At 37.2% G+C, this 57440-nt stretch carries 48 protein-coding genes, 3 tRNA genes and 1 pseudogene; 43 read left to right on the top strand and 9 right to left on the bottom strand.

Annotated features, from left to right (window positions below):
* A partial coding sequence (locus ACFIJ9_RS07675) for an autotransporter outer membrane beta-barrel domain-containing protein (RefSeq protein WP_375636522.1) occupies positions 1-407 on the top strand: 407 nt, incomplete at its 5' end.
* 391 nt (positions 408-798) lie between these two features.
* Positions 799-1221: a nucleoside-diphosphate kinase gene (gene ndk, locus ACFIJ9_RS07670; protein WP_375628682.1), complete on the top strand. Its 423-nt coding sequence runs from the start codon at positions 799-801 to the stop codon at positions 1219-1221.
* A 297-nt stretch (positions 1222-1518) separates the two neighbouring features.
* Here ndk and pgsA read toward each other — a convergent pair whose 3' ends face one another.
* From pgsA to ACFIJ9_RS07655, 3 genes are all read right to left on the bottom strand, one after another.
* Positions 1519-2100: a CDP-diacylglycerol--glycerol-3-phosphate 3-phosphatidyltransferase gene (pgsA, locus tag ACFIJ9_RS07665; protein WP_012754979.1), complete on the bottom strand. Its 582-nt coding sequence runs from the start codon at positions 2098-2100 to the stop codon at positions 1519-1521.
* A gap of 72 nt (positions 2101-2172) precedes the next feature.
* Positions 2173-4152 carry an excinuclease ABC subunit UvrC gene (gene uvrC / locus ACFIJ9_RS07660; RefSeq protein WP_375636520.1) on the bottom strand — a complete coding sequence of 660 codons (1980 nt, stop codon included), beginning with the start codon at positions 4150-4152 and terminating at the stop codon, positions 2173-2175.
* 397 nt (positions 4153-4549) lie between these two features.
* Positions 4550-5413, bottom strand: coding sequence for a 23S rRNA (adenine(2030)-N(6))-methyltransferase RlmJ (locus tag ACFIJ9_RS07655; RefSeq protein WP_375636518.1), 864 nt, complete (start codon positions 5411-5413; stop codon positions 4550-4552).
* 1363 nt (positions 5414-6776) lie between these two features.
* Here ACFIJ9_RS07655 and tatA point away from each other — a divergent pair.
* From tatA to ACFIJ9_RS07610, 9 genes are all read left to right on the top strand, one after another.
* Positions 6777-7088, top strand: a complete 312-nt coding sequence (gene tatA / locus ACFIJ9_RS07650; RefSeq protein WP_375636516.1) for a twin-arginine translocase TatA/TatE family subunit — start codon at positions 6777-6779, stop codon at positions 7086-7088.
* 55 nt (positions 7089-7143) lie between these two features.
* Complete coding sequence (locus ACFIJ9_RS07645) at positions 7144-7548, top strand: twin-arginine translocase subunit TatB (RefSeq protein ID WP_375636514.1); 405 nt, start codon at positions 7144-7146, stop codon at positions 7546-7548.
* Positions 7545-8327: a twin-arginine translocase subunit TatC gene (gene tatC / locus ACFIJ9_RS07640; protein ID WP_375636512.1), complete on the top strand. Its 783-nt coding sequence runs from the start codon at positions 7545-7547 to the stop codon at positions 8325-8327. The genes ACFIJ9_RS07645 and tatC overlap by 4 nt, the downstream gene beginning before the upstream one ends.
* A gap of 61 nt (positions 8328-8388) precedes the next feature.
* The gene (gene serS, locus ACFIJ9_RS07635; RefSeq protein WP_375636511.1) at positions 8389-9666 is read left to right on the top strand and encodes a serine--tRNA ligase; all 1278 of its coding nucleotides are present in this window, start codon (positions 8389-8391) and stop codon (positions 9664-9666) included.
* 133 nt (positions 9667-9799) lie between these two features.
* Positions 9800-10459 carry a protein-L-isoaspartate(D-aspartate) O-methyltransferase gene (locus ACFIJ9_RS07630; protein ID WP_375636528.1) on the top strand — a complete coding sequence of 220 codons (660 nt, stop codon included), beginning with the start codon at positions 9800-9802 and terminating at the stop codon, positions 10457-10459.
* A gap of 155 nt (positions 10460-10614) precedes the next feature.
* On the top strand, positions 10615-11796 hold the full coding sequence (locus tag ACFIJ9_RS07625) for a peptidoglycan DD-metalloendopeptidase family protein (protein ID WP_375636509.1): 1182 nt from the start codon (positions 10615-10617) through the stop codon (positions 11794-11796).
* Between the two features lie 688 nt (positions 11797-12484).
* Entirely contained in the window at positions 12485-12937 is a 453-nt protein-coding gene (yajC, locus tag ACFIJ9_RS07620; RefSeq protein ID WP_375636508.1) for a preprotein translocase subunit YajC, read from the top strand.
* A 448-nt stretch (positions 12938-13385) separates the two neighbouring features.
* A complete protein-coding gene (locus ACFIJ9_RS07615; protein WP_012754989.1) occupies positions 13386-13772 on the top strand; it encodes an Mth938-like domain-containing protein in 387 nt (128 codons plus the stop codon).
* An 875-nt stretch (positions 13773-14647) separates the two neighbouring features.
* Positions 14648-15508 (top strand): phytoene/squalene synthase family protein, encoded by an 861-nt coding sequence (locus ACFIJ9_RS07610; RefSeq protein WP_375636505.1) that lies wholly within the window; start codon positions 14648-14650, stop codon positions 15506-15508.
* A 729-nt stretch (positions 15509-16237) separates the two neighbouring features.
* On the opposite strand, the gene ACFIJ9_RS07605 is transcribed toward ACFIJ9_RS07610, so the two are convergent.
* Complete coding sequence (locus ACFIJ9_RS07605; RefSeq protein WP_375636503.1) at positions 16238-18127, bottom strand: peptidyl-prolyl cis-trans isomerase; 1890 nt, start codon at positions 18125-18127, stop codon at positions 16238-16240.
* A gap of 152 nt (positions 18128-18279) precedes the next feature.
* Between ACFIJ9_RS07605 and tpiA the strand changes: the two genes are divergently transcribed.
* From tpiA to ACFIJ9_RS07530, 15 genes are all read left to right on the top strand, one after another.
* Complete coding sequence (gene tpiA, locus ACFIJ9_RS07600; protein WP_273788353.1) at positions 18280-19044, top strand: triose-phosphate isomerase; 765 nt, start codon at positions 18280-18282, stop codon at positions 19042-19044.
* Positions 19045-19126: 82 nt separating this feature from the next.
* Positions 19127-19579, top strand: coding sequence for a preprotein translocase subunit SecG (gene secG / locus ACFIJ9_RS07595; RefSeq protein ID WP_273788352.1), 453 nt, complete (start codon positions 19127-19129; stop codon positions 19577-19579).
* Between the two features lie 126 nt (positions 19580-19705).
* Positions 19706-21334: a CTP synthase gene (locus ACFIJ9_RS07590; RefSeq protein ID WP_375636501.1), complete on the top strand. Its 1629-nt coding sequence runs from the start codon at positions 19706-19708 to the stop codon at positions 21332-21334.
* A 36-nt stretch (positions 21335-21370) separates the two neighbouring features.
* Positions 21371-22207 (top strand): 3-deoxy-8-phosphooctulonate synthase, encoded by an 837-nt coding sequence (gene kdsA, locus ACFIJ9_RS07585; protein ID WP_375636499.1) that lies wholly within the window; start codon positions 21371-21373, stop codon positions 22205-22207.
* A 71-nt stretch (positions 22208-22278) separates the two neighbouring features.
* Complete coding sequence (gene eno, locus ACFIJ9_RS07580; protein WP_273788350.1) at positions 22279-23550, top strand: phosphopyruvate hydratase; 1272 nt, start codon at positions 22279-22281, stop codon at positions 23548-23550.
* A 111-nt stretch (positions 23551-23661) separates the two neighbouring features.
* On the top strand, positions 23662-24069 hold the full coding sequence (locus ACFIJ9_RS07575; RefSeq protein ID WP_273788349.1) for a TM2 domain-containing protein: 408 nt from the start codon (positions 23662-23664) through the stop codon (positions 24067-24069).
* A gap of 382 nt (positions 24070-24451) precedes the next feature.
* On the top strand, positions 24452-24862 hold the full coding sequence (locus tag ACFIJ9_RS07570) for a TM2 domain-containing protein (protein WP_273788348.1): 411 nt from the start codon (positions 24452-24454) through the stop codon (positions 24860-24862).
* A 383-nt stretch (positions 24863-25245) separates the two neighbouring features.
* Complete coding sequence (locus ACFIJ9_RS07565; RefSeq protein WP_375628670.1) at positions 25246-25698, top strand: TM2 domain-containing protein; 453 nt, start codon at positions 25246-25248, stop codon at positions 25696-25698.
* A gap of 187 nt (positions 25699-25885) precedes the next feature.
* Complete coding sequence (locus ACFIJ9_RS07560) at positions 25886-26197, top strand: septum formation initiator family protein (protein WP_012754998.1); 312 nt, start codon at positions 25886-25888, stop codon at positions 26195-26197.
* Between the two features lie 135 nt (positions 26198-26332).
* Positions 26333-27373: a pyruvate dehydrogenase (acetyl-transferring) E1 component subunit alpha gene (pdhA, locus tag ACFIJ9_RS07555; protein WP_273788346.1), complete on the top strand. Its 1041-nt coding sequence runs from the start codon at positions 26333-26335 to the stop codon at positions 27371-27373.
* Between the two features lie 16 nt (positions 27374-27389).
* Positions 27390-28754, top strand: a complete 1365-nt coding sequence (locus tag ACFIJ9_RS07550; protein WP_375636497.1) for a pyruvate dehydrogenase complex E1 component subunit beta — start codon at positions 27390-27392, stop codon at positions 28752-28754.
* 14 nt (positions 28755-28768) lie between these two features.
* A complete protein-coding gene (locus tag ACFIJ9_RS07545) occupies positions 28769-30112 on the top strand; it encodes a pyruvate dehydrogenase complex dihydrolipoamide acetyltransferase (RefSeq protein WP_375636495.1) in 1344 nt (447 codons plus the stop codon).
* A gap of 220 nt (positions 30113-30332) precedes the next feature.
* A complete protein-coding gene (gene lpdA / locus ACFIJ9_RS07540; RefSeq protein WP_375636493.1) occupies positions 30333-31793 on the top strand; it encodes a dihydrolipoyl dehydrogenase in 1461 nt (486 codons plus the stop codon).
* A gap of 67 nt (positions 31794-31860) precedes the next feature.
* Entirely contained in the window at positions 31861-32823 is a 963-nt protein-coding gene (gene lipA, locus ACFIJ9_RS07535) for a lipoyl synthase (RefSeq protein WP_273723360.1), read from the top strand.
* A gap of 2 nt (positions 32824-32825) precedes the next feature.
* Positions 32826-33287, top strand: a complete 462-nt coding sequence (locus tag ACFIJ9_RS07530) for a type II toxin-antitoxin system RatA family toxin (protein WP_273788342.1) — start codon at positions 32826-32828, stop codon at positions 33285-33287.
* A gap of 540 nt (positions 33288-33827) precedes the next feature.
* On the opposite strand, the gene ACFIJ9_RS07525 is transcribed toward ACFIJ9_RS07530, so the two are convergent.
* Genes ACFIJ9_RS07525 through rirA form a run of 3 tightly spaced genes read right to left on the bottom strand, consistent with a single transcriptional unit; the run spans position 33828 to position 35971 of the window.
* Entirely contained in the window at positions 33828-34316 is a 489-nt protein-coding gene (locus ACFIJ9_RS07525) for a CinA family protein (RefSeq protein WP_375636491.1), read from the bottom strand.
* Complete coding sequence (locus ACFIJ9_RS07520) at positions 34313-35503, bottom strand: bifunctional 2-C-methyl-D-erythritol 4-phosphate cytidylyltransferase/2-C-methyl-D-erythritol 2,4-cyclodiphosphate synthase (RefSeq protein ID WP_375636526.1); 1191 nt, start codon at positions 35501-35503, stop codon at positions 34313-34315. Before ACFIJ9_RS07520 ends, ACFIJ9_RS07525 begins: the two co-directional genes overlap by 4 nt.
* Before the next feature lie 24 nt (positions 35504-35527).
* Entirely contained in the window at positions 35528-35971 is a 444-nt protein-coding gene (gene rirA / locus ACFIJ9_RS07515) for an iron-responsive transcriptional regulator RirA (RefSeq protein ID WP_273788340.1), read from the bottom strand.
* Between the two features lie 172 nt (positions 35972-36143).
* Here rirA and ACFIJ9_RS07510 point away from each other — a divergent pair, with 172 nt between their 5' ends.
* The 8 genes from ACFIJ9_RS07510 to ACFIJ9_RS07475 all read left to right on the top strand — a co-directional run bounded on the left by ACFIJ9_RS07510 (position 36144) and on the right by ACFIJ9_RS07475 (position 47329).
* Positions 36144-38411, top strand: a complete 2268-nt coding sequence (locus ACFIJ9_RS07510) for an ATP-binding protein (protein WP_375636489.1) — start codon at positions 36144-36146, stop codon at positions 38409-38411.
* A 1-nt stretch (position 38412) separates the two neighbouring features.
* On the top strand, positions 38413-39771 hold the full coding sequence (locus ACFIJ9_RS07505) for a sigma-54 dependent transcriptional regulator (RefSeq protein ID WP_012755009.1): 1359 nt from the start codon (positions 38413-38415) through the stop codon (positions 39769-39771).
* Between the two features lie 4 nt (positions 39772-39775).
* Positions 39776-41152, top strand: a complete 1377-nt coding sequence (trkA, locus tag ACFIJ9_RS07500) for a Trk system potassium transporter TrkA (RefSeq protein WP_375636487.1) — start codon at positions 39776-39778, stop codon at positions 41150-41152.
* 10 nt (positions 41153-41162) lie between these two features.
* A complete protein-coding gene (locus ACFIJ9_RS07495) occupies positions 41163-41972 on the top strand; it encodes a hypothetical protein (protein WP_375636485.1) in 810 nt (269 codons plus the stop codon).
* 146 nt (positions 41973-42118) lie between these two features.
* Positions 42119-42751, top strand: coding sequence for an ATP-dependent Clp endopeptidase proteolytic subunit ClpP (gene clpP / locus ACFIJ9_RS07490; protein WP_012755012.1), 633 nt, complete (start codon positions 42119-42121; stop codon positions 42749-42751).
* 183 nt (positions 42752-42934) lie between these two features.
* Positions 42935-44209 carry an ATP-dependent Clp protease ATP-binding subunit ClpX gene (gene clpX / locus ACFIJ9_RS07485; protein WP_012755013.1) on the top strand — a complete coding sequence of 425 codons (1275 nt, stop codon included), beginning with the start codon at positions 42935-42937 and terminating at the stop codon, positions 44207-44209.
* Between the two features lie 183 nt (positions 44210-44392).
* Positions 44393-46819: an endopeptidase La gene (lon, locus tag ACFIJ9_RS07480; protein WP_375636483.1), complete on the top strand. Its 2427-nt coding sequence runs from the start codon at positions 44393-44395 to the stop codon at positions 46817-46819.
* Positions 46820-47050: 231 nt separating this feature from the next.
* Positions 47051-47329 carry an HU family DNA-binding protein gene (locus ACFIJ9_RS07475; protein ID WP_012231443.1) on the top strand — a complete coding sequence of 93 codons (279 nt, stop codon included), beginning with the start codon at positions 47051-47053 and terminating at the stop codon, positions 47327-47329.
* A gap of 1105 nt (positions 47330-48434) precedes the next feature.
* Here ACFIJ9_RS07475 and trmFO read toward each other — a convergent pair.
* The gene (gene trmFO, locus ACFIJ9_RS07470) at positions 48435-49844 is read right to left on the bottom strand and encodes a methylenetetrahydrofolate--tRNA-(uracil(54)-C(5))-methyltransferase (FADH(2)-oxidizing) TrmFO (RefSeq protein ID WP_273788337.1); all 1410 of its coding nucleotides are present in this window, start codon (positions 49842-49844) and stop codon (positions 48435-48437) included.
* 134 nt (positions 49845-49978) lie between these two features.
* Here trmFO and ACFIJ9_RS07465 point away from each other — a divergent pair.
* The 6 genes from ACFIJ9_RS07465 to ACFIJ9_RS07440 all read left to right on the top strand — a co-directional run bounded on the left by ACFIJ9_RS07465 (position 49979) and on the right by ACFIJ9_RS07440 (position 55956).
* A tRNA-Leu gene (locus tag ACFIJ9_RS07465) sits at positions 49979-50061 on the top strand.
* Between the two features lie 135 nt (positions 50062-50196).
* Positions 50197-51624, top strand: a complete 1428-nt coding sequence (gene tig / locus ACFIJ9_RS07460; RefSeq protein ID WP_375636480.1) for a trigger factor — start codon at positions 50197-50199, stop codon at positions 51622-51624.
* Between the two features lie 128 nt (positions 51625-51752).
* Positions 51753-53252: an Asp-tRNA(Asn)/Glu-tRNA(Gln) amidotransferase subunit GatB gene (gatB, locus tag ACFIJ9_RS07455; protein WP_375636478.1), complete on the top strand. Its 1500-nt coding sequence runs from the start codon at positions 51753-51755 to the stop codon at positions 53250-53252.
* Between the two features lie 181 nt (positions 53253-53433).
* The gene (locus ACFIJ9_RS07450; protein ID WP_375636476.1) at positions 53434-53832 is read left to right on the top strand and encodes an NADH:ubiquinone oxidoreductase subunit NDUFA12; all 399 of its coding nucleotides are present in this window, start codon (positions 53434-53436) and stop codon (positions 53830-53832) included.
* An 88-nt stretch (positions 53833-53920) separates the two neighbouring features.
* The gene (locus tag ACFIJ9_RS07445) at positions 53921-54346 is read left to right on the top strand and encodes a DUF2155 domain-containing protein (RefSeq protein WP_375636524.1); all 426 of its coding nucleotides are present in this window, start codon (positions 53921-53923) and stop codon (positions 54344-54346) included.
* Positions 54347-55230: 884 nt separating this feature from the next.
* Positions 55231-55956, top strand: a complete 726-nt coding sequence (locus tag ACFIJ9_RS07440) for a rhomboid family intramembrane serine protease (protein WP_375636474.1) — start codon at positions 55231-55233, stop codon at positions 55954-55956.
* A 3-nt stretch (positions 55957-55959) separates the two neighbouring features.
* On the opposite strand, the gene ACFIJ9_RS07435 is transcribed toward ACFIJ9_RS07440, so the two are convergent.
* The gene (locus tag ACFIJ9_RS07435) at positions 55960-56790 is read right to left on the bottom strand and encodes an RNA methyltransferase (RefSeq protein WP_026500346.1); all 831 of its coding nucleotides are present in this window, start codon (positions 56788-56790) and stop codon (positions 55960-55962) included.
* Positions 56791-56995: 205 nt separating this feature from the next.
* Between ACFIJ9_RS07435 and ACFIJ9_RS07430 the strand changes: the two genes are divergently transcribed.
* From ACFIJ9_RS07430 to ACFIJ9_RS07420, 3 genes and pseudogenes are all read left to right on the top strand, one after another.
* Positions 56996-57079 (top strand) — tRNA-Tyr (locus ACFIJ9_RS07430).
* A 31-nt stretch (positions 57080-57110) separates the two neighbouring features.
* A tRNA-Gly gene (locus tag ACFIJ9_RS07425) sits at positions 57111-57184 on the top strand.
* Between the two features lie 180 nt (positions 57185-57364).
* Positions 57365-57440 (top strand): annotated as a pseudogene (locus ACFIJ9_RS07420) (elongation factor Tu); the annotation flags it as partial.

Genomic DNA, 57440 nt, shown 5'->3' with positions numbered 1-57440 from the left:
CAAAGAGCAGTTGGTTGCAGCCTTATGGACAATTTACATGGTTGCAAGTTGAGGGTAAAGAAATCAAGTTATCGAATGACATGATAGGTGACATGCGTCCATTCACTTCATTACGCAGTGAGGTTGGCATATCTTTAGGATATGAATTTGGTTCTCGTATGGATTCCTCATCACTTGCGTATATTACAGCAGCATGGTTGCGTGAGAATAAAAATGACAACCATACATTGATTAATCAACGGCATTCATTTACCACTGACTTATCGGGTAATGCAGGTAAGTTAGGAATCGGTTTGAGCAGTTTAGTGAGTGAGAAGTTAAAGTTATATGGTGAGGCACATTATGTTAAAGGACGTAAAACAAAACAGTCCCTTCAGGGTATTTTAGGTGTACGCTATAGTTTTTAATTATATGGTTATTTTTTGATAGATCTCAATGTGTGTAGAAGGATTTTCAAACCTAGATCGGAGTATCTAGGTTCATCCTCTTTAAAGAAGAAGGCTTTCAAAAAGATATATTTTGCATGTTAGGCTTTTCTTATGATTCTTTATTGCTTCAATGATAAATTTGATGAGAGGCATTTAAGATTATGTAAGAAGGTTCAATATTTATTGAGAGTCGGTAGCGCATCTTTATGATGGGATGAGAAATTAAAGGTATTTCTATTAAAGTTTTTTTTATAATTCATTCTATATTTTTGAGAATTTGTGTAGATTTTTGCAGAGTCACTTGGCAAAGGGCTTCTTGCTCGCTATAGAAATGGCGAGAGAATGTTATAAATGAAATAAAGGTGGTTAAATGGCTTTAGAGCGTACTTTTTCGATGATTAAACCAGATGCAACCCGTCGTAATTTGACTGGCGCAATTACTAAAATGCTTGAGGATGCGGAGCTACGTGTTATTGCGTCTAAACGTGTCTGGATGAGCAAACGTGAGGCTGAAAATTTTTATGCTGTTCATAAAGAACGCCCTTTTTTTAGTGAATTGGTGGAATTCATGTCTTCTGGTCCAACCGTTGTACAAGTTTTGGAAGGCGAAAATGCAATAGCTAAAAACCGTGAAGTAATGGGGGCTACGAATCCTAGTGATGCAGAAGAAGGGACAATTCGTAAGGTTCATGCTTTATCGATTGGCGAAAATTCTGTCCATGGATCCGATAGCGCTGAAACGGCAAAAACAGAAATCGCTTTTTGGTTTTCTGAGGTAGAAATTGTTGGTTAATAAAGCGTTTATAATAATAAAGCGTATATAAGAAGCAAAAATCCGAAACACTATATTTCGGTTTTTTGCTTATAAGATTATAGACTTTTTTAAAAGCATACGGAGCATTCATCGTTTTTTTAGCTTTTTACTATTTTTTTGAAGAGCTTTTATCTACATGCCACCCTTACTTGTAATGTGCAAAAGAGTGTTTTATTGATTTATCATTAATAGATTTAAAATGAATCAATCTTATGCTACTCTCATCTCTTATTTAAGTACAAAAAGATAAATTATCATTATAAATCTCCATACTATTCATAGGATAACGTGTTTTAAACCTGCACGAAAATAATCCCATCCTGTCCACAATGTAAGGAGGGCAGCAATCCACAGCATAGTAATGCCAAACTCTACTGTGTAAGGAAAAATTTTATTACCGGCTGGTCCAGCTAAAAGAAATACAATAGCGATCATCTGTACAAAAGTTTTCCATTTTGCAAGACGAGAGACAGGAACACTAACTTTTAACTCAGCCAAATATTCACGTAATCCTGATACAAGAATTTCTCTGCAAAGAATGATAATAGCTGCCCATAGTGTCCACCCAGCGATGGTACTGTCTGCGGCAAGCAAGAGCAAACAAGCAGAGACGAGAAGTTTATCAGCAATTGGATCTAACATGCGACCAATATTGGATGTTTGTTCCCAAATACGAGCAAGGTAACCGTCAAGAAAGTCAGTAATGGATGCAACGATAAAAATGGACACAGCAATCCAGCGAGTGATATCACTTGATTGTAATCGCCCTTCTAAAAAAAAGCATGCAACAACCATTGGGACTGCGACAATTCGTGCATAAGTTAAAATATTTGGAAAAGAAAAAGTATGATTTTTCATGGAGCCATTTTTAGTTCTTGTGAAAGAGAATATATTTCCTAAACGTAACAAGGCAAAGGTTATGAAACAAGCCTATTTTTCATGAAAATGGTTATGAATTTTTTGTGCAATTGTCATAGAAATTCCCGTAACTTTTTTTAAATCTTCAAGTGAGGCACTAGCAATAGCCTTGGCACTTCCAAAATGATGAAGCAACGCACGCTTTCTTGTCGGACCGATATTTTCGATTTCATCAAGTGGGTTTTTGAATGTTTCTTTTTTTCGTTTTATCCTATGAGCTCCAATTGCAAAACGGTGTGCTTCATCACGCAGACGTTGCAAAAAATAGAGGATAGGATCACGTGGAGGAAGTGTAAAGGGGGGGATACCTTTTATAAAAAATCGTTCACGTCCCGCATGGCGGTCAACACCTTTGGCGATTCCAACAACTGTGAAGAGGTCATTTAATTGTAATTCAGCAAGTATTGCATGTACGCTGTTGATTTGTCCTTCACCACCATCGATTAAGATAAGATCAGGCCAAATGGGAAAAAGATCATTATCTTTTATGTCATGACTTCTATTTGACTGATCATGCTCTTTTATAAGGCGTGAAAATCTTCGTTTAATCACTTCTTTCATCATGCCAAAATCATCGCCAGGCGTGATATCTATTGAGCGAATGTTGAATTTGCGATATTGATTTTTAACAAATCCCATCTGACCAGCAACAATCATAGCCCCTACAGCATTTGTTCCCATGATATGAGAATTATCATAGACTTCTATCCGGCGTGGAGGAAAAGGTAGTTGGAATGTTTTGGCAAGACCTTGAAGCAATTTTGTATGAGTGGCTGTTTCAGAAAGCTTATGTTCAAGTGCTTCATGAGCATTGAGATAGGCATGATTAACAAGAGTTTTCCGTTCACCTTGTTTGGGTAAAGAGAGAGACACTTTGTGATTTGCTTTGAGACTCAATGCTTCTGTAAGAAGTGTCTTTTCTTCAATTTCTTCAGATAAAAGGATGCTTTTGGGAAGTGGTTTATCATCGTAAAATTGGGCAAGAAAACTCGCTAAAATTTCAGTACAGGAAAAAGAGGGATCTGCTTTAGGAAAATAGGCACGATTTCCCCAATTTTGCCCCATGCGAAAAAAGAACACTTGAATACAGGTCATTCCTTCTTTTTGCGCAATTGCAAATACATCCGCTTCTTTTATCGTTTGAGGATTAATACCTTGATGGCTTTGTATATGAGAAAGGGCTGATAAGCGGTCACGATAGGAAGCTGCTTGTTCAAAATCAAGATTTTCTGCGGCTTTATGCATAGCTTGAACCATATTGTTTTTAACAGATTGATCTTTTCCCGAAAGGAACGCTTTTGCTCCCCTCAGCAGTTCTTTATAATCATTGTCACTAATTTCATGGGTACAAGGTGCAGAACATCGCTTAATTTGATAAAGCAAACAGGGGCGTGTACGGTTTTCAAAAACTGAATCAGTACAGGTTCGTAATAAGAAGGCGCGTTGTAAAACATGAACTGTTTGTGTCACTGCACCAGCAGAAGCAAAAGGACCAAAATAGTGAGCTTTTCGTGTTCGGGCACCACGATGTTTGTAAAGTCCAGGCGCTCGATGATCATCTGTAATCATAATATAAGGGAAACTTTTATCATCACGTAGTAATACATTAAAATGTGGATGCAATCTTTTGATGAGATTGGCTTCTAAAAGGAGTGCTTCTGTTTCTGTATGGGTGACGATAAATTCCATATGATATGTTGCGCGAATCATGCGGGTAATACGATTATTGTGTCCCTGTTCACGTGTATAGTTTGAAACGCGTTTTTTGAGATTACGAGCTTTGCCAATATAGAGAATATCACCATTTTTACCAATCATCCGGTAAACCCCTGGCTTATGCGGAAGGTGTCTAACAAACTCTTGTATGAATTTTACACCTTGGAATTGATTTTTCTCATTACTTTGATTGGCATTATTCCATGTAATGTTAGAGAGAAAAGAAAGCTTTTCCCGCTCATTTTTCGGACAATTTGTATTATTTTTCAGGACCATTCCGTTTATTAAGAATATGTTTTTTGTTTAATATATGAAATATTCTTTTTTATTAAATAATGATTATTTATATCCTTATAATTTTTTCTATAAATAACATCTTATAGCATAAGAGTATGATTTTAGAGAGCCGATTTTTCATAAAAAATATGAGAGTTGTTATTCTAAAACAGCTTTATGAATTTGCCCAATTTATTCATTAAAATGATTGGAATAGGAAATTCATGATGATTAAGAAGATAGACGTTCTAAAAGGGAAAAAATTAATTCACGCTGATCGTTATTAGCTTATCATTATAACGTGTTGATATTATTCAAAAAATCAAAGAACTTTATCATTTAATGCGTTTGTATCTTACAACATGATATTTGATTTAGAAAAAATACAGAGAAAGATCTAACATAATAGATGTTCTTTTTGAAGCCACTTATGCGTTATTTGGGCATTTTCATCTTGTCCCAGGCGATTGATAAGAAAGGGGCTGAGTTTTTTCATTTCTTCTTCCAAAAGGTAGGGAGGGTTAATAATAATCATACCACTTCCATTCATTGTCGGTGGACTTGAACTTTTTCGGATACGCATTTCAAGCTGTAGAATCTTAGGAATTCCTGTTTGATAAAGCGCGTGAAGAAAACTTTCAATTTCTTTGTCATATTTAACAGGATACCATAAAGCGTAGATCCCTCCAGAAAAGCGACGATAGGCTTTCGTTAATCCCTCAATAAGGCGGAAAAATTCTCCAGTTTTTTCAAAGGGAGGGTCAACAAGGATAAACCCACGTTTTTCTTTTGGTGGTACATGAGCATTTAAGGAAAGCCAACCATCTAAATGCAGAACTTTTGTCTGATAATCTCCGGCAAAGTTTTTTGCTAAAATATGATAATCTTCATTGTGCAATTCTATTGCGGTGAGGCGATCTTGTTTCCGTAATAATTGACGAATAAGAACAGGAGATCCAGGATAAAATACAATTTCTTTTTCCCCTTTATTGAGGGCATCAATGATATTACACCATGGACAAAGGAGTGCTCTTAAATCTTCTGGGAGAGGAGTTGAAAAAAGTCGTTGGACACCTTCGCGATACTCTCCTGTTTTATGTGCTTCTAAAGAAGAAAGGTCATAAATACCGATTCCAGCATGCGTATCTATAACGCGAAAAGCTTTTTCTTTGCGTTTGAGATATTCTACAATGCGAGTGACAATAATGTGTTTAAAAACATCAGCAAAATTGCCAGCATGATAAATATGCCGATAATTCATGGAATAAACTCTATCATATGTATAACTGTACCGGATTATTAGCATAGAATATTAGTGAAGTTTGTTAAAAAAATTAAGGTTATCTTTCAAATTCATTCATAAATTTACTTGTTTAAAGATTAAAGAATTTAAAATGCTTGATAAAAACATTATTACATTTATCAGTTTTTTTAGCGAGCGTAAAATTATGGATAGAGCAATAAAGTGCTGGTATTATAGTGATAGATTTTTGTAAAAGTGTGGATGAATCTCATTGGTTTAAGCGGAGCCCAAGCTTTACATTATACACGCTAAATGGCTAGATTATTGTGTATGGTGCTAAAACAAAACTTTTGAAAAGTGATATGCTCTCTGCAAGCGATCTCAATAAAATGAGCGATTTTTAACTAAAGTAAATAGGTTTATCTATTTCTAACACTGTATTATCTAGCGGCTTTATGAGATAATCTTATAAAAAGACTAGGATAAGAAATTCTTTTACATGGATTATGCTTCGATTCCATGCTTTTGATTGAATGTAATTTTCTATTAATGCCTATTCTGTTTTCAATACTGAGATAAGTTAAGCACATGATATTATGAGAACGCATGCCCAGAATCCGGAGACTTGTAATAGTTAGGGCATGCAGCGGTTCAAAGAGCTGGTTATATGGAGGTATTTTACTGAATAAAGGCGCAAGCTGGTACCATTTTTATTTTTTAGCAGTATTGCCATACCTCTTGGCCACTTGACCTGATTCATAAAGTGCATTTTTACTCTTTCCGCTAATAGTTTTTATCCACACGACAGATATTTAATTGAATGCGATGATGGCTTATATTTCGTATTGTATATGGAATAATGGATGATAAAATTCCCACCAACGCAAAGAATAAATATTATGCGTAAGATGATAGTTTTTAAAGAGACTGATGATGTTTCAAGAAAGTTTTTTAGAGATTTTTCTTTCTGATTTTTTTTAATTAAATACGTAAAATTTTTTACAGCATGTTATGATCTTTATCAGTAACGGATAATTTGGAGGAAATGTTTGTAATGATACGTACAACTTTGTTTAAAAGGAAAGACATGAGCTATAGTATTTACAGGAAGATGAGTAACCTAAGAGATCAGATGGAGTTATTTTAGAAAAGTTTTTAAGCCTTTTGAATTTTGTATGAAGCGGTTTATCATTTTTGAATGGTTTGTGTTATAATACGCTAAAAAGGGATGAGAGGATAAAAAGTTCTTTTGCAATAAAAGCGTGTGATTGCTTTTAAGTTAAGAAGAAAATATATAAGTAAGATATTATATTTGATACATTCTTCAGAGGAAGCATGAATAAATGAAATCGAATTTACAAGCATAAAGTTAGAGAGAGTAATGGGTAATATTTTTTCACCAACGCATTTAATTATAATTTTACTGATTATCTTTGTGCTTTTCGGTCGCGGTAAGATTTCTGAATTAATGGGCGATGTTGCTAAGGGAATTAAAGCCTTCAAAAAAAATATGAAGGAAGAAGATGACGGCATTGAGGATAAAGTTGAAATGGCTACTACTTCCCAAATAGTTGATGTAGAATCTCAACAATCTCAGCCGTTATCGGTAAAACATGTAACAGCGCGCAGAAAGGCTTCTTCTGCTTCTAAAAGAAGCAAAACATCTGTTGCTAAAAAACAGCGTGTCAAATAACAAAAACGTAATCATCATTGTGCGTTATTTTTTGATGAGGAAGTCGAATTAAGAGATGTTTGGGATTGATGGACCAGAGTTTGTCGTAATCTTACTTATTCTCATCATTGTTGTTGGACCGAAAGATTTACCTAAAATATTAAAGACAATAGCAAAGGTAAGAGCTCATATGTGTTTAATGGCAAATGAACTTCGTCATCAGTTTGAAGATGCAATAAAACAAATCGAGCTCGACGATTTGCAAAAAACATATTCGGATACTAGCGATTCAAGCAAGAAGTTGACAGAGACTTTTGATCCCATTCAAAATACATTAGAAGATATCCACGATAATTTGGATGTTAAGGCAACACACCATAAATCAGAAAAAGGTAAAGAATTTTTGGAATGCGATCACAACGTAACCAATAAAGATATGACAGGATCTATAGCTTCTAAAGATAAAGAAGATGTGTCATGAATGTTAACAAAGACGAAGTTGATGCCCATATGGCACCACTTTTGGAACATTTAATTGAACTTCGTCAGCGAATTATTGCTGCCTTGGTTGCATTTATGATCGCTTTTATGATGTGTTTTCTTGTTAAAGATTATATCTTAAATTTTTTACTATGGCCATATCAGTGGGCAATGAAAATAGCAGGGGGTAATCCTGAGGGTATTCGTTTGCAATCAACGCAAGTATGGGAAACTTTTTTAACGAAGATGAAGCTTTCTGCTTTTGGGGGAATTATTTTATCTTTTCCCTATACGGCTTTTCAGTTTTATAGTTTTATTGCACCAGGGCTTTATAAAAATGAGCGTATGGCTTTTTTACCATTTCTCATTGGGGGGCCTATTTTATTTTGTATTGGGGGAGCGTTTGTTTATGGTCTATTGGCGCCAATAATACTATGGTTTAGCCTTTCTCAACAATTTCTTCCAGATGTTCATTTAAAAATAGAGTTTATAGTGCGTATTTCTGATTATTTGGGCTTTATGACATCCTTTATCCTAATTTTTGGTTTGATTTTTCAATTACCTCTTGTCATCAGTCTTTTAACAAAAGTTGGATTTTTAACGTCTCATGATTTGGTGTCTAAACGAAAATGGGCTATTTTACTCTCTTTTATCATTGCGGCAATCATAACGCCGTCGGATTTTTTTACGATGTTTGCAGTGGCTTTACCAACGATAGCACTTTACGAGATTTCAATTTTAATTGCTTACAGTATAGAAAAGAGAAGAAAATCCGCTTAAGAAAAGTGTATAATCTTATGCGACAAGAAATGAATAAAAACAATATAAATGAGGAATTTTTATGCTTGATATTAAGTGGATTCGTGACAATCCTGAGAAATTAGATAAAGCACTCGTAAGTAGAGGTCTTGAGCCACAAGCTGAAAGGTTAATACAACTTGATCTTGCACGTCGGTCGCATATTGCTAAGGTGCAATTGGCGCAGGAACGTCGCAATGCGGTTTCAAAGGAAATAGGACAGGCTTTAGCGGTATCTGATCAGCAAATGGCTGAAAGCTTTAGAGCTGAAGGTGAAGAGATTAAAGTCTTTCTTTCCTCTGCAACAGCGGAAGAAAAACAGCTGACGGAGAGTCTTGAGAAAATTCTTTCAGCACTTCCAAATATTCCATTAGATGATGTTCCAGAAGGTAAAGATGAAAGTGATAATGTCGTCATTCGACATTTTGGTACACTTCCAACATTTAATTTTACACCAAAGGAACATTTTGATCTTGGTCAAGATCTCAAGCAGATGAATTTTGAACGAGCTAGTCGTTTGTCTGGAACACGTTTTACAATACTTTCAGGGGCGTTAGCACGGCTAGAACGAGCATTAGGCCAATTTATGCTTGATGTGCATGTCAATGAGCATGGTTATACAGAAGTCTCAATACCTTTTCTTGTTCGTGATGAGATTGTTTACGGAGCAGCACAATTGCCGAAATTTGCTGAAGACCTTTTTCGTACAACAGATGGTCGATGGCTTATTTCTACAGCAGAAGTGCCATTAACCAATTTGGTCAACGATGAAATTCTTGAAATATCAGATTTACCACTGCGATTTTCTTCTTTATCTCCCTGTTTTCGTTCAGAGGCGGGAGCAGCCGGTCGTGATACGCGCGGTATGTTGCGTCAGCATCAATTTTGGAAAGTTGAAATGGTCTCAATTACCAGTGAAGAACAGTCTTTAATTGAATTAGAACGTATGACGGAATGTGCAGAAGATATATTAAAACGACTTGGTTTGCCTTTTCGCACAGTGGTTCTTTCTACGGGTGATATGGGGTTTGCAGCACGTAAAACCTATGACATCGAGGTTTGGCTTCCTGGTCAAGAATGTTATCGTGAAATTTCTAGCTGTTCAGTTTGTGGAGATTTTCAAGGTCGTCGTATGAATGCGCGTTATCGTAAAGAAGGCGATAAAAAATTGCATTTTGTTCATAGCCTTAATGGTTCTGGTACAGCTGTTGGACGTTGTCTTATTGCCGTGCTTGAAAATTATCAACAGGCTGATGGATCAATTATTGTTCCAGATGTTTTACAACCTTATATGGGAGGCATGCGTTGTATTACTGCTTAATTTTACGAAAGGAGAGACAATATGCGTTTATTGCCAAGAGGTGATGATATGCAAACGCAAGTTTTTGCCATTTTAAAAGAAGCAGTTTGTCAGTATGATAAAAGTGCACCTCCATTGGAGATTGAATGATACTATGGGGCAAAAGGGTATTTTACAATTTCGTGAGGAGTTAGCCGCTCTTGTACTGAAAATGCGTAGCAAAGGCATTGATGACGTGCGATTTTTTTCGGCATTAGAGAAAATTCCGCGTCAACAGTTTGTTTCTGCTCCTTGGTTTAATAGTGCTTATGATAATAAAGTTATTCCCCTTGAGTGTGGTGAATATATGGAACGTTTGGAAGAACAACTCTTAATTCTTTCGGCATTATCGTTGAAAAAAAGGCATCGCGTTTTAGAAATCGGTACAGGATCTGGTTTTTGTACTGCGCTTATGGCATGTCTGAGTGACCGTGTGACAACGATTGATCGTTATAAAACGCTTGTTGATTTGGCACGCCAAAAATTTCAAACTTTAGGAATTGAAAATATTATTATACGGCAGATTGATGGAAGTCATAGTGTGACAGGTTTGGGATCATTTGATCGCATTCTTATTTGGCCATCACGTTTTGATGAACCCAAGGAATTTTTAGAACTTTTAGCTGAAAACGGAATTCTCATTCAGGCGATAGGACCTGACGAAGGGGTACAAGCGGTGACGCGCTATACAAAAATTGGTAGTCGATTTGAGTGTTTAGAACTGTTTCAAGTGCGTTACCAACCTTTTATTAAAGGCATTGCGGAGATACTTTAATTTTTAAAAGTTAAGAAATAGCCGCAAATAGCCTACGTTAAATTCATTTTGATCTTATATAAAGATATTTATGAATAAAACATCTCATTTTAACTCTTCGGTAATTTAAAAAAGCTTTAATGGAGTGAGTTGATTATTGATGAGTGAGCAAAACGATGCGTTTAAAAGCTTTGGATAATATTTTCCAGCATAATTTTCAGAGAATAACTTTTTTAGCGGTGGTAACTATTGTTGCTGGTTGTAGTTCTGGTACACAGCGTTTTTCCAATATTGTCTCTCATCGTACGGTATCATCTCAATCAAATATATCGAGTACTATGTCTACAGATCCGCGAATGCTATCGTACGGTAGCGGTATGATACAAAGCACTGAATTGCCACCTGTGGAATCAAGCGATGATTCGTGGGGAGATGACAATTCTCCCTATAATTTTCCACATCAAGGTAGGATAACTTCTTCTGATGGTCGCGTTATGGGAGTCCCTCCACGTAATCTTGGAACACTTTCCCGTTCACAAATGGATAAATCTCCTATTTTTCGGCGGAACTCTTATATTGTCCAGAGTGGAGATACACTGCTCAGTATTGCACGACAAATAGGGGTTAGTGTTGAGGCATTAAAATTAGCAAATGGTATAAACAGCAATTCCATTTATATCGGTCAGGTACTTGTTGTTCCAAGCAGGCGTACATTAGCAGCTTCAAATGCACACACTAATAACGATTGGGCAGTGTCAAAAACAGAATCTGCATTCCAATCTCAAGTGATGTCCTCTATAAAAAACAAGAAGTCCTCTCCTATATATAAAGCGCCTGTAACAACGCCCCCTTCTGCAAAGATGAACAAATCAAGTTCTGAGAAAAGTTTTTCTAAACAGATGACGCAATTGAATCATGAGACTGGTTTATCAAGTACTGTTACGAATACCGATAATATGACGACTCCGCAAGCCACAGGAATTTCTAAGATGCGTTGGCCAGTACGAGGGCGTTTATTAAGCCAGTTCGGTCAAAAAAAGGGAACAGTAATGAATCGAGGAATAGATATTGCAGTGCCGGAAGGATCTTCGGTAAAGGCGGCAGAAAATGGTGTTGTTATTTACGCGGGAGATGGATTAAAAGAGCTTGGTAATGTTGTGATGATTCGACATGAAAATAATATTATCACTATTTATGGATGTAACAGTAAGCTTGTTGTTAACAAAGGACAAAGGATAAGACGTGGTGATGAGATTGCTAAATCTGGTGTTTCAGGAAATGTTAAAACGCCACGTGTCTATTTTGAGATGCGTAAGAATTCATTACCTGTTGATCCCCTTAAATATTTAGAAAACTAATTTATTGATGATTTTTAAATTTAAATAGTCTTATAGTTTATAGAAACTTCATGAAAAACAATTGATTTTCTTAAATCAATAACACTGCAGCAAAAAAATCATTGCTTTAAGGAGAGCAGTTCGTTGGGGTCGTTAGATATTACCATCTTTGTGTCTATGAAAGTGTAAAACAATAGTATCATACTTATTTGTCAGCTTTCAGTGTTTCAACGGCTCTTGCATTTGAGAGAAGCATGAAAAGAGATATTTCACGCCTTTCTTAAAAAGTTTTTATCTACAGGCTCATTTCATATGTGAGACGTGCAAAAAAATCGTTTTGATTAATTCAGAGGGTTTGAAATGAGAGCATTTTACTGTATTTATGTCTGTCATTCGATATCAAAAACGATAAATTATCTATATAAATTAAAGTTTTTTCATTAGAAAAATTATCTTGTATCATTTATTGAGTTAGTGAAAAGGTTTACATTGTAGGATATATAATAGGGAAAAATGAATCTATTTTTAAAGATTTTTCTCATTGTATTTTGGTATTCTGTCTCTTAAGGATTTATTGCATTTTTGTAAAGCTGTGATTAGATTATGTAGTTATTGCTTTTTATAATAAATTCTTTAAGAATTTTTTCTGAATCGGAATTTTATTTTAATAGAGTGGGGAATACCTGAAGTTTAACTATAGGAGATAAAAATGTTTATTACGAACGCTTATGCTCAAGTTGCAGGCGATGTTTCCGGTGGATTTTCATTTGTTAGCGCTGTCCCACTCATTTTAATTTTTGCAATTATGTATTTTTTTATCATTCGTCCACAGCGTACCCAAATGAAAAAACGCCAAGAAATGCTTAATGCAGTACGTCGTGGTGATACAGTTATAACGGGTGGTGGTATTATCGGCAAGGTTACGAAGGTTCACGACGAGAGTGGTGAATTAGAGGTTGCAATTGGTGAGAGTATGAATATTCGTGTTATTCGCTCAACATTAGCTGATGTGCGCGTTAAAGGTGAGCCGATTGCAGAAAAAAAATCAAAGCTTAATGCTAAAGCAGAAACATCACAAAAGTCTAAATCTAAAACGACAACGAAAGAAAATATGAGTGTCTCTAAAGAGAAAAAAGCTATATCAAAAGAAAATGAATCTTAAGGTGTAATGGCAGTTTATTACATTTTTTAAGCATTTTTATAAAAAGCTTGGCAAGATCAAGACAATTTCATTGGAAAAGTGGCTTTTATAGTGGATACAGAAAATCGAGTTTTTGTTTCCTTGAGATTATTAAAATAGTTGCTTTATTTATAGAATATTACGCAATTTTTTTCTGTTTTTTAAACAAGATCATTGTTTCTATAAAAAGAAACTTGTGAGTAAATAAACTGAGAAAACTTTTTAAAAGGTAGATTTATTTAAGCAGGTAGAGCATTTGATCGCGGTTTATTATCAAATTTTCATATACTTGCTGTATGAGAAGATTAAGGTTTTATATAAAATTTTCACTTCAATACTAGGCTATGGTTAACATATCAATGTTTGTATCAGTCTTCCTTTAATTTTTATGGTAAGAAGTAGCAAAGACAAAAATAAAGGGTGCTTTTTCATGTTCGATGCAATTCAAATTCGTGAAGCACATTTTCCAAGTCGCGCACCTATTGATGCTTATGGAAATGGTGGATTTCGTTTTGCTGATATGTCTCATAGAGGTTCTATTATTTGTGTACCATCGGGTATTTATGGTATTGACATGGCAGGGCCTATTCCCACTCAAGGGGATCTATCTCGTATTTTAGAAGAAGCTTCTGAAATCGAAGTTTTATTAATAGGTACTGGAATTGAATTATTGCGATTACCTGAAGAGTTACGGGTGCTTTTATGGGAAAAACGTATTTCATCAGATACAATGAGTACGGGAGCGGCGGTGCGTACATTTAATGTTTTATTGGCTGAAGATCGCGCTGTTGCGGCATTATTATTTGCGGTAGAATAGAGTATTGTTTAATAAAACAAATGCTCTCGTCTAGTATGAAAGACTTGTGTGATTATTTTACTGCGCCGTAAAATACCGTCGTTTAAAGTGGTGATAGAAGGGGAATAAAATATACATAACTTAACACATTAAGTGTTTTTAAATACAGTAGCAAGTATTCAGGGCAGAGCTTGTTCGTAGTTCAATGAATCACATGAGTGATCAACTCTTGGCACTTGAGACAGTTCATAGGAGGCATTTTTAATTCTTTCTTATACAGTTTTTACCTACAAGTCAGCCCCGCTTGTGATATGCAAGGGAATAGTTTTGATTGATTCAACATGGAATTGGTTTGAAATGCAAGCATTCTACGATATTTGAGATTCTAATTTAACATATAAAACAATGAATTATCATTATAAATAAATGCGTTGATAGTAATAGAAACTCACCGAGAGCAATTGGATTTTTTACAAATTGGTATTGGTAAGAATCTTTGTTCTTTAGTATGGGGAGGAGGTCAATGATTTGATGAAGTTTTTGTGATCAGTGTATTTTTTATAAAATAACATTGTCATCTATTCAGTAAAAAGTGTTTTGCGTTGTTTGTTATTCTAAGTTTCACTATGCATGTTACGATTAGTTTTTAGCTTTTTTTACTGCAAATGAAAACTTGAAGTCCGATAAGACAAGTTTTATCAGAAAAGTTATTTATTTAATTTTTTTCTTTCTAAAACGAAAAGTGACTAGAAAAGAAATTTTAATTCATAATACAGTTAAGAGACACATTTAAAAATCTTATTTTCTGAACTGTATTTGCTTATCCCTCATTTTTTAATATGAATAAAAAGAGGATATTAATTTCATTACTAAAAAAGGGACGTTAATAGGTTTAAATGATAGGCTCTCTTCCTTATTGTCTTGATATTTTACGTACCATAGATCGTGATCGCTATATATCGGTTTTATTTGCGCCTAAAAAAAAGCGCCAAGCATTGGCTGCTCTTTATGTATTTAATGCTGAAGTTTCTCGTATTCGCGAAAGTGTACATGATCCACTCATAGGAGAAATACGGTTACGTTGGTGGTATGATTCTATTGCTCATGGTGAAATGCAAACGAGTGGAAATAATCCGATTTTGAGTGATTTATTGAAAGCAATAACTCTTTTTAATTTACCTAAGACAGCTTTTTTACGTTATTGTAATGCACAAATTTTAGATCTTTATCACAATCCAATAGAAACACTTCATGATCTAGAGCATTATTGTGGTGAGACAGCAAGCATAATTTTACAGCTTTCTTGTCAGATATTAGATCCTGATACTGCACAAGAGTTTACAGATATCTATGAACATGGAGGGATTTCTCAAGGATTAAGCGGTGTATTGCGTCTTTTATCATTCATGCAATCACGATATCAATATTATTTACCTACTGATATATTAAAGGCTGTAGGAGTGAATAGGGAAGATTTGGAATCTCATCGTCTCAGTGATCAACAAAAGGATCGTATTGTTGAAGCTATGGTAGCATTATCGCGCGATCATTATACCAAATTTTACGAGTATTCTTGTGCTTTACCTAGAGTTCTTAAGCCAGCTTTTCTTCCATTGGTCATTGTTCCAGCTTCTCTTCAAAAAGCTATACAGCTGGGTGCTGCAATTTTTCAAGAGAGTGCAACGTTGCCATTGATATATCGCTATTGGTTGATAACAAGGGCAGCAATAAGCGGCAATTTTCCAAAGATATTGTAAAAGAATATTAGCACGTTGAAATGCGTAACATATAGACTGATTTTCTCATATGAAAATAAAAGGAGCTATGGTGTTTCCAAACCATTTTTTTGTTATAAAAAATGTTGATGTTTTGGTTGTTATGAGCGCAAAAGAATAAGAAATTTTATGAGAGAAGTTGTCTTGGCAGTCTATGAGTTTATAAAAAACTCTTATTTTTGAGAAATCATAATTGATGACTGTTATGATTTATGAATATATTGATTTATAATGATAATTCGTTTTTTCTCATATTGAATGAGAGTCTTGAATAGAAAAAGATTTCTTCATTTTTATAATGAATTTTAAAAATAGTTTTTTGTATACTATAAGTTGGGTGTGTAAATGAAATCATTTAAAGAAAAAGCAATACGCTCCTTATGAATGAGTATTAAGAGTAGCAATATGATAAGCTATAAATGAATGACGATAGGGATGACATTTATAGCTTAATGGGTATAGCTTAGTGTGCGACAAATTTTACAACCTTTGGATGGATAATATTTTTTAATGCGTTGCAAAAACGACTCTACATTCCATTGACTATTTTCTCGCAAATCCATACATGCACTGATTTGCGAGAGAATTAATCATTATACAAATGTTGATCCTAAGATATGCAAACAAGAGACCTATCTTACCTCTTCAACTATAGACGAAGAGCTGATGGAAACTTTATCAAATAAGTTCTTTAAATTATGTACAACCTTTTTATTGGAGAGCGTTAAAGATCTGATTATAATTTGTGCTATTAATTTCCAAAGGATGTTCTTTATTGGCAATTTGTAGCATTTCTAGCTTGAGATCTTCTCTTATCATCATATCTATATTGGCGCGGACCTCAGTTGAAAGAGTATGAGGCGTGATATCTTTAGGCATGGTGACAGTCTTTATTTGATAAATGATACGGTTTGTTGCAAGTGGACCTTTTATGATGCCATAATGACCTTTGGGAGCAGAAAATAATGCTTTAATCCCTTCAACGCCAAGAGGGTCAGATGAGTCTTGACGCCGGAGGGCTGGTGTTGTTTGTTTTGTAACACCAAGGGTACGAGCAAGAGCAACAAGACTTTTTCCTTCCGTGAGCTGTTTGAGAGCATTTTGAGCTTTTTCATCAAGAAGACGTTGAATTTCCTCACTTTTCCATTGAGAAAGAACATCTAGCTTAGCCTCTTCAAGTGTTTTATCGCGGGCAGGAATAATTTTATCGACCTTATACCAGAGATATCCACCATTTTGAAAAGAGAGAGGATCAAGATCGACTCCTTCATTTGATTGATAGATGGCATTCAGTAAAATATCTTTTTGAGGTAAATCCGTGAGTGCTGCACCTTCAAGCGTTTTTCCCGTTTTATCAATGGTAATTGTGCGCAAAGATAACTTGTATTGGTCAGCTAGCTCTTTGAGAGAAGCACCCTCAAAACGAGCATTTTCAATGGCTACATAATTGTTACGGATATCATCAGTAGCACGATTTTTGGCAAGTGTTTGGCGAATATTTTCTTCGACCTTTTCAAAAGGAAGAGAGCTTGAGGGTTCAATATGCGTGACGCGAATGATAATAGGTCCCTGTAAGTCATTTATCACAGTACTGACTTGGCCTTGTTGAAGTTCAAAAATTTCAGAGGCTAGATGACTAGGAAGTTCATTTTCTGCGAGAGGACCTTTTTTTATGTCATTAAGAGTCTTGTTTTCAGCTTTTACCAGTTCATCAAAACTCAATCCATCAGCTATTTTTTTTGCTGCATTATCGGCTTCTTCACGTGAGGGGAATTGCAGTTCCTCGAATGTACGCTTTTCAGGCGTTACAAAACGTGAAGCATTTTGTGTATAATAGGCTTTTGCCTCATCTGTTGAGATATCTTTAGGTTTTACAAAATCATTAAGTTCCATAGATAGCAAAGAGACAGTGCGGTATTCTGGAGCACGAAATTGACTTTGATGTGTTTTAAACCATTTTTGTAGTGTTTCGTCATCAGGATCAGCAATTGTTTCCTTTTCTTTTAGATCAATAACGAGATAATCAGCAATACGCATTTCTCCTTGATAAAGAGCAAGTGCTTTATAAAAGAGATTTGGTGCTTTCATATCAGAGAGTAAAGCTGAAATAAGTTGGTTACGCTTTTCTTGTTTGGTGTAATAATTAAGAAAAGCACTTTCACTAATACGTAAATGCTGAAGATAGTTATAAAACAAATTTTTATCAAAAGTGCCATTTACTTGGAACATCTTATCAGAACCAATCGTATGAGCTATCGTATCTTTTGAAAGACTTATTTTCATTTTACGTACTTGTTCATCAAGCAATACATTTTGTTGTAATTGATTAAATACAAAAGCAGGAATTTGGTATTGCTGCATTTCATTTGCTGTAAACATTCGTCCAAGATGAGCAGCATATGCTAAACGAGCGCTTTGATCGGCAAGTGCAAGACGATAATCATCGACAGTTACTGTGGACTTTCCAGAAGTAATAAGATCTCTTTCACTTTTTTTGTGTAATTGCGGTATTCCCCATAGAAGAATGAAGCATAAGAGTAAAATAGCAAGGAAAATTCTAGAAATCCAAGAATTTGTAGCATTTCTTATGATGTCAAGCATTGTTCAAGTCCATTTTTAATGTGAATTATTATCAAAGCTAATGGAATTTGCAATAAAGAGATGAAAGATGCAAGCTTTAAAGACTTGCTTTCATGTTATAATTTGGTAACTACAGATAAACAATGTATTGTAAGAGCTCTTGAGGTGAAAATATGTCTCCAAATACTCGGCCTTTTCTTGCTGGAAATTGGAAAATGAATGGAACGAGTGAATCGCTTGGAGAGTTGCGTGCTATTGCTACAGGCGTTAGCTCTGATCTCAATCATCTTTTTGAGGCGCTTATTTGCGTCCCAGCAACGCTTTTATCTCGTGCTTCTGATATGCTGGATGGTGAAAATCTCCTTTTGGGAGGACAAAATTGTCATTTTGATGATCATGGTCCCTATACTGGAGATATTTCAGCTTTTATGCTTAAAGAAGCAGGAGCAAGTCATGTCATTATTGGGCATTCAGAACGTCGTACAGTGTATCAGGAAAATGATGCGATTGTCTGTGCCAAAGTGCAAGCTGCGTGGCGAGCAGGTCTTGTGGCCCTTGTGTGTATTGGTGAAACATTGGAGGAGCGTAATGATAATAAAGTGCTGGATATTCTCACGCAGCAGCTTGAAGAATCTTTACCAGATGATGCAACAGCAGAGAATACCATTATCGCTTATGAACCTGTTTGGGCGATAGGCACCGGCAATACAGCGACTCCAGAAGATATTGCAAAAGTACATCATTTCATTCGTGATAAGGTGCGTTCTCGTTTTAGTGATGAAGGCAATAAGATACGTCTGCTTTATGGTGGGTCCGTAAAGCCATCCAATGCATTTGAGCTTTTAAGCATTCCTCATGTTAATGGTGCTTTGATAGGTGGAGCAAGCTTAAAAGCGATTGATTTTTTAACTATTTGCGATGTTTGTCGTAAACTATAGTAGAGAAATTTGAGTTTCCCCTTGGATTGTGTATTATTTATGTGTAAATAGCTATGAAAGAGTTATTTGAAGAGCAGGGTTTATGCAAACAGTACTTATAATTATTCATTTGTTGATTGTGATTACTTTGGTTGGTGTTATATTAATCCAACCTTCAGAAGGTGGTGGGCTAGGTGTGAGTAATAGCTCAGGGTTGATGAAAACTCGTGGATCTCGAAACCCTTTAACACGTTTGACTGCTATTTTAGCCTGTTGTTTTTTTGTTGTGTCTATTGGGCTTACCGTGGTGGGTAATATATCAAATTCTAGTTCTGATATTTTAAAGCGTATACCGGTTAATTCAGAGCAGAATTCTACCAATAAAGCCTCAGAATCAGTCCCATCATCAGATGGTGAGTCTTCCCCTTCTATTCTTGAACAGCTAGGAGGCAATTCGAATTCTCCGCAGGAACAGAAACAGTCCACAAATCCTGAAGCAGAAAGCCCAGTTCCACCGGTTCTTGAAAACACAGTTCCGGATAACAGTACGAAATAGTTTTTTAAGAAAATATAGACTTTTTAAAAGGTGATTTTTTCACCTTTTTTATTTTAGAAGAAAAATTGTTTCTTTTTGCATTTTTTGCTGGAAAAATCATTATAAATTGCTTATCACCATAAGCCCATGGCACGTTATGTTTTTATTACTGGTGGTGTGGTTTCTTCCCTTGGAAAAGGCATCGCAGCGGCGGCGTTAGCAGCGTTATTACAGGCTCGTGGCTACCGTGTACGTCTTCGAAAACTTGATCCTTATTTAAATGTTGATCCAGGTACGATGTCACCTTATCAACATGGTGAAGTATTTGTGACCGATGATGGTGCAGAAACGGATCTTGACCTTGGTCATTATGAGCGTTTTACTGGGCGGTCTGCAAATAGCCAAGATAATATCACAACAGGGCGTATTTATCGCAATATCATTGAACGAGAGCGGCGTGGTGATTATTTGGGGGCAACAGTTCAAGTTATTCCTCATGTTACGGATGAAATTAAGAGATTCATTACGATGGGAAATGAAGAGTTTGATTTTGTTTTGTGTGAGATAGGGGGAACGGTTGGTGATATTGAAGCAATGCCTTTTCTAGAAGCGATTCGTCAGCTTCGCAATGAGCTACCAAGACAAAGTGTCGTTTATGTCCATCTCACATTAATGCCTTATATACCTTCGGCAGGTGAATTAAAAACGAAACCAACACAACATTCTGTCAAAGAATTGCAAGCAATTGGTATTTCTCCTGATATTTTGCTTGTACGTGCAGATCGATCTATTCCAGAAACAGAACGGTGCAAATTATCACTTTTTTGTAATGTTCGCTCCAATGCAGTCATTCAGGCATTAGATATGCCAACAATTTATGATGTTCCTATGGCATATCATAAGGAGGGGTTGGACTCTGAAGTTCTTTGCGCTTTTGGAATCGATTCGGCACCTTCTCCTCAGATGGATCGTTGGGAAGATATTACGCATCGTATTCACCATCCTGAAGGAGAAGTTACGATTGCTGTTGTAGGAAAATATACGGGTTTAAAGGATGCTTATAAATCTCTTATTGAAGCGATTGCGCATGGTGGTTTAGCGAATAAAGTAAAAGTTAATATTGAGTGGATTGATTCGGAACTTTTTGAAAAAGAAGATTCTGTTTCAGCTTTGCAAAAAGCCCATGGAATTTTGGTTCCAGGTGCTTTTGGGGCACGAGGGGCAGAAGGAAAGATTCGAGCAATTCAATTTGCACGAGAGCGTAAAGTTCCATTTTTAGGGATTTGTTTTGGGATGCAATTAGCTTGTATAGAGGCTGCGCGCAATATTGCACAGATTAAGAATGCTTCATCAAGTGAGTTTTGCGAAACAGAAAATCCAATTGTAGGTTTAATGACAGAATGGCTTAAAGGAGACGTTCTTGAAAAACGTACAAGAAACGGTGATCTCGGCGGATCAATGCGTCTTGGTGCTTTTGCTGCTGAATTAAAAGAAGAGAGTCATATTGCTCAAATTTATGGGATGATCAAGATTGTCGAGCGACATCGTCATCGGTATGAGGTCAATATTGATTATAAGGATAAGTTAGAACAGTGTGGTTTGATTTTTTCTGGGATGTCTCCTGATGGTATTTTACCAGAAACTATAGAATATGCAGATCATCCATGGTTTATTGGTGTTCAATATCATCCAGAATTAAAATCCCGTCCTTTTGATCCACATCCGCTTTTTTCTTCTTTTATTGAAGCCGCTGTAGAACAAAGTCGATTGGTTTAATGCATAAATTGGGTTACTTTGCTTTTGAGGGATAAAATGACTAAACCAAATGCCCGTGTGAAAGTTAGAAATATTATTTTTTCAAATGAAATGCCTCTTTCATTAATTGCAGGGCCGTGTCAGATGGAAAGTCGCGATCATGCTTTTGAAATGGCTGGTCGTATTAAAACAATTACCGATCAGCTTGGTATCGGGTTTGTTTATAAATCGAGTTACGATAAAGCTAACCGAACTTCTTTAGGGGCGGCACGTGGTATTGGTCTTGAAAAAGCAATGGCTGTTTTTTCTGATTTAAAAAAGGAGTTTGATTGTCCCATATTAACTGATGTGCATACAGAAGAGCAATGTACAATTGTTTCTTCTACGGTTGATATTTTACAAATACCGGCTTTTTTATGTCGTCAAACAGATCTTTTGGTAGCAGCCGCCAAAACAGACTGTGTTATTAACATTAAAAAAGGTCAGTTTTTAGCGCCGTGGGACATGGAGAATGTTTTAAAAAAGGTTGTTTACAGTGGTAATCCCAATGTTATGCTTTGTGAGCGAGGCACATCATTTGGTTACAACCGACTTATTTCTGATATGCGTTCATTGCCTATTTTACGTTCATTTGGTGCTCCTGTTATTTTTGATGCAACGCATTCTGTTCAAGAACCTGGGGGGCAGGGTGCTTCATCTGGTGGACAGCGTCAATTTGTTGAAGTTTTAGCACGTGCGGCTGTTTCTGTTGGGGTAGCAGGTATTTTTTTAGAAACGCATCAAGATCCAGATAATGCACCTTCTGATGGACCCAACATGGTTAAACTTGATAATTTAAAAAGATTGCTTGAGACTTTAATGGAGTTTGATTATCTGTCAAAGAAGTTGAATTAAGAAGAGAAAAAATATTTTATTAATAGGGCATTAGAAATGAATCGAGACTTTTATTGGATAAGGAAACACATATGACTATAATTGTCGATATCATTGGACGTGAGGTTCTTGATAGCCGTGGTAATCCAACGGTAGAAGTTGATGTTCATTTGGAGAATGGAGCTTTTGGTCGTGCTCTGGTTCCATCGGGAGCTTCAACAGGAGCACACGAGGCTATAGAGCTTCGTGATGGTGGTTTGCGCTATCAAGGGAAAGGTGTTGAAAAAGCGATTGCTGCAGTTAATGGCGAAATTCTTGAAGAACTTGGTGGGCGGGATGCAACAAATCAAATCGCTATTGATCAAGCAATGATTGCTTTGGATGGAACGCCAAACAAAGCCCGTCTTGGTGCCAATGCACTTCTTGGTGTTTCATTAGCTGTTGCGAAAGCAGCTGCGGATTCATTAAATTTACCTTTGTATCGTTATATTGGTGGTACACAAGCGCATATTCTTCCAACCCCTATGATGAATATTATTAATGGTGGCGTTCATGCTGATAATTTGATTGATTTTCAGGAGTTTATGATTATTCCTATAGGAGCCCCTACTGTAAGAGAAGCTATCCGTTATGGCGCTGAGATTTTCCATGCATTGAAAAAGCGTTTAAAAGATGCGGGTTATAATACCAATGTTGGTGATGAAGGTGGTTTTGCACCTCAATTTAAAAGTGCTGATCAAGCAATTGATTTTATTATGGAATCTATTACAACATGTGGCTACAAACCAGGGGAACAAATTGCCATTGGTTTAGACTGTGCTTCAACCGAATTTTATAAAAATGGTTCGTATTTTTATAAAGGTGAGGGGAAATGCCGTGACATCCAAGAGCAGGTAGATTATTTAGCGCAGCTTGTGAAAAATTATCCTATTATTACAATTGAAGATGGAATGGCTGAGGATGATTGGGAAGGTTGGAAGTTACTCACTGACACAATTGGAGAAAAATGTCAGCTTGTTGGCGATGATTTGTTTGTAACGAATTCAGCACGTTTGCGTGATGGTATCAAAATGGGGGTAGGCAATTCTATTCTCATAAAAGTTAATCAAATTGGTACATTGAGTGAAACACTTGATGCTGTAGAAGTAGCACATAAAGCAGGTTATCGTGCCATTATATCTCATCGTTCAGGCGAAACAGAGGATTCTTTTATTGCAGATCTTGCTGTTGCAACGAATTGTGGACAAATTAAAACAGGTTCTCTTGCACGTTCGGATAGATTAGCAAAATACAATCAACTTATTCGTATTGAAGAAATGCTAGGGGCCCAAGCGCGTTATGCTGGTGATTTATATCGTGTATAGTTGTGAGCACAAAATATGAAAGTATAAGATCATTTAGACTATGAAATTGAGATTTCTTATCAAAGGCATATACGCAATAATTTTTAAGTGTTTAAATTTATAGGGATTAAGATGAGAGGTATAATTATTAGTCAAGATCAAGGAACTTATCTCGTTTCGGGTGATGATGGTAAACGTTATCAGTTTGCGACTTGGGATTGGATGGGAAAGAATCCGCCAAGGATCGGTTATACTGTTGATTTTGTCTGTGAGGGGGGTGTTGTCAGTTCTGTTTTTCCATTGTTGAGACCAGGTACAGAGAATTCAAAGATAATGTTCGCACTCCTTTGTTGGTGTTCAGGTATCTTTGGTGTTCATCGCTTTATGGTTGGTAAAGTTCGGACTGGTGCTTTAATGCTGATTCTATCTTTATCATTGTTTGGATTGATAATTACCGGTATTTGGGCAATTGTTGATTTTATACTCATTCTTGGTGGAAGATTTACGGATAAAGACGGGAATCAGATTACAGATTTTTAAAAATTTATAATAAAAAGAAAATAATTAAGTTTACTTTTTATTTTGATCAATATAGTAAGCTGCATAATGCAAGATTGTTGTACTCTATTTCTTTAATGTGAGATCTTAAGAGAAATATGCACAGTTGAATAAAAGTATTGAAAAAGGCTGTGCTATTTTATGTGGGTAAAACAACGGCGTAAATCCACTAAGGTGTGTTTTGTATTGCTGCTTATAGCTGCAGAAAACATTAGCTCATTGGGGGGATCAAAACTATTTTAATTTCACGTTTATCACGGCTGCTACAAATTTTATTTACACCGTGAGGTTAATCAGCATATTATAAAAAGAAATAATCTCTTTATGAATAACACATGAGGAGAAGCTTTATAGGTGGTCGAGGATGAAAGGTAAGATTATTGGTCAGGATCAAGGAGATTATTTTGTTTCTGGGGCTGATGGTAAGCGTTATCAATTTACGAGTTGGGATTGGTTAGGAAAAAAACCACCAAAAGTGGGTGATACCGTTGATTTTGTATATGAAGATAATGTTGTTAAATCTGTTCTCCCTCTTTTGAGTAAATCGCAGTCAGAAAAATCAAGATTGGCGATAGCACTTGTTTGTTGGTTTTTTGGATGGTTGGGAATTCATCGCTTTATGGCTGGTAAAGTTGGAACGGGCATTGCAATGCTTCTTATAACGATAACAGGTATAGGGCTGTTAGTTACTATACCGTGGTCGTTTATCGATTTTATAGTTATTTTATCCGGATATTTTAGGGATGAAAATGGGGATAAAATTATAAATTGGTAGAAATTTTAGAATAATATAAAATGTAAAGAGCTAAGAATTTTCTTTACTTTTAATGTTGTCAATATATTAATTTAATAATGTAAATTATTTTAGTCTATGTCTTTAAATGTGAAATATTAAAGAAAATTATGAATATTTAAATAAAACTATTGAAAAAGACTGTACTATTTCATATGAAAAAAGCAAAGGTGCAAATCGAACAGCGTGCTTTGTATTACCACTTGTAATTGCGGGAATTTTAAGTTGTTGGGGGATTTTTAGCTTTTTAAATTGTCATATATCACGGTGAATACAGACTGTATTCATGCTGTGAGGTTTATTCAACATATTATCATATTAGAAGAAAAGCTTCTTTATGAATAACAATTTTATAGGTGGTGAAGATGAAAGGTAAGATTATTGGTCATGATCAAGGAGATTATTTCATTTCAGGGGCTGATGGTAAGCGCTATCAGTTTGCGAATTGGGATTGGTCAGGAAAAACGCCGCCGAAAGTTGGTGACGTCGTTGATTTTGTGTGTGAAGGGGATACCATTAAATCTATTTTCCCTATCTTGACTGAAGGTCAGTCACAGCAATCAAAAGTGACGTTAGCGGTCGTTTGTTTTTTTCTAGGTGGACTAGGAATTCATCGTTTTATGGTTGGTAAAGTTGGAACGGGCATTGCAATGCTTCTTATAAATATAATAAGTGTAATACTTATAATAAGTGTAATATTTATGCCGGTAGGGCTTATAGGAGTTTTTTTGATAATTACACCTTGGGTATTGATTGATTTTATAGTCATTTTAACAGGAAATTTTAAAGACAAAGATGGGTGTAAAATCACAAGTTAGTGGGATATCCAATATTTGTAATACAAAAAGTGGGGCATTCAGCTTACTTTGATTGTATTTAAGGGGGGGATAAATTGGTGATAACAAATTGTTTGAGTGTATAGATTTGGTAATGAGGTATTAATCAAAATCGTGCATAGTTGGGCAAAATATTAAAAAATTTGTGCTGTAAAGACTGTGCTATTTTATGTGGACAAAGCAGAAACGTCGATCAATCAAAGTGCGCTTTGTACTACCTCTTATGACGGTGGGAGTCTTAAGCTATTTCAGTTATCACATTTATCATGGTGAGTATGGATTGTATTCACGCAGTGAAGTTAATCAGCATATTAGCGAATTAGAAAAGGAGCTTCATAAAATAGAAGCTGAGCGGATATTCATGGAAAAGCGTATTTCTCTTTTACGCAATGGACATATAGAAAAAGATATGCTGGATGAGTATGTCCGAAAGAATTTGAACTTTTCTAAGCCAAATGAACTGACAATCTTAATACCTTGAAATGATACCAAAGGTAAATGAAAAATCGCTTAATTTAAACAACAATCAGCAATGATATTGTTTAAGCCGATTGATAAGGCTTGTAACTTTTGTTCGTAAAGGTTATTCCTAAATAATCATAAAAGGGAGTTTAATATGGCAGAACGACTTAAAAAAAATTCTGCGTCGGTGGCGCGCACTGCATTATCAAGCACCACAAAGAAAGCACCAATAGCAGACTTTACAAAAGAAGAAGAAATTGATGCTTATCGTGAAATGCTTTTAATTCGCCGTTTTGAAGAAAAAGCAGGACAACTTTATGGTATGGGGCTTATTGGGGGATTTTGTCACCTTTATATTGGTCAGGAAGCCGTTGTTATAGGAACATTGAAAGCGGCAAAAGAAGGTGATCAGGTTATTACGTCTTACCGTGATCATGGTCATATGTTAGCCGTTGGGATGAGCCCACGTGGTGTCATGGCAGAATTAACGGGACGTCAAGGTGGCTTTTCCAAAGGGAAAGGTGGCTCGATGCATATGTTCTCTAAAGAAAAGAACTTTTATGGAGGACATGGTATTGTTGGTGCGCAGGTTCCAATTGGTTCAGGTTTGGCATTTTCGAATCAGTACCTTGGTAAAGATAATGTGACATTGGTTTATTTTGGTGATGGTGCCGCAAATCAGGGGCAGGTTTACGAAAGTTTTAATATGGCTTCACTTTGGAAGCTTCCTGTTGTTTATATTATTGAAAATAATCAGTATGCTATGGGAACGTCAGTTTCACGTGCATCTGCAGAAACTGATTTTTCCCGACGTGGTCTTTCTTTTGAAATTCCAGGTATTGTTGTTGACGGTATGGATGTTCGATCAGTAAAAGGAGCTGCTGATGAAGCGATTTCTTGGGCACGCTCAGGTAAAGGACCGATCATTCTTGATATGCAGACCTATCGCTATCGTGGTCATTCCATGTCTGATCCAGCAAAATATCGTTCAAAGGAAGAAGTCCAAAAAATAAAAGAGGAACACGATCCGATTGATCAAGTAAAAAGTCGGATTCTTAAGAAAAATTGGGCGAACGAAGATGATTTAAAGTCTATTGAGAAAGAGGTTCGTGCAATTGTTGCTGATGCGGCAGATTTTGCACAAAGTGATCAAGAGCCAGATGCTTCTGAGCTCTATACTGATATTTTAGTTTGATGCGAGGGAAGCAAGTATGTCTATTGATATTTTGATGCCGGCGCTTTCACCAACTATGGAAGAAGGTAAACTGTCTAAATGGCTCAAGAGAGAAGGTGATAAGGTTAGCTCTGGCGATGTTATTGCTGAAATTGAAACGGATAAGGCTACAATGGAAGTAGAGGCCGTTGATGAAGGTACTCTTGGTAAAATTTTTGTGCCTGAAGGTTCTGAAGGCGTAAAGGTCAACACTGTTATTGCGATTTTGTTAGAAGAAGGTGAGCGTGCTGAGGATATTTCGCAACCTACGGATACAGCACAAAAACCTAAGGAATCTCCTCTTTCTCTGCCTTCGTCAGTTCCGCAGGTTCCTACTTTTGATACGTCTCCTGATTTTGATATTCCAGCGGGAACACAAATGGTTACAATGACAGTTCGTGAAGCGCTTAATCAGGCTTTGGCTGAAGAAATGCGGCGTGATGAAAAAGTTTTTCTCATGGGGGAAGAAGTCGCGCAATATCAAGGTGCCTATAAGGTTAGTCAGGGTTTATTGGAAGAATTCGGAGAGCGCCGAGTTATTGATACCCCAATTACAGAGCACGGCTTTGCTGGGTTGGCTGTTGGGGCTGCTTTTGGAGGGTTACGTCCCATTGTTGAGTTTATGACCTTTAATTTTGCGATGCAGGCGATGGATCAAATTATTAACTCAGCAGCAAAAACACGTTATATGTCTGGTGGACAAATGACCGCTCCTATGGTTTTCCGAGGTCCCAATGGTGCGGCTGCCCGTGTTGGTGCTCAACATTCTCAATGCTACGCTGCATGGTACAGTCATGTACCAGGTTTGAAAGTTGTCATGCCTTATAGTGCTGCAGATGCAAAAGGTTTGCTGAAAGCTGCTATTCGTGATGATAATCCTGTTATTTTTCTTGAAAATGAGATTTTGTATGGGCATCAATTTGATGTCCCTCAACTGGATGATTTTGTTTTGCCTATTGGTAAGGCGCGTATTCATAAGTCTGGACAAGATGTGACGATTGTCGCGTGTGGAATTGGAATGCATTATGCCGTTCAAGCGTTGCCGGAAATTGAACAGCTTGGTATTGATGTTGAATTGATTGATTTACGAACCATTCGCCCGATGGATCTTCCAACAATTCTTTCTTCGGTTAAAAAAACAGGTCGTTTGGTAACAATTGAAGAGGGATTTCCTCAGTCATCCGTGGGAACTGAAATAGCAACGCGTGTTATGCAGCAGGCTTTTGACTATCTTGATGCGCCAATTGCTACGATTTCTGGCAAAGATGTTCCGATGCCTTATGCCGCTAATCTTGAGAAGTTGGCTTTGCCTAATACTGCTGAAATTATTGAGGCCGTTAAGGCTGTGACATACAGAGCATAACGGAGGAAAGCATAATGCCCATTAAAATTACAATGCCAGCGCTTTCCCCTACGATGGAAGAGGGAAATTTAACAAAATGGAATATTAAGGAGGGAGATAAAGTTTTCTCTGGTGATGTTATTGCTGAAATTGAGACGGATAAAGCGACAATGGAAGTCGAAGCCGTTGATGAAGGTAGGGTTGCCAAAATTGTTGTTCCTGCTGGAACACAAGGCGTTAAAGTAAATGCTTTAATTGTTGTTTTAGCCGAAGAAGGTGAAGATTTAGCTGAAGCTGCAAAAGTTTCAGAAGAAATCTCTTCTTCTACAAGACAAGAACCAGAGGGCGTAAAACAGACAGATTCTCTGAAACAGACGGACTCAAAGGGTACAAAAATGTCTCATGAATCATCAGCTCAGCAATTAATGCAGCAAGATAAAAAGGAAGCGCGTCTTTTTGCCTCTCCCTTAGCGCGGCGATTAGCATCTCAGGAAGGTCTTGATTTATCCCTTATTTTTGGAAGTGGTCCGCATGGGCGTATTATCAAGCGCGATGTAGAAAAAGCTGTAAGTAGTGATATTTCTAAAGTGTCTTATTCATCACAAATAGGGGAGCTAGTAGCTACAGGTGCTTCTGACAAACAGATACTGAAACTCTTTAAAGAGGATGAATATACCTTCGCACCCCATAATAATATGCGTAAAACAATCGCAACACGTTTGATGGAATCAAAACAGAGAGTTCCACATTTCTATGTAACGGTAGATTGTGAACTTGATGCGCTATTAGCACTGCGTACACAACTGAATGCTGCTGCACCAATGATTAAGGGGCAGGAAGAAACTCAGCCTACTTATAAGCTTTCTGTTAATGATATGGTGATCAAAGCTGTCGCACTTTCTTTGAAAGCTGTTCCTGATGCGAATGTCTCTTGGCTTGAAGGCGGAATGCTTCATCATAAACATTGTGATGTTGGGGTTGCTGTTTCTATTCCCAATGGATTAATTACGCCGATTATTCGCCATGCAGAGGAAAAGCAGTTATCCCTTATTTCCAAAGAGATGAAGGATTTTTCAAAGCGTGCGCGTGAGGGCAAGTTAAAAATGGAAGAATATCAGGGTGGAACAACAGCTGTATCAAATATGGGGATGTATGGTATAAAAAGTTTTTCGGCTATCCTTAATCCACCGCATGCGACGATTTTTGCGATTGGTGCAGGGGAAGAACGCGCCGTTGTTAAAAATGGTACATTAGTTGTTGCGACAGTTATGTCAGTTACAATTTCTGCGGATCATCGTGCTGTCGATGGTGCTTTAGCCGCAGAGCTCGCGCGGACTTTTAAGAAGATAATCGAAAATCCATTAGCAATGTTAGTTTGAACTGTTTAACAGTTCTTCACGTAAGTTGTGAGAGAGTGTGTTAAGAGAATAAAAACAAATTTAAGAGTTTGAAGAGCAATGTTATTGCTATTTCTGGTTTGGGTAAAGCATTTACGTGAAGCTTAAAGCAAAAGACATAAGATAATTCTGTGATGTTGTTTTGCAGTCTTAAGTTCAAAAAATGCATATCCGTTTTATATATATCCATGGAGGAATTACTGTGGCAAATCTTTATGATGTAATTGTGATTGGATCAGGTCCAGGCGGATATGTAACCGCAATTCGTGCAGCACAATGTGGTTTTAAGACTGCGATTGTTGAACGTGAACATTTGGGAGGGATCTGTTTAAATTGGGGATGTATTCCAACAAAGGCCCTTCTACGTTCAGCGGAAATGAAACATTTTGCTGAACATGCAAAAAATTATGGATTAAAAATTAATGGTTCAATTGAGGCAAACATCAAAGATGTTGTGGCACGTTCACGCGGTGTTTCAGCACGTTTAAATGCTGGCGTTGATTTTTTAATGAAAAAAAACAAAATTGATATTATCTGGGGTGAAGCAAAGCTTACCAAAGAAGCGAAGGGAAGCCATCCTGCGGAAATTATGGTTTCTTCATCCTCAAAACCGATTATGCAACCGCAAAATCCAGTCCCTAAAGGGACGTTAGGGGAGGGAACTTATCAAGCAAAGTATATCATTATTGCAACGGGCGCACGTCCTCGTGTCCTTCCTGGTATTGAGCCAGATGGAAAACTCATTTGGACTTATTTTGAAGCTATGATACCGCCAGCAATGCCAAAATCGCTTTTGGTTATAGGGTCTGGGGCTATTGGCATTGAATTTGCCTCTTTTTATCGTGATATGGGAGCTGAGGTAACTGTTGTTGAAATGATGCCCCACATCATGCCTGCTGAAGATATTGAAATTTCAACGTTTGCTTGTAAACAGTTAGAGAAAAAAGGTTTACGCATTCTTCGTCAAGCAAAAGTAACAAAGGTTGAAAAATCTTCTGATTCTGTGACTGTACATATTGATGTTCAAGGTAAAATAGAGTCAATGACTGTTGACCGATTGATTTCCGCTGTTGGGGTGCAAGGTAATATTGAGAATCTTGGTTTAGAAGCTTTGGGAATAAAAACCGATCGCGGGTGCATTGTAACCGATGAATGGAGTTGGACGGGGGTGGAAGGCATTTATGCTATTGGTGATGTAGCAGGTCCTCCTATGTTGGCACATAAAGCAGAAGAAGAAGGTGTGATATGTATTGAGCATCTTGCAGGTTTAAAGAATGCTCATCCGCTTGATAAAAGAAAAATTCCAGGGTGTACATATTGTACACCACAGGTTGCCTCTGTAGGGCTTTCAGAAGCTACAGCAAAAGAAGCAGGTTATGATATACGTATTGGTCGTTATTCTTTTGCTGCGAATGGCAAGGCGATTGCTTTGGGTGAAGATCAGGGGTTAGTAAAAACGATTTTTGATAAAAAAACAGGACAGCTTCTTGGGGCCCATATGGTAGGGGCTGAGGTAACAGAATTGATACAGGGTTTTGTTATTGCCATGAATCTTGAAACAACAGAAGAAGAATTAATGCATACTGTCTTTCCACATCCGACTTTATCGGAAATGATGAAAGAAAGTGTATTGGATGCTTATGGTCAAGTTTTAAACGCTTGATGACTGGATTGTGTGAAAGATTTTATATTTTTGATTGTTACTTCGTATTTATAAGGCAAAGGCTTAAATGGTTACGGTTGTTGATAGAGTTACAAATAGACGTTTGCGTCATCCTGAAAAGGCACATCGTCCTGATACAAGCGTTCAAAAAAAGCCAGATTGGATTCGTGTAAAAGCGCCAACATCACCAATTTATAAGGAAACACATGGTATTGTACGTACGCATAAGTTAGTGACTGTATGTGAAGAAGCTGGTTGCCCTAATATTGGCGAATGTTGGAGCCAGCGGCATGCTAGCTTTATGATTTTAGGTGAAATATGTACGCGTGCTTGTGCTTTTTGTAACGTTGCAACAGGTATTCCACTTGCCGTTGATGATAATGAGCCAGAACGCGTAGCCGATGCTGTTGCACGGATGGAATTAAAACATGTTGTCATTACATCTGTTGATCGTGATGATCTTGCTGATGGTGGTGCTGAGCATTTTGCAAAAGTTATTTATGCGATTCGTCAAAAAACTCCTAAAACAACAATTGAAGTTCTGACACCTGATTTTCGTCATAAGGATGGCGCTTTAGAAGTTGTTGTTGCTGCTAAGCCTGATGTTTTTAATCATAACTTAGAAACAGTTCCTTCTAAATATTTGAAGGTTCGTCCAGGGGCACGTTATTTTCATTCAATTCGTTTATTACAACGCGTTAAAGAACTTGATCCAACAATTTTTACAAAATCGGGAATTATGGTTGGGCTTGGGGAGGAGCGAAATGAAATTTTGCAATTGATGGATGATTTGCGCTCTGCTGATGTTGACTTTATGACGATTGGACAATATTTGCAGCCTACACGAAAACATCATCCAGTTGTTCGTTTTGTGCCTCCTGAAGAATTTGAGTCTTTTGCCAAGATTGGTAAAGTAAAAGGATTTTTACATATGGCCTCCAATCCTCTGACGCGTTCATCTCATCATGCTGGAGATGATTTTGCTATTTTGCAAAAAGCGCGTGATGAAAAATTTTCCTTACAGAGATAATTATGCCGATTTTTACAATACATCGGCAGATCACCCATAGTGCCAGTGAAATGTTTGAGCTGGTTTCAGATATTGAGCGTTATCCTGAATTTTTACCAATGTGTGAGTCTTTGATAGTACGTTCTCGAAAAGAGTATGGGAAAAAAATGTTGCTTCTTGCGGATATGACCGTTGGCTATAAGATTATCCGTGAAACTTTTACGACTCAAGTATTTCTTCAGCCGGAAAAAAATCTTATAGAAGTTAAATATATTGATGGTCCATTCAAATATCTTGAAAATCGTTGGTCCTTTCATGATATTGAAAATACCAATGCATGTAATGTAGAGTTTTTTATTGATTATGAATTTAAAAGTAAAACGCTTGGATTAGTGATGGGCTCAATGTTTGATATTGCGTTTCGTAAATTCACCGACGCTTTTGAGAAGCGTGCGCATCAGATTTATGGCTCTACGATAACATAGTCTATTCTGTTATTTTTTAACAATACGTATTGCTTATAACAGCGTGAAGGTGAAAACTGGTTTTCATCTTTACTATTTGTTTTAATTCATCTTTTTCAGCTTTGAAAAGCATATTAAAGGAATATCATTTTAAATGATGAAGATGATGCACAGCTTTACGCTTTTGTTTCTCTTTTTTAATAGAGGCATATCCAAACAAAACGCCCAAATAGGACATGCTTGCGTCATACCCATTTCATAATAAATAGTAGAGATACTCGTAAAAGTATATAAATCAACATCTTTACACTTATGAAAAAGTCAGCCTGCACCATTGATTTGCCATCTCTCAAGATGTTGCGCGAGCTCTTAGCATTTGAGAGAGGTACAAGTATCCCTTTCTTTAATCATTTTATTTATACAGTTTTTTTCTTGTGGCGTGCAAGTGAATAAATTTGATTGATTCAACTTAAAGTTGTGGCACAATAAATCATTTTTTCAAGATGTTGACGATTATAGACTCAATGTGGAATAGAGAGCTTTGAAATTAGTATGGGGAATTCAGTGAAGCAATTCCAGAATCATTTTAAAAACATTTTCAACAGTTGCATGGCGGATAGCATTGCGGTTAAGATGACCAAAGTGCATTTCTTTGTGCAGAGTTTTATGATTTTTGTAAGCAACTGCGCAGTGCACAAGTCCTACAGGTTTATCAAGACTTGCTCCTCCTGGACCAGCAATTCCTGTTACAGAGACTGCAATGTCAGCTTGTGAATGTTTTAATCCACCCTCAGCCATTGCAAGAGCAACTTCTTTTGAAACGGCGCCATAGGTTCTTATAAGTTCAGCACAAACGCCAACAAGGCGTGTTTTAGATTCATTTGAATAAACAACAAATCCACAATCGAGAACATCTGACGAGCCTGCAATATTTGTGAGGCTTGCAGCAATGAGTCCTCCTGTACAAGACTCTACAGTTGTTAACAGCAAACCTTTTTGGCGAAAGATATTAAGGACTTCATGTGCTTGTTTTTCACAAAGATATGTCATTGGGGAAGTTCTCCTGAATAAAGAACGCTCACTGTTGCAAGAGCAGCAATTCCTTCACCGCGACCAATAAATCCAAGCCTTTCATTTGTTGTTGCTTTGATAGAGATTCGATCAGGTGTTATTGAAAGTATCGTCATAAGATTTTCTGTCATGGCATGACGATAGGGACCAATTTTAGGATTTTCAGCAATAATTGTGATATCAACATTGGCGATACGACCACCTGCTTGTTTTAGAATATCAAGAGCATGACGGAGAAAAATTTCTGATGATGCATTTTTCCATTGAGGATCAGAGGGAGGGAAATGTGTGCCAATATCTCCAGCACCTCGCGTAGCGAGCAGGGCATCTGTTAGCGCATGAAGAGCAACATCCGCATCGGAGTGTCCATTCAATTTTTTATGAAAAGGAATTTTTATACCACATAAAATAAGAAAATCACCATCCTCGAAAGAGTGAACATCATAACCATTGCCGGTGCGGATATCAGGAAATATTTGCATTTTCTTTTGGAGATATAAATGTGCAGTATTAAAATCTTCATGCCATGTAATTTTTATGTTGTTAGGATTCCCAGGAACGGTACGCATAGGAATTCCAAACCATTCGGCAATCGCAGAATCGTCAGTGAATTCTTTTTTGCAAGCTTGTTTTGCTTGTTTATGGGCCGCTAAGATATGTTCAAAGGGAAAACACTGTGGAGTTTGTGCACTATAAAGATGGGTACGGGGAATTGTTTCTAAAACATGCTGATTATTTATACGTTTAAGGGTATCAGAGATGGGCAGAACAGGAAGAACACCTTCTTGAGGTGTGATCGTGTTGTGAATGTTATCAAGAAGCTTGTTTTCGATAAAGGGGCGTGCACCATCATGAATATGCACATATTGGGGATTGAATTTTTTGAGTGCCTGAAGTCCATGTAAGGTAGAGATTTGACGTGTCCTGCCTCCTTCAACGATAATAAGGCGCTCTTTAAAATCGCCGATAGCTTGTTCACAGATTTGACGATCTTCTGGATGAATAACAAGGATAATTGTTGTGATAGCTGGATGCTGCAAAAAACAATGCACGGTATGATAAATAATCGGCTTTTGTCCTAGAAGCCGATATTGTTTTGGAATTTTATGGGGAGACCCTGCTCTTTCACCGCGTCCAGCAGCTAATATTATTGCTGCAATAGAAATACTTAATCTCCTCGTGTTATAATCTTAGTTTGCTTTTTTGTCATTAATTTTAAAATGATTTTGAAAGGATGGTTGTTGTAGATCAGCAAGGGATATCACGGATAACACCTCAAAAAAAGCATTTAATGCTTTTTGAAGTGCGGTATTTAAACCACAAAAATCAATCAAGGGGCAAGTCGGTTCTGCAGTATCGAAACATTCTGCGAGGGAAAAGTTGTCTTCTGTTACTTTCACAACATCAGCGACTGAAATCTCTGCTGCGGGTTTCGCCAACCTAACTCCACCATTGCGTCCACGCACTGTTTGTATAAAACCTGCTTGAACAAGCAGCTGAAGGATTTTAAATAAAAAAAGTTCTGAAACGGCATATGCTTTAGCAATTTCTGGAACACGACTGAGAGTTCCCTGATTATCTGCACAATACATGAGCATTCGAAGAGCATAATTTGTTTGTTTTGTTAATCGCATCTCATTTCCTTCGTAAAGTATCGTCGAACACAGTTTATTTTAAGATATTTTGCAAAATGTAGAAGTTCTTTCTCATTGACTATATTTGCCCTATTTTAAATGTAGTATTAGTATTGTCAATTTTTGCTACAAAAGGTTATATGAGAATAATGGGATAAGGGTATGTAAGCTCATGACGAATATAACATCTGTAACGAATCTTCAAGACATAGATAAAAATACTTATAACGATGAGTTGTATCGTTTAAGTAAGGTATATATTTTTTTAGGGATTACAATTATTGTATTGGCGTTACTTACGGCCTCTGTTTCATTTATTATTCTTATTGGATTAACCCCTGTTGTTCCCAGTAGAACAGTAACCCTTATTCTTATAGGGATTAATAGTTTTTGGGTTTTAGGGCTTATTGTCATCGTTTTTTATGAGATGATTCCGATTATTCGTGCTTGGCGTTCAAGGCGTGCAGGATCGCGTCTTCATGTGCGCCTTATTTCATTGTTTGCACTTGTTGCGACAATGCCGGCTGTTGCTGTAGCTCTTGTATCGGGTCCAGCACTAAATTTGGGACTTGATCGATGGTTTGATACAACAACGCGGCAAATTGTGGGCTCTTCTATTGATTTAGCAAATGCTTATGCAGATGAAATGCTTCAAAATTTAAAAAATTTATCCTACGCGATGGCATTTGCACTTGATAACAAAAAACTCTTAGAACGTAATCCGGCTGAATATAGGATGCAATTGACGCGTCATGCTATAGGACGCAATTTGCGTGGCGCATTTTTGTTAAGTTCTAGCGGAGCTATTTTTATATCGAGTGCTCTTGGTGATGAAGATAAACTGCCAATTCCTCCTTCCAATCTTATTGAACGTGCAACCAGTGCGAGGCCTTTTTCTTTTCAACCAGGCGTGCATGATTATTTTGGTATTATTTTAAAATTTACCAACATTCCAAACACATTTTTATATTTGGTGCGTGACGTTGATAAAGGTGTTTTATCTGCTTTGCGTTTAACAGAAGTCAATACAGATCGTTATCGTGATTTAAATGAAAATCGCCTGCTGACGCAAATTGCATTTGGTATGCTTTATTTATGTCTTTTTTTTAGTTTATTCCTATCGGCTATTTGGGCTGCTATTGCTGTCGCTGATCGCTTAGTACGTCCTATTCGTCTTCTCATTAGTGCTGCTGATGATGTTGCTACTGGAAATATGGAAATTTTTGTGCCAGTACGCGCGAAGGACGGAGATATTGGGCAATTATCCAAAACTTTTAATTACATGGTCAGTGAATTGAAAAGTCGGCGCAATGAGTTGATTGCAGTACGTGATCAAATTGATGAGAGACGGCGTTTTTCTGAAGCAGTGTTATCGGGTGTAACAGCAGGAGTAGCGGGTATAGATGATAATGGTGATATTACAATTATTAATCGATCTATTGAAGCGATGTTTGATATTCGCTCTGAACACGTTGTTGGACAAAGTCTTTTATCTTTAAGTGCTGAAATTTGGCAGGTTTTTCAGTTTGCACGTTCATTGGATCGTAAAAATCATCGTGAGCAGGTTACTTTAAACGTTGCAGGAAAAGAGCGTGTCTGTAATGTCCAAGTTACGATGGAAGAGGATGATGGACAGGGGCAATCTTGGGTCCTAACAATTGATGATATTACAGACCTTGTTGCAGCACAACGTACAGCGGCGTGGGCGGATATTGCACGGCGTATTGCACACGAAATAAAAAATCCTCTCACACCCATTCAGTTATCCGCTGAACGCATTCGTAAACGTTATAACAAAGTTATTACACAAGATAGAGAGGTCTTTGAGCGGTGTATTGAGACAATTATTCGACAGGTTGGAGATATTGGGCGTATGGTTGATGAGTTTTCCTCTTTTGCACGTATGCCCAAACCACAAATGCATATTTTAGATATACGAGAATTGTTGCGCGAAGCATGTTTCTTGATAGAAGTGACACGACATGATATTCATTTTGAGCAAGATTTAGGAAGTCTACCACTTATGGGTGCATTTGATAACCGTCTCATTGTACAAGCTTTTTGCAATGTGATCAAAAATGCGAGCGAATCCATAGATTCAGTTATGCGAGAGGAAAATATTCACGGTCATATTCTTATCCGTTCTTATCGTCAAGAGGAATGGGTGGTTGTGGATGTTGTTGATAATGGGAAAGGACTTCCTAAAGAGCAAAGACAAAAGTTATTAGAGCCCTATATAACAACGCGGGAAAAAGGAACAGGGCTCGGGTTAGCCATTGTGCGCAAAGTTATTGAAGATCACGGTGGTTCCATGGAGCTTCATGATGCACCGGAGAGTTTTTATGAAGGTCGTGGTGCGATGATTCGTTTGATGTTTCCGGCGGATGGGGGTAAGCAGGGTAGTATTATACAAGCCATAAATCATAAGATAGGGGAATAGTATGGTATCAGATATCTTGATTGTTGATGATGAAGCAGATATTCGTGAGCTTGTTGCTGGTATTTTAGATGATGAAGGTTATGAAACGCGTGTTGCTTGTAACTCTGATGAAGCATTGGCTCAAATTAGTGAGCGTATTCCAAAGCTCATTTTTTTGGATATTTGGCTACAGGGTAGTCGTCTTGATGGTTTAGCATTGCTTGATGAAATTAAAACGCAATATCCGGCTCTTCCGGTCGTTATGATCTCTGGTCATGGTAATATTGAGACGGCTGTTTCCGCTATAAAGCGAGGGGCATATGATTTCATTGAAAAACCTTTTAAAGCAGATAGACTTGTATTGGTTGCAGAGAGAACACTTGAAAACTCAAATTTAAAACGTGAGCTTTTAGAATTGCGAAAGCGTTCGAACGAAACATTAGAGTTGCTCGGAAAATCGACAGTTGTAAAAAATTTGCGTCAAATCATAGAAAAAGTAGCACCAACCAATAGTCGCGTCATGATAACAGGTCCTTCAGGGGCAGGAAAAGAGACTGTTGCACGAACTATTCATGCGCTCTCAACGCGTTCGAATGGGCCATTTGTTACAATAAATGCTGCAACGATTACTCCGGAAAGAATGGAAATAGAGCTGTTTGGCAGTGAAATGGAAGGAAGAGAGCGCAAGATCGGTGCCTTAGAGGAAGCTCATGGCGGTATATTATATCTTGATGAAATTGCTGACATGCCACGTGAGACTCAAGGTAAGATTCTTCGGGTGTTAACGGGGCAGACATTTGAAAGAGTTGGCGGCACAAAACGTGTTAAGGTGGATGTCCGTATTATTTCTTCGACAGCGCAAAATCTTGAAAACCTCATTTCCGATGGGCGCTTTAGAGAAGATCTTTTCCACCGTCTTTCGGTTGTTCCTATTGCTGTTCCGCCCCTTTCAGCGCGTCGTGAAGATATTCCAGAACTTGTACATCATTTTGTAAAAACAATATCACAGCAGGTTGGGATTAAACCGCGTGCAATCAGTGATGATGTGATTGCTATTTTGCAAACGCATGCTTGGCCGGGTAATGTGCGGCAATTACGTAATAATATTGAGCGTCTTCTTATTCTTGTGCGGGATGGTGATGGTCCTATAACAGCGGATTTTCTTCCCAGTGAAGTAAGTGATTCTTTGCCACGTCTTCAAATGGATTCAGATGAAAGTATAATGGATTTGCCGTTACGTGAAGCACGAGAATTGTTTGAAAAGAGATATTTAGTGGCACAGATTGGGCGTTTGGGTGGAAATATATCACGTACTGCTGAATTTATAGGCATGGAGCGTTCAGCTTTGCACCGTAAACTTAAAGCGCTTGGAGTTTCTTAAAGCGATGCGTGTTATTATTTGCGGAGCAGGACAGGTTGGTTATGGGATAGCAGAGCGTCTTGCTGCTGAAAATCACGATGTTACTGTTATTGATATTGAAACGAGATTAATTGAAAAGATTCGCGATACATTGGATGTGAGAGGTTTTGTTGGTCACGGTTCACGTCCTGAAGTTCTTTTGGCTGCAGATGCAGACAAAGCTGATATGTTGATTGCTGTCACTTTGTTTGATGAAGTCAATATGGTAGCTTGTCAAGTGGCACATTCATTATTTAATGTGCCCACAAAAATTGCTCGTATTCGTTCACAATCTTATTTAGAGCCACGTTATAAGACGCTTTTTTCCAGAGAGAATATTCCCATTGATGTGGTTATTTCGCCAGAAGTTGAAGTTGGGGAAATGGTTTTGCGCCGTATTGCTTTACCTGGTGCAATAGATGTTCTTTATTTTTGTAATGATGATGTTGTTGCGCTAGCCTTGGAATGCATGGAAGATTGTCCAGTTATTAATACACCTTTGCGTCAATTAACAGAGCTTTTTCCAGATCTTCATACGACGGTTACCGCTATTAAACGTGGCGCGGAATTATTGGTTGCACATTCAGAAACGCAATTACGCGTTGGTGATATAACCTATCTTGTTGTTGCTCGTGATCAAATGCGCCGTGCTGTTGGGCTTTTTGGTCATAAAGAACAAGATGCCCACCGCATGATTATTGCAGGAGGCGGTCACATTGGCCTTTATGTTGCACAGGCTATTGAAAAGCGTTTCCATAAATTAAAATTGAAGATTATAGAATCGCATAGAGAAAGAGCTCTCACGATTGCTGATCAGCTTGAAAAAACAACAGTTTTATACGGTAACGTGTTAGATCCAGTGATTCTTCAAGATGCGGGAATTGATCAGTCCGATTTAATGATTACATTGACCAATCAAGATCAGGTTAATCTCTTAAGCGCTATTATTGCTAAAAGATTGGGCTGCAAAGCCAATATGGTATTGATTAATAATGTTGCCTATCAAGAATTTAGTCGTGCTGTTGGTGTGGATGCATATCTTAATCCCCATAGCGTTACAATATCGAGAATTTTGCAACAAATGCGCCGTGGACGTATTCGTTCTGTTCATTCAGTTTTTAATGGCCGAGCAGAAATTATTGAAGCTGAAGTGATGCAAACATCTTCATTGGTTGGTAAGTCATTATCAGAGCTCAATTTATCAAATGGTTTGAGAATTGGTGCAATTTATCGCAATAAGACAATAATACAGCTTTCGGCAGATACGCGCATTTTGTCTGGTGATAGAATAGTGATTTTTGCTCTTGCTGATAGGGTTCGTGATGTTGAACAACTCTTTCGCGTAAGTTTAGAATATTTTTGATATATTATCTATGGATATTTGTACTTTTTGGTATAGTGGACAATTAAGATTGGTGGATAGGCTTTGTTTGTCCTCAATGGTTAAAACTGGACAGCGCGTTAAGCTTTTTAGTTATGATAAAAAAATAGATAATCTTCCTGCCGGTGTTGAGTTGCATGAAGCCGAATCAATTTTGCCACGCTCAGCAATTTATCGCCTTGATCCCGATTTTTCTGATGATAAACCAGGGTGTACAATTGTTCAGTTTTCGGATTTTTTTCGTGTTATGCTGATGAAATATCAACAAGGTGTTTGGTTAGATACAGATGTTTACCTTGTTAAACAATTTCATCCAGATGCGGATAAGGTTTGGTTGGCAAGAGAAAATAATACAAGAGTAGGCGTTTCTGCACTTTATTTTCCGCCTAATAACCCTATTATAAAAGTATTTGAAGATTATTGGGCAGGCACAGAAATTATTCCTCATTGGCTTGGGTTTAAGCGTCGTGTTTGGAGACCTTTCTGGTTAAAGAGGAAAAAAATGCCGATTTTGCCGGGAAGTCTTGGCGTTACGATATTTGGCAATGATGGTATTTCGCGATTAGCAAAACGATATGGTTTTTTTCATGCAGCAAAGGAAAAGGAAACTTTTTATTATTGGACTGGGCGAAAAGCTGAACGTATTTTTGAACCAGCTTTTGGCGTAAAGCCGCTTACAGATTCACGCTTGATAGGCTTTCATATTCACAGAAAGACAAAAACCACGAAAAGACCTCGGGAAGGAAGTTTTTACCATTGGGCGGTATCTCGCATTCCTGATGTTCATCATTTGTTTAAGTAGAGTTATTATTGCTATTTTAACTATTGGGATTTTAATCTATCTTAAACAGCTCTTGATTGTAGCTTGCACAAGAGAGTAATGTTAACGTATGGATAAAAACATTGAATGTGTAAAGAGCGGTTGTTATATGAACGGAAAGTAGAAATATGAGTGATCCAATGAAAACAGCATTAAGCCTTGTTCCTATGGTTATTGAACAAACCAATCGTGGTGAACGGGCCTATGATATTTTTTCCCGTCTTTTAAAGGAGCGGATTATTTTTATTAATGGTCCTGTCGAAGATGGTATGGCAATGCTTGTTTGTGCACAATTGCTTTTCTTGGAAGCGGAAAATCCTAAAAAAGAAATTAGTCTTTATATTAATTCTCCAGGTGGTGTCGTAACATCTGGTATGGCTATTTATGATACTATGCAGTTTATTCGCCCTCCTGTTTCTACGCTTTGCATGGGGCAGGCGGCATCTATGGGGTCTTTATTGTTAACAGCTGGAGCAAAAGGTCATCGTTTTACATTGCCAAACGCACGTATTATGGTGCATCAACCATCTGGTGGTTTTCAAGGTCAAGCTTCAGATATTGAGCGACATGCGCAAGACATTATAAAGATGAAACGGCGTTTAAATGAAATTTATGTTCAACATACAGGTCAAGATTATGAGATTATTGAGAGAACTCTCGATCGTGATCATTTTATGACAGCAGAAGAAGCCAAAGCGTTTGGCTTAGTTGATGATGTTATACAATATCGTGCAGAAACTGAAAAAGAAGAAAAAGATTAAGAATTTTTATAGAAAAAACAGCTACTTTAAATCACAGAGTTTTATAAAAAATATCGCAAAATAAGAGAAACACCTAAAAATATTGAGACATGCATGGTTTTCTATATGTCTTTTAGTTTTCATGATGAAAAGCTTCCTTTGAAAAGGCAAAGTATTCATATATCGTGGTGAAAGGAAAGAAAAATGAGCAAAATTAGCAATAGCGGGAACGAATCAAAAAATACTCTCTATTGCTCGTTCTGCGGCAAGAGTCAGCATGAGGTGCGTAAGCTCATTGCGGGGCCTACTGTATTTATCTGTGATGAATGTGTAGAGCTTTGCATGGATATTATTCGGGAAGAAAATAAGTCTTCTGGGGTTAAGGTGCGTGATGGTGTTCCTACGCCACAGGAAATTATAACAGTTCTTGATGATTATGTTATTGGTCAGCAGCATGCAAAGCGTGTTCTTTCTGTTGCTGTTCATAATCATTATAAACGGTTGGCGCATCAGTCTAAAAGCAATGATATTGAGTTGGCTAAATCAAATATTCTTCTTGTTGGTCCAACGGGCTGTGGTAAAACTTATCTTGCACAAACATTAGCACGTATTATTGATGTGCCTTTTACGATGGCGGATGCGACCACTTTGACGGAAGCAGGCTATGTAGGTGAGGATGTAGAAAATATTATTTTGAAACTTCTTCAAGCTGCTGACTATAATGTTGAACGTGCACAACGTGGCATTGTTTATATTGATGAGGTCGATAAAATTTCTCGTAAAGCAGACAATCCTTCTATTACAAGAGATGTTTCGGGGGAAGGAGTTCAGCAAGCGTTATTAAAAATTATGGAAGGAACGATTGCTTCTGTTCCTCCTCAAGGTGGACGTAAGCATCCGCAACAAGAGTTTCTTCAGGTTGACACCACAAACATCTTATTCATTTGTGGGGGAGCTTTTGCTGGTTTAGAACGAATTATTTCAGGGCGTGGTGAAAAAACTTCTATTGGTTTTTCTGCGACCGTTAAGGCTCCTGATGAGCGTTGTGTCGGTGAAATTTTTCGTGATTTAGAGCCTGAAGATCTTATAAAATTTGGTTTAATACCAGAATTTATTGGGCGTCTTCCTATAGTCGCTACCTTAGAGGATTTAGATGTTAACGCCCTCATGCAAATTTTATCACAACCTAAAAATGCTTTAGTAAAGCAATATCAGCGTCTTTTTGAAATGGAGAATGTCGAGTTATCATTTCATGAAGATGCTTTACGTGTTATTGCGAAGAAAGCAATTGAACGTAAAACTGGTGCTCGTGGTTTACGTTCTATTATGGAGAAGATCCTTCTTGAGACGATGTTTGAGCTACCGGCTCTTGAAGGCGTTCAAAAAGTGGTTATTTCGAGTGATGTCGTTGATGGGAAAGCGCGTCCTCTTTATATTTACTCAGAACGTGCAGAAGATAAAGAAAATGTATCAGCATGATATTGTGCTAAGCACAATATGAAAGGTGGTAATGAACGGTATTTGATGGGTGTTTATAATAATATCATTATAATGCTTGATTTATGTATTAGTAATTACCACTTCATGTATTGTGAAGAGCTGAGGTTTTCTAAAGGTGGGCTGGTTGTTGTAGATAGCTCATAGGCTCCAGAAAGGAGAGTTATGCAATATATTGATGAAAAGACAGATGAAGTAAGAGATGGGGTTTATGCTGTTTTACCTCTTCGTGATATTGTAGTCTTCCCCCATATGATTGTTCCACTTTTTGTGGGCCGCGAAAAATCAATTCGTGCTCTTGAAGAAACGATGGCGGTTGACAAGCAAATACTATTGGTGACACAAAAAAATGCTTCTGATGACGATCCAAAATCAGAGGATATTTATCATATTGGTACATTTGCTAATATTCTTCAACTTTTAAAGCTTCCTGATGGTACTGTAAAGGTTTTGGTTGAAGGAACTGCACGTGCAAAAATTAGTCAATTTGCTTTAAGTGAAGGTTATCATCAGGCATATGCGACTGTTACAGAAGAATCTAGAGAGGGTGATGTTGAGATTGAAGCTCTTTCAAGGTCAGTGATTGCTTATTTTGAAAACTATGTAAAGCTTAATAAAAAAATCTCTCCTGAAGTTGTTAATGCGATTGGTCAGATTGATAATCCTTCTAAGCTTGCCGATACGATTGCTTCTCATTTGATGATTAAACTTGCAGAAAAACAGGAAATACTAGAGCTCTTACCTGTACGGGCCCGTCTTGAACGTGTTCTGTCCTTCATGGAAGGAGAAATTTCTGTTTTGCAGGTTGAAAAACGTATTCGTTCGCATGTTAAACGGCAAATGGAAAAAAACCAACGAGAATATTATCTCAATGAGCAGATGAAGGCTATTCAAAAAGAGTTAGGGGCAGGTGATGATAGCCGAGATGAACTCTCTGAATTAGAAGAACGTATCAAGAATACAAAACTATCCAAGGAAGCACAGGAAAAAGCTGGGGCAGAATTGAGAAAATTACGGAATATGTCTCCTATGTCTGCAGAAGCGACAGTTGTCCGTAACTATCTTGATTGGTTATTAGCAATGCCTTGGGGTAAAAAATCTAAGATTAAAAACAATTTAGATTTTGCTGAAAAGGTCATGAATAATGAACATTTCGGTCTTGAAAAGGTTAAGGAGCGGATTATTGAATATTTGGCTGTACAAAGTCGCGCGTCAAAGATAAAAGGTCCTATTATTTGTTTGTTAGGTCCTCCTGGTGTAGGGAAAACATCATTAGCGCGCTCTATTGCAAAGGCGACGGGGCGTGAGTATGTTCGTATCTCTTTGGGAGGCGTGCGGGATGAAGCAGAAATTCGCGGACATCGCCGAACATATATTGGTTCGATGCCTGGAAAAATTATCCAGTCTATGAAAAAAGCAAAAAAATCTAATCCGCTTTTCTTGCTTGATGAAATTGATAAAATGGGACAAGATTTTCGTGGAGATCCTTCATCCGCTTTATTAGAAGTTCTTGATCCTGAACAAAACAGTACATTCATTGATCACTATTTGGAAGTTGAATATGATCTTTCTGATGTCATGTTTATCACAACTGCCAATACGCTTAATATTCCAGGTCCGTTAATGGATCGTATGGAAATTATTCGTATTGCTGGTTATACTGAATGTGAGAAAATGGAAATTGTTAAACAGCATCTTTTACCAAAGGCACTAAAAGATCACTCTTTGTCTAAAAAAGAACTCAGTATTTCTGATGGAGCACTAAGGTCAATTATTCAGTTTTATACACGTGAGGCAGGCGTTCGTAACCTTGAGCGTGAACTCATGAAAATTTCCCGCAAATCTGTTACAAAAATTCTCAAAACGCATCAAAAATCTGTAAAAGTTACAGAAAGTAATATTCATGATTTCTTGGGTGTTAAACGTTATCATTACAATCAGATTGAAGGAGAAAATCAAATTGGTGTTGTGACAGGCCTTGCGTGGACAGAAGTCGGTGGAGAGTTATTGACCATTGAAGGAGTTATGATGCCCGGCAAAGGTAAGATGACTGTAACTGGAAATTTACGTGATATTATGAAGGAGTCCATTTCAGCGGCAGCATCTTATGTACGTTCTCGTGCTGTTGATTTTGGTATTGAACCTCCACTTTTTGAAAAACGCGATATCCATGTTCATGTTCCAGAGGGTGCTACGCCAAAAGATGGCCCATCTGCTGGGATTGCAATGGTGACAGCAATTGTTTCGGTTCTTACAGGAGTAGCTGTGCATAAAGATATTGCAATGACTGGTGAAATTACTTTACGTGGACGCGTTTTACCAATTGGTGGATTAAAAGAAAAACTCCTAGCAGCTCTTCGAGGAGGGATAAAAAAGGTACTTATTCCTGAAGAAAACGCAAAAGATTTGGTTGATATTCCTGACGATGTCAAAAATAATATGGAAATTATTCCGGTAAATCATGTGAGTGAAGTTTTGAAACACGCTTTGGTTCGTTTTCCAGACACTATTGAATGGAAAGAACCCTCTACGGTGGCTGTCCCAATCCGGTCAGAGGGCAGTGATAGTGAAGGAATACAGATTGCGCACTGATTCACTTATCTCATTTATAACGGCATTTTTTAGGTGGCAGAAGGCGTTGTTGAGGTTATTGTTCTGTTTTTTGTTGGAAAAAGTGAAAAATTCCGTGAATAACTGTGATTATTGCTAAAAAAACAATGTTTTGGATAAAAATAAGACTTCTGTTTGCTGTACTTTTCAATAAACTGACCAATAACATGATTAAGTCATGTTGTCAGGTAATATAGGGAAAGGAAATATTTTATGAATAAAAGTGAATTGGTTAGCTCCGTTGCTGAAAAGGCAGGTGTTTCGAAAGCGCAAGCTGGTGCTGTTGTTGATGCTTTTATGGCTTCTGTAACAGAAGCTTTGGCTTCAGGGGGAGATGTTCGTCTTCCAGGTTTTGGCTCTTTTGAAGTTTCTCATCGTGCTGCAACAAAGGGGCGTAATCCTTCAACTGGTGCTGAGATCGATATTCCAGCACGTTCTGTACCTAAATTTTCTGCAGGAAAAAGCCTTAAAGAAGCAGTTAATAAAAAATAATTTAAGCTACATAAAAAAACCCGATTTATTTATAAGCGGGTTTTTTTTTAGCACATGTATTATGCCCATTTTTCATATAACACGTTGAGATTTTTGCGGTATTTTTTATTTTCATGTATTACTTGTATTTTTGAAAATAATTTTAAGTGTTGTATAAAATACTGTCAGCTTAAAATATATTTTTTAGCCTTTTCAGTAAAATATTGCACTGTATTAGTGCAGTACCGGTGTGGCTTATAAAATGTAATGTTAACTTTTATTACGCTGAAGTGTTACGATATTTATTTCAAAACAAGATCCGTAAATAGTATGAGGCAAAAAACTCTGTAAAGTCTATAAAAGTTATTATATACTACCATTTACGCTTAATAAAAGTGCATGTTGGTGCCACCGTACTGTTTTTCTCAGTTCCTATAATGTTGCGATTAGCCCTCAACATCTGAGATGAGTGCATAAGGAATAGTTTTATTCTTTTACTTATACGCCAACCTTGCTTGTGACGCACCAAGAGGATAAGTTTTATTGATTTATTATAAGAGATTCTGAAATGAAAGAATCTTATGATATTCAGATTTCACTTTCAATATTGTGATTTTTCTTGGCATTTGAGAGGGAAGAGATAGATCCAGCTCTATCCTACAAATATTTTTTCCATATCCCTATTTCACTTGTGATATGCAAGCGAGCGTTTTTTCTTCATCACACAAGAGTTAAAGTGAGAGAATAACACAAATTTTGATGAAGGAAGTTAAAAAACAGAAAAATTACTCTTATAAAATAATGTATATTACGTAATATAAAAAATATTAATAGAGATAATACAGTATTGCTTGTTTATTTTCCATCTATTTAAATTTTTATTATTCATAATATATTGATATAATTATTTTATTTTTAGTCATTAAATCATATTAAATTGTTGATAGCGGTAAAGGTTTTTTATAGCCAAAAGTTATTTTACAAGCTCCTACATAATTAAATAAATGATGAAACGTAGAGTAGTATTTATTGATTGGGGGAGACAGTCTTTAAAAGGCTTTAGAATGATTTTTTCACGAGAGTCATAAAGATCTATTCAGTAGATGAGAGGCGAATCGTGTGTTTTTTATAAGGAACTCTTTGATTCTTTATCTGCTAACCACTGAGTACAATCATTGAGAGCTCTTGCTGTGATGGCTTGTTTTTTTACTAATTTTTTTTCTTTACTTGCTAGGCGTTTTCCTGAATGTCTAATAGAAGCAATAGGGGGAAAGAGTCCGAAATTGATATTCATTGGCTGAAAGGACTGTGTTTCTGCTTTTTCATCTATGATGTGTCCCCCTGTAATATGATTCAAAAGGGCTCCGAATGCTGTCGTTTGTGGGGGTAGGCAAGGGGAAATATGATGATATTCGGCAGCAGCAAAACGTCCAGCAAGAAGCCCTATTGCCGCTGATTCTACATAACCTTCACATCCGGTAATTTGCCCTGCAAAGCGTAGTTGTTTTTTTTGTTTTAAACGAAGGGTTTGATCAAGAATAATTGGCGAGTTGAGGTAGGTATTGCGGTGAAGACCACCAAGACGCGCAAACTCTGCTTTTTCAAGACCGGGAATCATTCTAAAAATGCGAATTTGTTCACCATATTTCAGTTTTGTTTGAAAGCCGACCATATTGTAAAGCGTTCCAAGTTTATTATCTTGGCGTAATTGAACGACAGCATAGGGTTTAACTGTAGGGTTATGGGCATTGGTTAAGCCCATAGGTTTCATAGGACCGTGTCTTAACGTTTCAAGTCCGCGCTCAGCCATAATTTCAATGGGGAGGCATCCATCAAAATAGGGCGTTTTTTCAAAGTCACGAAACTCTGTTTTTTCAGCATTTTTTAATGCTTCAACGAATGTTTTATATTGTTCTTTGTTGAGGGGACAATTAAGATAATCTTTTCCTGTTCCCTCAGGACCAATTTTATCATAGCGAGACTGATACCAACAAATGTTGATATCAATACTATCGGTATGGATAATAGGTGCAATCGCATCAAAAAAAGAAAGAGCTTTTATACCGGTTATTGCTTGTAATTCTTGAGCAAGTGCAGGTGATGTAAGGGGACCCGTTGCAATGACAACATGTTTCCAAGCTTTAGGAATTTCTTGAACTTCTTCACGTTTGATTGTTATAAGAGGATGGTTTTCGATTGCTGTCGTAACGGTTTTTGAAAATCCATCACGGTCAACAGCAAGGGCACTACCTGCGGGAACTTTGTTGGCATCAGCAGCTTTCATAATTAACGATTTCGCTAATCGCATTTCAGCATGTAAAAGCCCTACGGCATTTGTTAATGAATCATCGCAACGAAATGAATTTGAACAAACCAGTTCTGCCAAATTATCGGTTTTATGGGCATCTGATTTTTTTTCGGGTCGCATTTCATGCAAAACAACAGGAATTCCTGATTGAGCGATTTGCCAGCTTGCTTCACACCCCGCAAGACCACCACCGATGATATGAATTGGGATATCGAATGTCTTTAACATAATTGACTTTTAGCGTAAGCAGTTATGTATGAAAAGCATAGATTTTGTTTTTTTTAATATATTTGTTTGCTTTTTTCCCGTAATTAATGGTATAGAGACGCCGCTTGTATAAGGTTATTAGCTTGTAAGTTTGAGCGGATGTGGCGAAATTGGTAGACGCACCAGATTTAGGTTCTGGCGGGAGACCGTGGGGGTTCGAGTCCCTCCATCCGCACCAAAGCAATCCCTTAAGTGCTACGGATTTCTACGTGTCTGAAATTCCGCTTCATGGTAAATGTAACACTCGAAGTGTTAGAATGTAATGATTATTAGAGTGGGTTTATCCCTCTCCTTAGGAAAATGAAGGTGTTTAATGCAGGTTACCGAGACGCTTAATGAAGGACTGAAGCGCGAAATTAAGATCGTGGTTCCAGCGAAAGATTTAGAAGAAAAGCTGAATGAAAGATTGGATGATACCAAGGGAAAAATCAAGCTTAATGGTTTTCGTCCCGGTAAAGTGCCTAGTGGACATTTGCGAAAAATGTATGGTAAATCCTTTATGGCGGAGATTCTCAATGAGATACTCAGTGATGCGCCTCGGTCTATTTTAGCAGATCGCAATGAACGTGCAGCGATGCAGCCAAAAATTGATATAGATGAAGATGAAAAAATTCTAGATGGCAAAGCTGATTTTACTTTTAGTTTAAAGTATGAAGTTTTACCAAAAATTGAAATTAAAGATTTTGAACATATTAAGGTTATCCGTGAAATTGCAACTATTCCTGAACAGGATATTGATGATCAAATCAATCGCGTCCTTTCTTCTACGCGTAATTATTCCCTAAAAGAGGGGGCTTCTGAAGAAGGTGATCGTATTACCATAGATTATCAAGGTAAGCTTGAAGGCGTTCCATTTGAAGGTGGGGCAGATAGTGATGCACAACTGATTCTTGGATCAAAACAATTTATTCCTGGTTTTGAAGAGCAATTGGTTGGTGTGAAAGCTGGGGATGCAAAAACGATTTTTGTTAAATTTCCTGATGATTACAGTGCAGCACATTTGGCCGGACGGGAAGCAGAGTTTGACATTACTGTCAAAGCTGTCTTTAAACCAGATGAATTAAAAATTGATGATGAAGCAGCACAAAAAGTTGGTTTAGAGTCTCTAGATCGCTTACGTGAGGTCGTTCGTGGGCAGATTGAAAGCCAATATGGTTCAGTGACACGTCAAAAAGTTAAGCGTCAAATTCTTGATGCTTTAGATGCTGATTATAATTTTGAGATTCCTGAGGAACTTTTAGAGATTGAGTTTAACAATATATGGGCTCAGGTTAATGATGATTTGAAAAAGGCTGGGCGCAGTTTTGAAGATGAAGGTATTACAGAAGAAAAGGCACGGGAGGAATATCGTGTCCTTGCGCAACGTCGTGTTCGTCTTGGTTTGGTGCTTTCTGAAATTGGAATGAAGGTTGGTGTTAAAGTTAGTGAGGATGAGCTAAAAGCAGCCGTTTTTGATCAGGTTCGCCAGTATCCTGGACAAGAGAAAGAGATTATGGATTTTTTCCGCAGGACTCCGGAAGCTGTTGAAAATCTACGTGCTCCGATTTTTGAAGAAAAGGTCATTGATCATTTATTAGCACAGATAAAAGTCACAGATAAAGAAGTGACGGTTGAAGAGTTGATGAAAGAATATGACGAATCAGATGTCCCTGAAGAAAAGCCGGCAAAGAAAAAGTCTGCAGTGAAAGAAACGTCTACAGAGAAAACATCAGCTAAGAAAAAAGCTCCTAAAAAAGCTTAATATTTATGCAAACAGAAAAAGCCCGATAGAATCGGGCTTTTTGTAAGATTTATATCCTAGGATTGCACTGAGAGAATGGTTTTAGATAAGCCATGAGTATATTTTAAAATATTGGTAGTGGATTGGCAATGAGCATCATTGATACGCGTACTCCTGATTCTAAGCGTTTTATTTCTGGAGTTACAGGTGATTGGGAAGTCATCATTGGCATGGAAGTTCATGCGCAAATCATATCAAATTCAAAACTTTTTTCAGGAGCATCAACCAAATTTGGTGCAGAGCCAAACAATCATGTATCACTTATTGATGCAGCCATGCCAGGTATGTTGCCTGTTCTTAATCAAGAATGTGTCCGTCAAGCGGTTCGAACGGGGTTAGGATTAAAGGCGCATATTAATTTAAAATCTGTTTTTGATCGCAAAAATTATTTTTATCCAGATTTACCGCAGGGGTATCAGATCTCTCAATTTCGCTATCCCATTGTGGGAGAGGGAAAGATTATCATATCTGTTGGTCCAGATTCGAATGGCCAATTTGAGGATATTGAAGTAGGAATTGAGAGGTTGCATCTTGAACAGGATGCTGGAAAATCGATGCACGATCAACATCCAACGATGTCTTTTGTAGATCTTAATCGTTCTGGTGTTGCTCTTATGGAAATTGTTTCCAAACCTGATATGCGCTCATCAGATGAAGCCAAAGCCTATATGACAAAATTGCGTACGATTGTTCGTTATTTGGGCACTTGCGATGGCAATATGGATGAAGGTTCTATGCGTGCAGATGTCAACGTATCTGTTCGTCGTCCTGGTGAAAATTTTGGAACGCGCTGTGAAATTAAAAACGTTAATTCTATTCGCTTTATTGGTCAAGCCATTGAGTATGAAGCGCGTCGTCAGATCGCAATTTTAGAAGATGGAGGCGTCATAGATCAAGAGACTCGGCTTTTTGATTCGGCTAAAGGTGAAACGCGCTCTATGCGCTCAAAAGAAGAAGCACATGACTATCGTTATTTTCCTGATCCTGATCTTTTACCATTAGAATTTGATCAAGCGTTTGTGGATGCTTTGGCAGCAGACTTACCAGAATTGCCTGACGCTATAAAAGCACGTTTTGTTAAGGAAATGGGATTGACAGTGTATGATGCTTCCATTCTTGTGACAGAAAAGGCTATTGCTGATTATTTTGAAGAAGTAGCACGTGGGCGTGATGGAAAAATAGTTGCCAATTGGGTGATTAATGACCTTTTAGGGGCTTTAAATAAAGATAATTGTGAGATTGAAGAGTCACCGGTATCGCCAAATCAATTGGGAAGCATTATTGATCTCATAAAAGAAGGAGTTATTTCTGGAAAAATTGCCAAAGATCTTTTTGAGATTATTTGGAATGAGGGGGGAGATGCACGCCAAATTGTAGAAGAGCGAAATATGAAGCAGGTGACAGATACAAAGGCAATTGAAAGAGCCGTTGATGAAATCATTGCTAATAATTCTGATAAAGTTGCGCAAGCAAAACAGAAACCCGCTTTAGCTGGTTGGTTTGTTGGACAGGTAATGAAAGCAACAGGTGGTAAGGCAAACCCTCAAGCTGTTAATGAATTGGTTAAGATGAAACTTGGCATAGATTAAATTTTATGGGGTGGAGAAGAAGCCATACATATGATATCTTCTTGAAATTAAGGGATAGCACGTTATCCTATCAATTGGAATTGTAGCTGAATTTACTAGTAACTTTTTCGGTAATTTCAATCGTTAACAGTTTTATTCCAACGATTAATTTCATGAGCGCACTAAATGAATGGAATAGCAGATGGCTCATTTTTTTAAGCAAATCTTCACATGGTGGAATGGCAATACCATTGGTACGCGTTTTTTCACATGGCGCAAAGGTAAGCGGATAGGGGAAGATCAATTTGGAAATATATATTATGAAGGGGGACTTCATAAGGATGGTTATCCGCACCGTTGGGTTATCTATAAAGACTATTCTGAGGCCTCTACTATTCCACCAGGTTGGCACGGCTGGATTCATCATCGCTGTGAGTACCCACCAACACAGGAGGATTATCATCCTTATGAATGGGAAAAGCCTCATGTTGCAAATATGACAGGAACAAGTGAGGACTATCGACCAAAGGGGGCTATCACCTCCAATGGAGAGCGTTCTTGTGTGCATGAAGATTATGATGCGTGGTCACCTAAAAAATAAAAGATTTTAGTGTGCGCGTGTATTTTTGTCTTATTGGACTCTATGTTATGAAAAGAATTATTTTTAAGATGCGATTGATTTTGATATGATGAAATTTTTTTTATTGTTAGGGGTAAAGCATTTTATATATATTTTTTTAATGGGAGTTTTAGTATTTTTATCCTTAAATAGTGGAGTGCGGGCTGAGCGTATTAGCAATGGAATTGCTGTTTTTGCAGGTCTTGACAAAATCACGGGGCGGACCACACGTTTTGAAGTTACTCTTGGTAAAATTTATCAGTACGGTGCATTACAGGTGACGCCACGTGCGTGTTATACGAGCTCTAAAGATGAACCAACGCGTACAACTGGTTTTGTTGAAGTCAATGAAGTGACATTAGATAAAAAAGTACGGCGTATTTTTACAGGATGGATGTTTGCAGATAGTCCTGGTTTGAACGCTGTTGAGCATCCTATTTATGATGTGTGGTTAAAGGATTGCAAGCAGAATTCTCAAGATCTTCCTCTTCAATGATTAGTGTGTTATCTATTATAATACATTGATTTATAATGGCCCTTTATCATTTTACAACTTAATAAGAGGTTCAATTTCCTATGATTGCCTCATTTAAAATTTTTCTATATTGAATTAATCCAAATTATTCTCTTGCGCATTACAAGTGGCGGATGTGCAGATAAGATTCTCTAAGATAAGGAATAAAAATTTCCTTCATGAACTGTTTAAATTCAAAGAGGCATCATTAAAATAAACATATTTTGCAGTGTTTCATAAGAGACAGTTCTTGAATTATATTTGTTAGAGGTTGAAATGAAAGGCTTGTTGATATTTGTTAAAGAGATGAACTGAAGCTTTTGCATTTATGAGGGAAACAGACTATCAAGTGAGTAGTTCATCATGAAACACTAATGAATATATCTAGAGAAAGCTGTGTTGATAGTTTTTTCTCATAGAGATGTCGTTTTTCATTCAAAGAGTAGAAGCAATGCAAGCTATATTAATGGAAAAATTGAGATTTAAGATTATTTAAAGTTTATCAATCGAAGTATAGTTTGGTTATAAAATGCAATGATCAGTATGTTTCTAGTAAAAAAACAATGTTTATATATTTTTATTATACACCACCTCATAAGTGAGTTTGTCTATTCGTAAGTTCTTGTATATTACATGATAACTTCACATTTAAATAAGCAGGATACCGCTAAGTTTGTAAATCATATTCTTGATATCCGTGCTTTTTAAAATCTTTTGTATAAAATACACGTGTTTTCATGTAGAGCTATTGAAAATTTAAAAAGGGGCTTCGAAGAGGCGTTGAAAAGATTCTGCATCACTGGGAGTGGTATATTTATTTTGTATAAAGAATAACCCATTCTCTAAAGAATACGAGATTTTATAAAATGAAAGTTTCTAGTCACCAACATAATAATGTTTCTCGATTACCGAAACAACCTAAAGAACCCTTGTTGAATGTTCCATTTATTATAGTTGTTTTGATAGCATTTTGTTTTTGTCTTTATTGCATTTCTCAGTATTTTTTTTCTCATAAGGTTTATGTTGAAAGTCTTGAATTTTTTTCATTTATACCAGCATTGTTTAAGAGGGATCCTGTAGCACTCTGTTATACCATGGTGAGTTATTCATTTATGCATAGTAGTTTTAAACATGTTGCTCTTAATATGGTTTGGCTTTTGGTTTTTGGCTCTCCTTTAGCAAGGCATTTTGGTGTTTTACGTTTTTTAATTTTTTGGGTGTTAACGGCTGTTATTTCTGTTTTGACTTATTTTACATTTCATCAAGAAAGTACCATATCACTTATTGGGGCGTCAGGTGCCGTATCTGGAATGATGGGAGCTATTGCACGTTACGGTTTTTCTAGTGGTTATCTATCTGTTAATGCGCAGAACGAAAATTTTTTGGGACCTTTATTGTCCGTCAAAAAAGCTCTGTGTTCTAAGGGGGTACTTGTTTATATGAGTGTATGGCTGACGGCTGATTTTATCATAGGTATTTCTTCTATTTTGTTTGAAGAAAATGGCATCTCAATAGCATGGGAAGCTCATATTGGCGGGTTTCTTGCGGGTTTTTTGTTGGTTGGTTTTTTTGATGTTTCACAAAAAAATTAAAAACTAGAATCTAAGATATTTATGTGCCACATAAAGCGCTATTGTTGCTGCATTTGAAACATTTAATGATTTAATATTTCCAGGCATATCAAGGCGTGTTAAAGCGCAAACGGTTTCACGTGTTTTTTTACGTAAACCTTTACCTTCTGCTCCTAAAACAAGAGCAATTTTATTCCCTGTTAATGCTGTTTCTAGAGGTTTGTCCCCTTCTGAATCGAGACCAAAGCTTGTAAAACCTGTTTGATGAAGTTCTTGAAGAGCTTCAGCGAGGTTTCGTACGGTAATATAATGAATCATTTCCAGAGCTCCAGATGCCGCTTTCGCAAGAACACCGCTTTCGTGGGGAGAGTGACGGCAAGTTGTAATAAGCGCTTTAGCTTTCAATGCAACTGCAGAGCGCATAATAGCGCCAACATTATGCGGATCGGTAATTTGATCCATGACAATGACCAGATCAGTATTGGTTAGTTCCGAAAGTTTGCATGGTTTGAGGGGTAAAGTTTCCAAAACAATACCTTGATGAACAGCCTCACTTCCAACAAGCGAATCAAGATATTTGGGGGTGCATAATGTAACAGAGCAAGGATAATCTGATTCGGATATATTTAATCGTTTTAAGGCATTTTGTGTAACGTAAAGACATTTTAAAATTCTTTTTGGGTTTTCTAAAGCTGCCTGAACAGAATGAATGCCATAAAGATGGATGATCCCTTGCTGTAAAGAAGCAGCTTTCTTCTTTAGGTGTGTAAAAGATCGAGAAGGAGAGCCTTTTGTATCGCGATATCGGCGACGTAAACGAGCATAATGAGAATTTTGTGATGTTTTTTCTTTCATAGCTTCTTTATAGCGTGTTAATAAGAAAAATAGAGAGAAAAAATCTGTGATTTAAAGTTATGAGCAGGAAATTTGTACAGAATTGTATTTATTCTGTTGACAGATACAATAGTAATCGTCATAACCACTTCGCAATCAGATTGAATTGAATGGGTATTCAAGATGGTTTTCGTAATGTCTCATTGCGCGACTTTACCGGTGTAATGGAGGGGTGCCCGAGTGGTTAAAGGGGGCGGACTGTAAATCCGTTGCGTATGCTACGTTGGTTCGAATCCAACCCCCTCCACCATTCATCGAAGGAGAGTTATTATGTGAGTCAAGCGGGTATAGCTCAATGGTAGAGCAGCAGCCTTCCAAGCTGAATATGCGGGTTCGATTCCCGCTACCCGCTCCAAATAGTTGTTGGTGATTGGGCAAATAGGTATGATGGAGGATATTCCATTTATAGATTGGGTGGGGTTTTCCGTCTAAGAGTTGTGGTGATTGAGCTGGTTACAGCCTAGTCGGATTGAGTTTTGCAGGACTGTCCCTAGGTGCTAACAAGAATAGGGAATAAAACAAGAGATTAATAGCGATGGCGAAGAGCAAGTTTGAACGAACAAAACCGCATGTTAATATTGGTACGATTGGTCACGTTGATCATGGGAAGA

It is taken from the genome of Bartonella sp. MR90HLJMH (assembly GCF_042194115.1).
GTDB classification, from domain to species: Bacteria; Pseudomonadota; Alphaproteobacteria; order Rhizobiales; family Rhizobiaceae; genus Bartonella; species Bartonella grahamii.
This window is presented reverse-complemented; position numbering and strand designations above follow the sequence as displayed.

Excerpts from the sequence above, each read along its gene's own strand:
- tatC (WP_375636512.1), top strand. The coding sequence starts at position 7,545 with ATGAATGTTAACAAAGACGAAGTTGATGCCCATATGGCACCACTTTTG.
- ACFIJ9_RS07435 (WP_026500346.1), bottom strand. The coding sequence starts at position 56,790 with ATGAAAGAAAAAACATCACAAAATTCTCATTATGCTCGTTTACGTCGC.
- ACFIJ9_RS07565 (WP_375628670.1), top strand. The coding sequence starts at position 25,246 with ATGAAAGGTAAGATTATTGGTCATGATCAAGGAGATTATTTCATTTCA.
- pdhA (WP_273788346.1), top strand. The coding sequence starts at position 26,333 with ATGGCAGAACGACTTAAAAAAAATTCTGCGTCGGTGGCGCGCACTGCA.
- ACFIJ9_RS07510 (WP_375636489.1), top strand. The coding sequence starts at position 36,144 with ATGACGAATATAACATCTGTAACGAATCTTCAAGACATAGATAAAAAT.
- ndk (WP_375628682.1), top strand. The coding sequence starts at position 799 with ATGGCTTTAGAGCGTACTTTTTCGATGATTAAACCAGATGCAACCCGT.
- ACFIJ9_RS07450 (WP_375636476.1), top strand. The coding sequence starts at position 53,434 with ATGGCTCATTTTTTTAAGCAAATCTTCACATGGTGGAATGGCAATACC.
- ACFIJ9_RS07445 (WP_375636524.1), top strand. The coding sequence starts at position 53,921 with ATGAAATTTTTTTTATTGTTAGGGGTAAAGCATTTTATATATATTTTT.
- yajC (WP_375636508.1), top strand. The coding sequence starts at position 12,485 with ATGTTTATTACGAACGCTTATGCTCAAGTTGCAGGCGATGTTTCCGGT.
- tig (WP_375636480.1), top strand. The coding sequence starts at position 50,197 with ATGCAGGTTACCGAGACGCTTAATGAAGGACTGAAGCGCGAAATTAAG.
- trkA (WP_375636487.1), top strand. The coding sequence starts at position 39,776 with ATGCGTGTTATTATTTGCGGAGCAGGACAGGTTGGTTATGGGATAGCA.
- rirA (WP_273788340.1), bottom strand. The coding sequence starts at position 35,971 with ATGCGATTAACAAAACAAACAAATTATGCTCTTCGAATGCTCATGTAT.
- tatA (WP_375636516.1), top strand. The coding sequence starts at position 6,777 with ATGGGTAATATTTTTTCACCAACGCATTTAATTATAATTTTACTGATT.
- lon (WP_375636483.1), top strand. The coding sequence starts at position 44,393 with ATGCAATATATTGATGAAAAGACAGATGAAGTAAGAGATGGGGTTTAT.
- serS (WP_375636511.1), top strand. The coding sequence starts at position 8,389 with ATGCTTGATATTAAGTGGATTCGTGACAATCCTGAGAAATTAGATAAA.
- kdsA (WP_375636499.1), top strand. The coding sequence starts at position 21,371 with ATGACTAAACCAAATGCCCGTGTGAAAGTTAGAAATATTATTTTTTCA.
- uvrC (WP_375636520.1), bottom strand. The coding sequence starts at position 4,152 with ATGGTCCTGAAAAATAATACAAATTGTCCGAAAAATGAGCGGGAAAAG.
- secG (WP_273788352.1), top strand. The coding sequence starts at position 19,127 with ATGCAAACAGTACTTATAATTATTCATTTGTTGATTGTGATTACTTTG.
- eno (WP_273788350.1), top strand. The coding sequence starts at position 22,279 with ATGACTATAATTGTCGATATCATTGGACGTGAGGTTCTTGATAGCCGT.
- ACFIJ9_RS07505 (WP_012755009.1), top strand. The coding sequence starts at position 38,413 with ATGGTATCAGATATCTTGATTGTTGATGATGAAGCAGATATTCGTGAG.
- ACFIJ9_RS07525 (WP_375636491.1), bottom strand. The coding sequence starts at position 34,316 with ATGACATATCTTTGTGAAAAACAAGCACATGAAGTCCTTAATATCTTT.
- ACFIJ9_RS07530 (WP_273788342.1), top strand. The coding sequence starts at position 32,826 with ATGCCGATTTTTACAATACATCGGCAGATCACCCATAGTGCCAGTGAA.
- ACFIJ9_RS07610 (WP_375636505.1), top strand. The coding sequence starts at position 14,648 with ATGATAGGCTCTCTTCCTTATTGTCTTGATATTTTACGTACCATAGAT.
- ACFIJ9_RS07575 (WP_273788349.1), top strand. The coding sequence starts at position 23,662 with ATGAGAGGTATAATTATTAGTCAAGATCAAGGAACTTATCTCGTTTCG.
- lipA (WP_273723360.1), top strand. The coding sequence starts at position 31,861 with ATGGTTACGGTTGTTGATAGAGTTACAAATAGACGTTTGCGTCATCCT.
- ACFIJ9_RS07645 (WP_375636514.1), top strand. The coding sequence starts at position 7,144 with ATGTTTGGGATTGATGGACCAGAGTTTGTCGTAATCTTACTTATTCTC.
- trmFO (WP_273788337.1), bottom strand. The coding sequence starts at position 49,844 with ATGTTAAAGACATTCGATATCCCAATTCATATCATCGGTGGTGGTCTT.
- ACFIJ9_RS07560 (WP_012754998.1), top strand. The coding sequence starts at position 25,886 with ATGTGGACAAAGCAGAAACGTCGATCAATCAAAGTGCGCTTTGTACTA.
- ACFIJ9_RS07630 (WP_375636528.1), top strand. The coding sequence starts at position 9,800 with ATGGGGCAAAAGGGTATTTTACAATTTCGTGAGGAGTTAGCCGCTCTT.
- ACFIJ9_RS07440 (WP_375636474.1), top strand. The coding sequence starts at position 55,231 with ATGAAAGTTTCTAGTCACCAACATAATAATGTTTCTCGATTACCGAAA.
- ACFIJ9_RS07475 (WP_012231443.1), top strand. The coding sequence starts at position 47,051 with ATGAATAAAAGTGAATTGGTTAGCTCCGTTGCTGAAAAGGCAGGTGTT.
- pgsA (WP_012754979.1), bottom strand. The coding sequence starts at position 2,100 with ATGAAAAATCATACTTTTTCTTTTCCAAATATTTTAACTTATGCACGA.
- ACFIJ9_RS07625 (WP_375636509.1), top strand. The coding sequence starts at position 10,615 with ATGCGTTTAAAAGCTTTGGATAATATTTTCCAGCATAATTTTCAGAGA.
- clpX (WP_012755013.1), top strand. The coding sequence starts at position 42,935 with ATGAGCAAAATTAGCAATAGCGGGAACGAATCAAAAAATACTCTCTAT.
- ACFIJ9_RS07550 (WP_375636497.1), top strand. The coding sequence starts at position 27,390 with ATGTCTATTGATATTTTGATGCCGGCGCTTTCACCAACTATGGAAGAA.
- gatB (WP_375636478.1), top strand. The coding sequence starts at position 51,753 with ATGAGCATCATTGATACGCGTACTCCTGATTCTAAGCGTTTTATTTCT.
- tpiA (WP_273788353.1), top strand. The coding sequence starts at position 18,280 with ATGTCTCCAAATACTCGGCCTTTTCTTGCTGGAAATTGGAAAATGAAT.
- ACFIJ9_RS07615 (WP_012754989.1), top strand. The coding sequence starts at position 13,386 with ATGTTCGATGCAATTCAAATTCGTGAAGCACATTTTCCAAGTCGCGCA.
- ACFIJ9_RS07495 (WP_375636485.1), top strand. The coding sequence starts at position 41,163 with ATGGATATTTGTACTTTTTGGTATAGTGGACAATTAAGATTGGTGGAT.
- ACFIJ9_RS07655 (WP_375636518.1), bottom strand. The coding sequence starts at position 5,413 with ATGAATTATCGGCATATTTATCATGCTGGCAATTTTGCTGATGTTTTT.
- ACFIJ9_RS07605 (WP_375636503.1), bottom strand. The coding sequence starts at position 18,127 with ATGCTTGACATCATAAGAAATGCTACAAATTCTTGGATTTCTAGAATT.
- ACFIJ9_RS07570 (WP_273788348.1), top strand. The coding sequence starts at position 24,452 with ATGAAAGGTAAGATTATTGGTCAGGATCAAGGAGATTATTTTGTTTCT.
- clpP (WP_012755012.1), top strand. The coding sequence starts at position 42,119 with ATGAGTGATCCAATGAAAACAGCATTAAGCCTTGTTCCTATGGTTATT.
- ACFIJ9_RS07590 (WP_375636501.1), top strand. The coding sequence starts at position 19,706 with ATGGCACGTTATGTTTTTATTACTGGTGGTGTGGTTTCTTCCCTTGGA.
- ACFIJ9_RS07545 (WP_375636495.1), top strand. The coding sequence starts at position 28,769 with ATGCCCATTAAAATTACAATGCCAGCGCTTTCCCCTACGATGGAAGAG.